Raw genomic sequence first — 57,484 nt, forward strand, 5'->3', positions numbered from 1 at the left:
AAGGCGCTTCGGCTCTACGACGAGCTCGGGTTGCTCCGTCCGCGGCAGGTCGACGCAGTGACGGGCTACCGCCGCTACGCGCCGGAGCAGCTCGAACAGGCCCGGCTGGTGGCCTGGTTGCGCCGGCTCGGGATGCCGCTCGCGCGCATCCGGCGGGTCCACGAACTCGACGGGCCCGCCGCGGCCCGCGAGGTGGGCGTGTTCTGGGCCGAGACCGAGGCCGACACCGCCGCCCGCCGCGACCTGGCCGCCGTCCTCGTCGAACACCTGTCTCGAAGGGCTGTCGACATGTCCGACCCGCACCCGTTCACCCCGACCGCAGCCACAACCGCGACCCCCGCACCCGCCACACCCGCATCCGCCGCTCTTCCCGGCGCCCTGCTGACACTGCGACACGCCGCGTTGACGGACCGGGGCCTCGTCCGGCCGAGCAACCAGGATGCGGTGCACGCCGGCTCCACCGTGCTCGCCGTCGCGGACGGCTTCGGTGCCGGCGGCGCCGCGGCCGGTGCGGCAGCCGTCGACGCCGTGGCCCGACTGGAGGCCACCCCCGTGCCGCCCGGGGAGCTGCTCGGCTTCCTCGCCGACGCGGTCGCGCGGGCGAACCGGGCCGTCCGGGAGCTTGTCGGCCCCGGCCCCGGCCCCGACGCCGTCCCCGGCCCCAGCCCCAGCCCCGATGCCGACGCCGACGCGGCAGCGCACGCGGTCGGGACGACGCTGACCGCCCTGCTGTGGACCGGCTCGGCCCTGGCGCTCGTCCACATCGGCGACTCGCGGGCCTACCTGCTGCGCGGCGGTGAGCTGCGGCAGATCACCCACGACCACACGTTCGTCCGGTCGATGGTCGAGGACGGGCGCCTTCGCCCGGAGGAGGCGGCGACCCACCCGCAGCGGCTGCTCCTGCTGCGCGCGCTGGACGGCAGCGCGGCGACCTTCCCCGACATCGGGCTGCGCGAGGTGCGCCGTGGCGACCGTTACCTGCTGTGCTCCGACGGACTGTCCGGTGCGGTGCCGGCGGCGGAGGTGCGCCGGGTGCTGGTGACGGCGACCGAGCCGGAGCAGGCGGTCCGCGAGCTCGTCGCCCTGGCGAACGGCTCCGGCGGCGCGGACAACGTCAGTTGCGTGGTGGCCGACGTCATCCCGACCGGCGAGGGCGCCGAGGCCGCGTCCGCGGGCAGGGCGCGCGCCTATCCGTGATCGGGGGCGACGAGCAGCGCAGCGAGTTCGTCCTCGGTGACCAGGGGCGGACGGACGACGGCCCCGGTGCGGACATAGAGGAAGGCGGCGTCGACGGCGCTCGGGTCGACGCCGCGCAACCGGGCCCAGGCCAGCCGGTAGACGGCGAGCTGGAGGTCGTCGGCGGGCGACTGGCCGGTCTTCCAGTCGACAACCTCCCATCGGCCGCCGCCGAGGTCGTAGACGGCGTCGATGCGGCCGCGCACGATCCGCCCGGCGAGAGGGAGCTCGAAGGCCTCCTCGATCGCGGCGGGCCGGCGCGAGCCGTACGGGGTCCGCAGGAACGCCTCCTGCAGCGAGCGCAGGTCGTCGTCGGTGAGCTCGGCGTCCTGAGCACCGGGCAGGTCCTCGGCGTCGATCAGCGCCCGGTGGTCGAACAGTTCCTCCACCCAGGCGTGGAAGCGACTGCCGCGGCGGGCCGCCGCGACCGGCTGACGCGGCAGCGGGCGGACGAGCTCCCGGGCGAACGCCGCCGGATCGGCCTGAAGCCGGACGATCTCGGACGCGGTGAGGTTCGCCGGCATCGGTACGTCGAGCTGCGGGACGCGGGCGGCCCGCTCCTCGGCGAGCAGCAGCTCCGACTCGCGGTCGAGCTCGGCCAGCAGCGCCCGCTCGGCCGCGGTGAGCCCGGGCGGCTCGGCGCCGGCCGAGTCCGCCGGGTCCGCCGGGTCCGCCGGGACGCCCGCCCCGAGCGGGGGCGGGGTGAGCGCCGCGGCGAGCCGGGCGAGGACGTCGCGGGCCGCCTCGACGCGGCGGGCGAACGGCTCGGGTTCGTAGGGGATCGGCCAGGCGAACTGGCGTGGGATGGCCAGCGCCGGGTTCGACTTCTCCTCGGGCCGCGGGGCCCAGGCGTCGACCCGCCCGCCGCCGCCGCGGGCGTGCTCGGCGAGCTCCGTCAGGAAGACCGACGCTCCGCGCGGGCGCTTCTGCGCCGGCCCCCACCAGTGCCCGCTGGCGAACAGCAGCGACTTCGCCCGGGTCACCGCGACGTAGGCGAGCCGGCGCTCTTCCCGCTCGGCGTAGGCGCGGACCTCGGCCGTGAAGGCGTCGAGGTCCGCCTTCTGGTCGGAGACCTCGAAGGCGGGCAGGTCCGCGGCGTCGCCGCGCAGCGGCACGGGCAGCACGCCGGGCGAGGTCGTCCACTGATCCCGGACGGTGACGTCGGGGAAGACCCGCTCGCTGAGGTTCGGCACGGCGACGACCTCCCATTCCAGGCCCTTGGAGCGGTGCATCGTCATCAGGGCGATCGCGTCCGCCCCGGACGGGCCGGTGACGTCGAGGCCCCGCTCGTGCTCCCGGGCAGCCCGCAGGAAGCCGAGGAAGGCGTGCAGGGAGGTCGTCCCATCCGGGTCGGTGAAGTCGGCGGCGACGTCGAGGAAGGCCGCGACGTTCTCCTGGCGGCGGGCGCACACGGCCGCCTCGGTGGCGGTGAGCTCCACGTCCAGCCCGATCGTGGCGACGACGCGGTGCAGCAGGTCGAGCAGGCCCTCGCCGACGTGGGCGCGCAGCTCGGCGATCTCGGCGGCCAGCCGGCGCACCCGCAGACGGCCCTCGGCGGACATCTCCGGGCCGGGATCGTCGAGGACGTCGGAGAGGGCGACCACGTCCGCCGGGTCGACGTCGGCCACCGCGGCGGCCAGCGGATCGGCCCGCCCCGGCGGGTCGGGCTCGACGTCGGCGGGCGGCGAGCCGGCGGCTGCGGCGTCGCCGGGGCGGGCAGCGGGCACTCCTTGGGCGCGGCTCAGGTCGGCGGCGGGCTGGGCATGGGCGTCCGGCGCGGGGGGGCGGACGACCTCGCGGGCGTGGCGGCCGAGCGCGGCGAGGTCGCGGGCGCCGAGGCGCACCCGCGGGCCGGTGAGCAGGCGGACGAGCGCGGCGTTCGCCGTGGGCGCGTCGAGGACCTCCAGCACCGCCACGATCTCGGCGACCTCCGGCACGGTGAGCAGGCCGGTCAGCCCGACGACCTCGACCGGCAGCCCGACGGCCTGCAACGCGGTCAGCAGCGGCGGGATGTCCCCGCGGGCTCGGACGAGGACGGCGATGTCGCCGGGGCCGGTGCCCGCGTCGACCACCGCGCGCAGCCGGCCGGCGATCCAGGCCACCTCGTCGGCCCAGCTCGCGTGCAGGGCCACGACCGTCTCGCCACGGTCGGCGACGTCTGCCCGCGGGCGCAGCTCGACGACCCGGTGGCGCACGCGCAACTGGGCCGCCACCGTGTTGGCGAGGTCGAGCAGCCGGCCACCGCTGCGCTGGTTCACCGACAGCTCGTAGACGCCGGCCGGCCGGCCGTCGGCACGCGGGAAGTGGGTCGGGAAGTGGTCGAGGTTCGCCACCGACGCCCCACGCCAGCCGTAGATCGCCTGGCACGGGTCGCCGACGGCGGTGACCGGGTGGCCGCCGCCGAACAGGCCGGTGAGCATGCGGCGCTGGGCCACCGAGGTGTCCTGGTACTCGTCGAGCAGGACGACGGCGGCCCGGGCCCGCTCGGCGCGGCCGACCTCCGGCATCGTCTCGGCGAGGCGGGCCGCGTAGGTGACCTGGTCGCCGAAGTCCAGCACGTCCCGCTCGCGGCGGGCGGCCCGGTAGTCGGCCACGAGCGCGGCGAGCTCCGAGCGCCCCCGGGCGGCGGCCGCGAACCGGCGCAGCCGCTCCTGTACGCCCTTGGTGCCCCGCCGACCGCCGGCGGCGTCCAAGGCGGCCAGCACCTCCTCGAGGAAGGCGGTGTCGAACGCGACGAGCTTCGCCGGGTCGATGAGGTGCTCGCTCATCTCCGCGTCGAGCGCGACCAGCTCGCCGACGACGGCGCCCAGCGACCGGGTCAGCGCCTGCACCGGGCCGCCGTAGGCGCGGGCCACCCGCGCGGCGAGCTGGTAGCGCGCCGCCCCGGACAGCAGCTGGATGTCCGGTTCGAGGCCGAGGCGCAGCGCGTTGTCGACGACGAGTCGCCCGGCGAAGGCGTGGTAGGTGGCGACGGTGGGCTCGCCGTCCACCTCGGCGTCGCCAGCCGATCCGGGCGCGCCCGACCAGCCGCCGGGGTCGGCGGCGCCCGCCTTGCGCAGCGCCAGGCGCACCCGGCCGGCCAGTTCCCCGGCCGCCTTGGTGGTGAAGGTCAACCCGAGCACCTGCTCCGCGCGCACCTGGCGGGTCGCGACGAGCCAGACCACCCGGGCCGCCATCACCGAGGTCTTCCCGGAGCCGGCGCCGGCGACGATCACTCCCGGCTCCAGGGGGGCGGTCGCGGCGGCGATCTGCTCGTCGGTGTACGGGACCTCGAGCAGATCGCGCAGGTCCGCCGGGTCGAGCCGGGGACCGGCGGGAGTGCCGTCGGCGTCGCCGCCGGGATCGCCGCCGAACCCGGGCAGGAACGGCTGCCGGGACGCCGTCCCGCCGGCTCCCAGGTGGCCCCGGCCACCCGGTGGACGAGGATGACCGGATCCGGCCGCGTTCACTCGATCACCTGCCGTCCCTCGGGTCGAGCGGGGCAGCTCGTCTGGAACGTGCACATCGTGCAGTGCTCGCCCGGGGTCGGCCGGAACGCCTCCGCGTCGATGGTGCGCACCGCCTCACCGAGGACATCGTCCATCCAGGTGGGTCCCTCGGCGGGCAGCGCCTCCTGCGCCTGGACCTCGGGCGGGCCGGGCGCCTCGCCGGGCAGGCGGGGCCCGACGCCGGCGCCCCCGGCGTCGCGGCGAAGCTGGACGAGCTCGGCGCCGCCGGGCACCGCGGGATCCGCCACGGCCGGATCGACAGCGGCCGGATCGACAGCGCCGGGGCGACCGGCAGCGGGACTGGCCGCGGCGATCGCCGCATCGAGGGCGCCAGTCCGCACGGCGAGCTGGTAGCTGCCGAGCTGGGGGTGGGTGGCGAGCTCGGCGCGGCCGGGCGCGCTGCGGCCGGTCTTGAAGTCGATGACGTGCACCCGGCCGGCGTCGTCGAGCTCCAGCCGGTCGATGAATCCGCGCAGCATCACCTCGCGCCCCGCGACCTGGAGCCGGCAGGTGAACNGGACCTCCGCGTCGATGACCCGGCGCCCGCGCTCGCCGGCGTGCCAGGCCAGGAAACGGGCCAGCGCCTCCCGGGCGGCGGCCCGCTCCTGGTCGCTGCGCCAGCGGGCCTCGTAGTCGAGATGCCGCCAGACGGTGTCGAGCCGGGCGTCGAGGGCGGCGAGGTCCGCCGGGGTGCGCCCGGTGGTGACCTCGTCGGCGAGGGCGTGCACCACCTTGCCGAAGCCCTGCGCGGTGGAGGCGACGGTGACCGCGTGCGCCTCGTGCTCCAGGAACCACCGCAACGAGCAGGTGCCGATGCTCGACAGTGACGAACCGGACAGCCGCAGGGGCGCGCCCGGCGCGACGACCGGCACGTCGGAGTCGGTCACGTCGAGCAGACCCCACCAGGTGGTCGGGTGCGCGGCGGGGACGAGCGGGCGGTGGGCATCGTCGCGGGCGGCGGCGAGGGCGGCGAGGCGGCGGCGGGCGGCGGCGCGCAGGGCCGGGCTGGACGTCGGCTCGGTCGCCAGCCGGCGCAGCGTCGCGACGAGGCCGACGAGGGTCAACGGCCGGGCCGGGCGGCCGGGGACGTTCTCGACGGCGACCCCGAGCTCGTCGAGCAGCCGGCTGGGCAGGCTGCCGTCGTCGTCCGGGCTGTTGACGGCGGTGACCAGCAGGCGCCGCCGGGCCCGGGTGAGCGCGACGTAGAACAGTCGGCGCTCGTCGGCGAGCAGATCCTGGCGAGTCAGCGGCGGGCGCAGGCCACCGCGGGCGGGCGCGTCGAGCTGTTCCGCACCGAGCAGCGAATGCCGCTCCCGCAGGTCCGGCCAGATCCCGTCCTGGACCCCGCAGACGGCGACGACGTCCCACTCCAGGCCCTTGGCGCGGTGCGCGGTCAGCAGCCGCACGCCGCGGCGGCGGGCGTCCTCCCCCACCGGCGCGATGGCGTCGGCGGCGATCTGCTGGCGGCCCAGCTCGTCGACCAGCGAGGCGGCGCCGGTGCCGCGCCGCTGGGCGAGGCGGGCGACGGCGTCGAACAGGGCCACCACCGCGTCGAGGTCGCGGTCGGCCGCGCGCCCCGCCGCCCCGCCGGCCGCCGACGCCGCCACCAGCTCCTGCTGCCAGCCGCTGGCGGACCACAGCGCCCACAGCGCCTGCTCGGGCGAGCCGGCCGGCTCCCGCAGCGCCCGGCGGGCCACCACGAGCAGGTCGCCGACCCGGCGGGCGGGCCGGGCGACCGGGTCGGCGACGCGCACCAGCCAGCGGTCCGGCTCGGCGACGGCCTCGCGGACCAGCTCGGCCGACGCGGCGGGCTGCCCGGCGCCGGCATCGCGATCGAAGGCACGCAGCGCGCGGCCCAGCTCGCGCAGGCCCGCCGGGTCCGCCCCGCCGAGCGGGGAGGTGAGCAGGGTACGGGCGGCATCGACGGTGAGCGCCCCGGTGGGATCGTCCGCACAGCGCAACGCCAGCAGCAGCAGCGCCGCGGCCGGTTCCTGCGCGACGGGCAGGTCGTCGCCGTCGACGCTGACCGGCACGCCCGCGGCGGTCAGCACCCGGCGCAGCCGGGCGATCCGGTCCGCGGTGCGGACGAGGACCGCCATCGCGGGCCAGGGGGTGGCGTTCTCCAGGTGCTCGCGGCGCAGCAGGTCGGCGACGGCCTCCGCCTCCGCGCCGGCACTCTGGTAGGTCCGGGCCTGGACCCGGCCCGCGCCGAGATCGGTGCGCCCGATCAGGTCGCGGTGCGCCCGGATCTCGGCCACCGGGAGCCCGGCGGCCGGGATCCGCCGGGCCACGTGCCGGCTCGCCTGCAGCGGGGCGGGCGCCATCCGCCGACCGGTGCGCAGCGCGACGATCGGCGCGCCGGCGCCGCGTCCCGGCGCGCCGAATCGCTGGGGGAAGTCGAGCAGGCCGGCGACCTCCGCCCCCCGGAAGGCATAGATGGACTGGTCGGGATCGCCGAACACGACCAGGTCACGCCCGCCACCGGCGACCGCGCGCAGCAGCCGCTCCTGCGCCGGGTCGGTGTCCTGGTACTCGTCGACGAAGACGTGCTGGTAGCGGGCGCGCAGCGCCTCACCCGCCTCGGCGCCCTCGGCGACGACGACGGCCCGGTGCACCAGGTCGGCGTAGTCGAGCGCGCCTTCGAAGCCGAACACGTCGAGGTACATCTGGTAGAACTCGGCGAGGGCGGCCCAGTCCGGCCGGTCGGTGCGCCGGGCGAGCTGGGCCAGGCCCACGGGCTCCAGACCGACCTCGCGGGCCCGCGCCAGCAGTGCCCGCACCTCCTCGGTGAAGCCGCGGGTGCCCAGGGCGCGGGCGAGCTGCGGCGGCCAGACGGGATGGCCGTCCTCACGCGAGCCCTCGATGAGCTCCCGAAGCCGGCTGTCCCGCTCCGGGCCCGACAGCAGCCGGAACCCCCCCTGCGGCGCCGGCCGATCGTGCGCTCGCAGCAGCGCCAGGCACCAGGCGTGGAAGGTCCACACCCCCGGGCCGCCCCCGCCACCGGCCTCGGCGCCACCGGAGCCACCGGGGCCCAACCGGGCGGTGATCCGCTCGCGCAGCTCGCCCGCGGCCCGGCGGCTGAAGGTGAGGACCAGGATCGACCGCGGGTCCACCCCGGCCTCGATCCGGGCGGCGACCGCCTCTACCAGCGTGGCCGTCTTGCCCGTTCCGGGGCCGGCGAGCACCAGCAGCGGGCCGCCCGGGTGCTCGATGACCCGGCGCTGCGCCGCGTCGGCGACGAACGGGCGCGGCGGCGCGACCGGCGTCGGGACGAGCCGGTGGCCGGCGGGCGCGGCGGGGGCAGGTGCGGCAACCACCCCGACAGCACACCATGCGGGTCCGACAGCCTCGCAGCGGCTCCCGACCATGCCACGCCGCGCGGGGGTGGGCCGGGGTGAGGTCGCGTGCACGGGCGGGCCGGCGCGTGGCACTGTCATCGGTCATGACCGAATTAAGCGGGAAGGTCGCTCTTGTGACCGGGGCGGGATCCGGCATCGGCGCCGCCTGCGCCCGCCGGCTGGCGAGCGCGGGCGCCCAGGTTGTCGTCACGGATCGCCACCCGGACGGCGTCAAGGAGGTGGCGGCGCAGATCGAACGGGACGGCGGGGCGGCGATCGCGCTGGAAGCCGACGTCACCGATCCGGACGCGCTCGAACGGGCGGTGCAGGCCGCCGTCGGCACCTTCGGGCGACTCGATCTGGCGGTGAACAACGCCGGCGTCACCGCCGGGCGCGAGCCGGTCGGGACCACTCCCGCCGAGGACTGGCAGCGGGTGCTCGACGTCAACCTGTCCGGGGTCTTCTACAGCATGCGCGCCGAGATCACGGCGATGCTGCACGGCGGCGACGGCGGCTCGATCGTCAACATGGCCTCGGTGTTCGGCACGGTCGGCTTCGCCGGGTCCGCGCCGTACGTCGCCGCGAAGCACGGCGTGATCGGGCTGACCAAGACCGCGGCCCTGGAGTACGCGACGCGGCGGATCCGGGTCAACGCGGTCGCGCCCGGCTTCATCGACACGCCGCTGCTGCACGTCGACGGGCGCCGCCAGCGCGGCGCGGCGCTGCTGGCGCCGATCAACCGGCTCGGCACCGCCGAGGAGGTCGCCGAGGTGGCCGTGTTCCTACTGTCCGACCGGGCGTCGCTGGTGACCGGCAGCGTCTATCTCGCCGACGGCGGCCTGTCCGCCCGCTGATCAGCGGCCGGGCGGCCGTCCCAGCGGGCGGCGGCGAGGTCGACCCGCTCGCCGTCGGCCGACAGCGGGGTGCGGTCGGCGGCGAGCCGGCGCAGCGCCTCGGCCGGCGCGGCCGGATTCGGTTCGCCGCTCGCCCGGATGACCCGGTGCCACGGCAGGTCGTCGTCCGCGTAGCGGGAGAGCGCCGCGCCGACGGTCCGGCCGGTGCCCGCACCGACGTACTCGGCGACGTCGCCGTACGTCATCACCTTGCCCGGGGGGATCCGGGCGACCGCGTCGAGCACCTCGACCGCGTGCGGGCTCGGCTCGGCCCCGCCGAGGCGGAGCCGAGTGCCGAGCCCGGCGGACAGGCTTGCCGGCGGCGCGTCGCGCCGGGCGCGGGGCCGGCTCATCACGACCGGCGATGCTCGGGCCACGACAACCTGGCCGGCCCTGCGAATCCGGCCATCCCCGCGGGCCGGCCCACGCCGGTGACGGACCAGCCCACGACTCAGTAGACCGGCAGGGACTTGTCGACCTGGGTGGCCCAGGCCGTCACGCCGCCCTGGACGTGCACGGCCGAGGAGAACCCGGCGCCCTTGAGCGTCGCGAGCGCCTCGGCGGAGCGCACCCCGGACTTGCAGTAGACGACCACGCGCCGGTCCTGGGGCAGCTCGGCCAGGTGGGCCGGCAGGTCGCCCTTCGGGATCAGCCGGGCGCCGGGGATCCGGACGATCTCCCACTCGGCCGGCTCGCGGACGTCGACCAGCTCGATCGGCTCGCCGCCGTCCAGCCAGCCCTTGAGCTCGCTCGCGGTGATCGTGGAGCCGGCGGCCGCGAGCTGGGCCTCCTCGGAGACGACGCCACAGAACGCCTCGTAGTCGATCAGCTCGGTGATCGTCGGGTTCTTCCCGCAGAGCGGGCATTCCGGATCCTTGCGGACCTTGATCGACCGGTAGGTCATCTCGAGGGCGTCGTAGACCATCAGCCGGCCGACCAGCGGGTCGCCGATCCCGGTCAGCAGCTTGATCGCCTCGGTGGTCTGGATGGACGCGATCGACGCGCACAGCACGCCGAGCACGCCGCCCTCGGCGCAGGACGGGACCATCCCGGGGGGCGGGGGCTCCGGGTAGAGGCAGCGGTAGCACGGACCGTGATCCGCCCAGAAGACGCTGGCCTGGCCGTCGAACCGGTAGATGGAGCCCCAGACGTACGGCTTGCCGAGCAGGACGGCCGCGTCGTTGACCAGGTACCGGGTGGCGAAGTTGTCNGTCCCGTCGACGATGAGGTCGTACTGGCTGAAGATCTCCATCACGTTGGAGGTGTCCAGCCGGGTCTCGTGCAGGACCACATTGACGTACGGGTTGATGTTCAGGACCGAGTCCCGCGCCGACTCGGCCTTCGACCGGCCGATGTCGGACTGGCCATGGATGATCTGGCGCTGCAGATTCGACTCGTCGACGGTGTCGAACTCCACGATGCCGAGCGTTCCGACGCCCGCGGCCGCCAGGTACATCAGGGTCGGCGAGCCGAGTCCGCCGGCGCCGACCGCCAGCACCCTGGCGTTCTTCAGCCGCTTCTGGCCGTCCATGGCGACATCCGGGATGATCAGATGCCTGGAGTACCGGCGAACCTCGTCGACGGTCAGGCCCTCGGCGGGGTCGACCAGGGGCGGAAGGGACACGCTTGCTCCTCGCGTTCGGTGTCGTTCTTCGACGATGCCACAACGGCGCGCGGCCTCGTCGGGAATGAGTCATCCCGCGCCGGATCCGCGTGCNCCCACCGCCGCTTCGGCCCGCGGACCTCGCCCGGAACGACTCCCTTCGGTGCAGCGTCCGGCACCCCCGGCGTGTTCCCCGGACCCCCGGGGTACACCGACGATGACCTGATGACCACACCCCGTGGGGAGTTGAGTGCGGTGTCCTTCGTTGACAAGGTCAGGAACAAGGTGGACGAGCTGCGAGGACGGGGCAAGGAGACGGCCGGGAAGGCCACCGACAACCGTGACCTGCGGGCCGAGGGCAGGGGCGAGCGCGGAGTCGCCGACCTGCGCGACACCGGCGAGAAGGCCAAGGACACCTTCCGGCGCTAGCGCAGGGCCGCAGAAGTCCCCTTCGTCCCATCAGAAGCGCCCCTGCTGGCCCCGCAGAGGCCCACCCGGCAGAGGCCCACTCGGCCCGATCAGGCCGAGCGCCGGGTGGGCGCGGCGCCGCGTGGGGGCGTCGCCTTCGACTTCGCGGCCCCCTTGGCAGCCGCACCATCACCATGGGCGGACGCGCCCTTGACCGACGTGCTCCTGACCGACGTGCCCTTAACGGACGCGCCCCTGACGGCTGTGCCCTTGGACGGCGCCGCCTTGGCAGGCTGTGCCTTGGCAGGCGTGGCCTCAGCGGGGGAAGCCTTGGCTGGCGTGGCCTTGGCTGGCGCCGCCTTGGCTGCGGTGGCCTTGGCAGGCGTGGCCTCGACGGCCGTGGTCCTCGCCGACGCAGCCTTCGGCGCCGCGCTCCTCGCCCTCGGCGGGACCTTCTCCTCGGCAGGCTCGGCGGCGGAGGGCTCCTCGGCGGAGGGCTCCTCGGCGCCGGCACCGTCCGGGTGGTCCCGGCGGGCCGCGGCGATACTCGCACGCAGCGTGGCCATCAGGTCCCCGACCGGCTCCTGCTGCGGGCTGGCGGGCGGGCTGACCACCGCACGGCCGGCGATCTTGGCGTCGATCACCGACTGCAGCGCCTCCCGGTACTGGTCGGTGAACCGGGTGGGGTCGAAGTCGGCGGCGAGGGTGGCGATCAGCGAGGCGGCCATCGCCAGCTCCTGCGGGCGCACCTCGACGTCCTCGTCCAGGAACGGGAAGTCCGGCTCGCGCACCTCGTCCGGCCAGATCATCGTCTCCAGGACGAAGACGCCGTCGCGCACCCGGAGCGTCGCGAGCTGCTCGCGCTGACGCAGAGCTATCTTCACCAGCGCGACGCGGCCCGATTCGGCGAGCGCGTCGCGCAACAGGACGTAGGGCTTCGCGCCGGTGCGGTCCGGTTCGATGTAGTAGCTCTTGGCGAAGTAGATCGGGTCGACCTGCTCCAGCGGGACGAACTCCAGCACGTCGATCGCCCGGGAGGTGGACAACGGCAGGTTCGCGAAGTCCTCGTCGGTGAGCACGACGGTCTGGCCGTCCGGCAGCTCGTAGCCCTTGGCGATGTCGGCGTAGTTGACCTCGTCCCCGTCGGCCTCCGCCACCCGGCGATACCGCACGCGGGAGCCATCCGAGCGCCTGACCTGGTGAAATGCGACATCCCGCTCCTGCGTCGCGGAGTAGAGCCGGACCGGGATCGACACCAGGCCGAAGGAGATCACACCCTTCCAGATCGAACGCATGTTCGCCCCTCACGTCGACTACCCACCATGGTGACCCACTGGACGCCCACGAGTAAGCCAGATGAGGGAAACGCCCGAAGTTATCAGCAGACGCGACCGTGGGCACGACGGATCGCCAGCGGGACACCGCGCGGCCGACGCCGGGTCGCCGCCGTCGGCACCGGCCGGAAGGGGTGAGGGGGGCGTGCCCGGGACAGTGGGTTCGGGCGGACATGCGCGACTGCTGGCGCCCCGAGGATCTGGCCTTCACCGCGGACGAGGTGCCGCGACGGGTCGCCGAGCACGGGGACCCGTTCGCCCCCTGCGCACGGACCCGTCCGGCGACGGACGATCGGCCCGACCGGGCGGGTCGGATGGTTCCGCGTGAGACCGCCCGATCCCGGGCACATCGCGGTCCGGACCCGGCCCGGGTTGCGGACCGAATCCGGCACCCGCCGCGGCGGGCCGCCACCCCGACGAGCGCAGGAGGACGTACCCATGGGAGTTCCCACCGATCTGCCGGCCTCCGGCCTTCCCCTGGAGGCGCCGGACGCCGACGCGGCCGAGCAGGCCCGGGAGGTCCGCCCGCCGACGGGCGCACCGCCGGTGCCCCCCGCGCCGCCGAGTGAGGCCGACGAGTTCGACGTCGTCGAGCAGAGCATCGTCGTCGAGACCGACGAGGACGACTACTACCGCTGACCCCGTACCGCTGACCCCGTACCGCTGACCCGCGGTCCAGCCTTCGCCACACCGGACGTCCGGCCGGCCCGCTGTGCGACAGTGGGCCGGCCTCGGGGCCCGGTGATCGCGTTCCGGTGCCGCCCGCCGCGTCGGTGTCCGCGGGTAGGGTTTGACCACATCGACCAGGAGGTGCGCCGGTGACCGCCGAGCCAGCCTCGCCCGGCACGCGCCCGGGACGCACTCCCCGGCTACCCCGCACCGCCCGCCGCTTCCAGCTCCTCGGAGCCGCCCGCGAGGTCTTCGTCGCCCAGGGCTACCACGCCGCCGCGATGGACGAGATCGCCGAGCGCGCGGGCGTCAGCAAGCCGGTGCTCTACCAGCACTTCCCGGGCAAGCTGGAGCTGTACCTCGCGCTGCTCGACGAGCACACCACCCAGCTCGTCACGAGCGTGCAGGAGGCGCTCGCGTCGACCACCGACAACCACGCGCGCATTGNGCGCTCGGTGCGCGCGTACTTCGACTTCGTCAACGACCCGTCGGGCGCCCACCAGCTCGTGCTGGAGTCCGACCTGCGCAGCGTGCCCGCGGTGCGCCAGCGCATCGAGACCGCGTTCGCCCAGTGCGTGCGTTCCATCGCGGCGACCATCGTCGCCGACACCGGGCTGACCCAGGACGAGGCCGACCTGCTCGCCGTCGGGCTGGTGGGGCTCGCCGAGACGGCCTCCCGGTGGTGGCTGGTCCGCGGCGGCACCGTGGCGAAGGAGCGGGCCATCGAGTCGATGGTGGAGCTGGCCTGGCGCGGCATCGGCGGGTACCCCCGCACTGACCCGCCCGACTCCAGGCCCGCGCACGAGGAGCCTCGGTCGGACCGGTGAGCGCCGGGTGTGCCGGGAGCGAACACGCCGTTCCCGTCCCGGTGGAGAAGTCCCGGAAGCCATAGTGTGGGCGGTGATCCAACCTCGGCGGCGGGTGTCCGCCGGCGGTAGGTCCGACGAAGGCGGAGGTCATCGGTGGAGGTCAAGATCGGCGTGCGGCAGGTCAGCCGGGAGCTGGTGCTGGAGAGCGACCAGTCGGCGGAGGCCCTCGCCGCGTTGGTGGGAGAGGCGGTCAAGGCCGACAACGGCGTGCTGACCCTCACCGACGACAAGGGTCGGCAGGTGGTGGTTCCGGTCGCGTCCCTGGCCTACGTGGAGATCGCCGCCGGCGGGCCGCGGCGCGTGGGTTTCGGCGGTTGATCGAAGCCTGATCGCGAGCTCGGCGTGCCGTGCGGCCTGTCCGCCCGGCACGCCCGGCGGGCGATCAGGCAGACAAGCTGTCAGGCAGACAGGCGGACTGTCAGGCGGACAGGCCCAGCGCCGCCATCCGGCGGCCGTGCGCGGCCATGAGGCGGTTGAAGATCGCCGCCAGCGCGTCCAGGTCGCCGACCCCGACCAGCAGGCCGGTCAGCGCGTCCCGGTCGACCCCCACCCGCTGCGCCTGGGTGAGCGCCTCGCCGACCAACCGGCGGGCCCACAGCGCAAGGCGGCCGGCGACCGTCGGGTTGGCCTCGATGGCCGCCCGCACCCGGTCGATCGCGAACGCGGCGTGGCCGGTGTCGTCGAGCACATTCAGCACCAGTTCCCGCGACGGCGAGGGCAGTCGCGTGGCGATCTCGCGGTAGAAGTCGGCCGCGATGTTGTCGCCCACGTATGCCTTGACCAGGCTCTCCAACCAGTCGGCCGGGGCGGTCGAGTTGTGGAACGCGGTCAGCGGGCCGATGAACGGCGCCATCGCGTGCTCGCGGTCGACGCCGAGCCGATCCAGTTCCCCGCAGATGGCCTGAAAGTGGGAGAACTCGGCGGCAGCCATGGCCGCGAGGGCGATCTTGTCACCGAGAGTCGGGGACATCCGCGCGTCGGTGGCCAGCCGCTCGAAGGCGGTCAGCTCGCCGTAGGCGAGCAGGCCCAGCAGGTCGACGGTCGCCTGGTCCGGCTGGCCCGCCAGGTCCGGCCCGGACGCGTCGGTCGGCGGGAAGGATGTCTGTGTCACAGGCGCGATTCTGGCACCTGCCGCCGTCGCTGTCGGCAAACCTCGGCCAAGGAGCCCCCACTCGGCGTACACACCAGCTATGCTAGGCCGTAGCCAGAGGTCGTTATGTCACCTCGGCTGTCGCGTAGCAGGCGTCGCCTCGTCACCTGTGCACCCAGAGTAGCCACCTATGGCGCCGGGGCACACGGACTTCGGGTCGCGGGCGCCGCGCGGCTCACCGCGAGCGGGTTCAGCGTAGACACCGCTCAGAGAAGACCAGGAGCGTCCCGCTGTCCGTCACAGCCGCAGCACCCTCGGATGATCTACCCACTTCCCAACCCCTGACCGACACGCCCGCAACGCCGGCCGCGCCCACCTTCGCCGACCTCGGGGTTCGCCCCGAGACGGTCGAGGCGCTGACCGAAGCAGGCATTGTGCACGCTTTCCCCATCCAGGAGCTGACGCTTCCGCTCGCCCTGGCCCGCAACGACATCATCGGTCAGGCCCGCACCGGCACCGGCNAGACCCTCGCCTTCGGCATCCCCGTCGTCCAGACGGTGCTGGCGGCGAAGGAGGGCGCCGACGGGCGGCCGCAGGCCCTCATCGTCGTGCCGACCCGGGAACTGTGCGTCCAGGTGACGTCCGACGTCACCCGCGCCGGCGCGGGCCGCGGCCTTCGGGTGTTGTCCGTGTACGGCGGGCGCGCCTACGAGCCGCAGCTCACCGCGCTGCGCGCCGGTGTCGACATCGTCGTCGGGACGCCGGGCCGGCTGCTCGACCTCGCCCGCCAGCGGGTGCTCGACCTCGCCGCCGTGCGCACGCTGGTGCTCGACGAGGCCGACGAGATGCTCGACCTTGGCTTCCTGCCCGACGTCGAGCGCATCATGGCGCAGCTCCCGACCAGCCGGCAGACCATGCTGTTCTCCGCGACCATGCCCGGCCCGGTCATCTCGCTGGCCCGCCGCTTCATGCAGCGGCCGGTGCATGTCCGCGCCGAGCAGCCGGACGAGACGCGCACGGTGCCGACCACGCACCAGCACGTCTTCCGCGCCCACGCGCTGGACAAGATGGAGGTGCTCGCCCGCGTCCTGCAGGCGGGTGGCCGCGGGCTCGCGATGGTGTTCGTGCGCACCCGCCGCACCGCGGACAAGGTCGCCGAAGACCTGGACAAGCGCGGGTTCGCCGCCGCCGCCGTGCACGGCGACCTCGGGCAGGGCCAGCGCGAGCAGGCGCTGCGCGCGTTCCGGGCCGGCAAGGTCGACGTCCTCGTCGCCACCGACGTTGCCGCCCGTGGCATCGACATCAGCGGCGTCACCCACGTGGTGAACTACCAGTGCCCCGAGGACGAGAACGTCTACCTGCACCGGATCGGCCGCACCGGCCGCGCCGGCGAGAGCGGCGTCGCCGTCACGTTCGTCGACTGGGACGACCTGCCCCGGTGGACGCTGGTGAACAAGGCGCTCGCGCTGCCGTTCGAGGGCCCGCTCGAGACCTACTCCACCTCGCCGCACCTGTACGAGGCGCTCGGCATCCCGACGGAGGCCAAGGGCACCCTCCCGCACGCCGCGCGCACCCGCGCCGGGCTCGACGCGGAGGACCTCGAGGACCTCGGCGAGTCCCGTCGTGGTGGGCGCCGCGGGGCGCGTTCCGGGCGTGAGACGCCCCAGGCGGACAACCCGCCGGTGCCGGCCCGCACCCGCACCCGTCGCCGCACCCGCGGTGGTGGCGCCGCAGCCGCCGCGACCGGCCTGACCATCGCCGCCGACGGTAGCGAGCAGGACGACCCGGCCGGCACGGCACCGGACCTGGACCTGGACGTCGTCATCTCCGACGACACCGACGACACCGACGACACCGCGCACGTCGTCTCGGCGCTGTCCTCGGAGGCGGGTGGCGAGCCGGTCCGCCGTCGCCGTCGCCGTCGCGGCAACCGTGGGCGCGGCTCCGGCACGGCCACCGAGCTCACGGAGGCCGACGGCGACGCGATCAGCTCGATCGGCGCGCTCGATGACGAGTCTCCGCGGGCCGAATCCGCCTGATCGGACGGACCGCCACCGCTCCTCCCCGCTCGTCCCCGTCCAAACGCCGGCCCGCGTGGCCCCCTGGCCCGGCGTTGGGACTCCCCCGCGGGAGCCGCTCAGCCCGCCGGCCGCAGATGCAGCCCGAGCCGCACCCAGCTCACCCGCCGGCAGGTCGGGCAGCGCAGCAACGAGGGATGCCGCGGGTGTACCAGCGGCAGGTGGACGCTGGGGGTGAGAGCCCGCAGCGCCTGCCACGCGCCGAGCAGGCTCGTCTGCCCGCAGCGGGAACACTCGACGCGCAGGCTCGTGTTCGGCGGGGTCGTCGGCCGCAGCCCGCTGTACAGCGCGCGCTTGCCGTGCGCGTCCCGTCCCACCGCCGGGCCCGACGGGGTTGGCGTCACCACCGGTGGTCGGGAACCGCGCGGGCGCAGCCGGTCGAACCCGGCGGAGGCGCGCTGCTGGGCGCGCGGCGACCGTGCCGGGCCGCTCGGCCCCGCACTCACCCCCGGGCTCCGTTGACCCCGACCGGTACCTGTCCGCCCCGAACCGCTTCGAGCGCCCCCGCTTCGAGCGGCGCCGCTTCGAGCGCCCCCGCTTCGAGGCGCACCGGCTCGAGCGGCACCGCTTCGAGCGGCACCGGCTCAGGAGGCCCAGCCTCGATCGGCCCGGCCTTGATCGGCCCGGCCTTGAGCGGCCCGGTTCCGACCGCCTCGGCGATGGCCCGGGCATGCGCCCGATAGGCCTCGGCGCCCTTGGAACGCCGCGCCGTCGACAGGATCGACCGGCCTGTGCCCGGCGCCTCGGCGAACCGCACGGAGCGGGCGATCGGCGGCGTGAGCACGGCGATGTCGTACCGCGCGGAGACGTCGGCGAGCACGGCTCGGCAGTGCGCCGTCCGCCCGTCGAACAGGGTCGGCAGGACGCCGCGGACTCCGAGGCCCGGATTCGTCAGCCGCTGCACGTCGTGCACCGTGTCGAGGAGCTGGCCGACACCGCGGTGCGACAGCGTCTCGCACTGCAGCGGCACGATCACCTCGTCGGCGGCGGTGAGCCCGTTGATGGTGAGNACGCCCAGCGACGGTGGGCAGTCGACAAGCACGAAGTCGTAGGCGTCGATCACCTCGGCGAGGGCGAGCCGCAACGCGTGCTCGCGGCCGGTGNGCGACAGCAGCACCGCCTCGCAGCCGGCCAGCTCGATCGTCGCGGGCAGCAGGTCCATGCCGTCGGAGGTCCTGGTGATCACGATGCCCGCGGAGAGCCGACCGAGGAGCACGTCGTGCACGGACAGCTCGAGGGCGTCGGGATCCAGGCCGAGGGAGAAGGTCAGGCACGCCTGTGGGTCGAGATCCACCAGCAGGACCCGGTAACCCAGCTCGCTCAGCGCGGCGCCGAGGCTGGACACGGAGGTCGTCTTGGCGACGCCACCCTTCTGATTCGCTACCGCAAGTACGTGTGCCACACCGATCAGTGTGGATGCGTAATCGTGTGGTCACAACACTTGGCGTCCCGAAACCTCGACGCGCCTCGCCGCCCGCGCGCCAACCGCCACAGACCGGACGCCCGCCCGCCGAGCGCCGCCCAGGTGGGACGCGGACGTACCGTGGCCCTGCCACGGTGTGCGGACAGGCGCCGCCGGGTAGCGCAGCATCAGCGGTCCCTTCCCGCGATTTCCCTCCTCGATGACGGACGTGATGCGACGGTGACCATGCCCGCCGGGATCGGCGGCGCCGGGTGATCCAGGCGATCGTCTATCTCGCGATCGTCGTGGTGCTGATCGCCGCCAACGCGCTGTTCGTGGCGGCGGAGTTCGCCCTCGTCGCGGTCGAGCCGCATCAGGCGGAGCAGGCCGCCCGTGTCGGCGATCGGCGGTCCCAGGCCCTGTCGGCGGCCGTGCGCTCGCTGTCGTTCCAGCTCTCCGGCGCGCAGCTCGGCATCACGGTGACCTCGCTGGCCGTCGGCTACCTCGCCGAGCCGGCGCTGGCCGCCCTCATCCATCCGGCGCTGCACGCCGTCGGCCTGCCGGACACGCCAAGCTCGGTGCTCGCACTCGTCCTCGCCCTGTTCGTCGCGACCGTGAGCCAGATGGTCTTCGGCGAGCTGGTGCCGAAGAACTGGGCGATCAGCGAGCCGCTGCGGGTGGGCCGGGCCGTTTCCTGGCCGCAGGTCGGGTTCTCCCGGGTATGTGGTCCGCTCATCAGGCTGCTCAACGGGGTCGCCAATGCGATCCTGCGCGCCCTGGGGGTGGAGCCCCAGGACGAGATGCACGCCGGGCGGTCCCCCGCCGAGCTCGGCTCGATCGTGCGGGCCTCCGCCCGCCAGGGCACCCTGCCGACCACGACGGCCGCGCTGCTGCGGCGGTCGCTGCGCTTCGGTGACCGCCACGCCGCCGACGTGATGACCCCGCGGGTCCGGACCGTCTGGGCCGACGCCGACATGCACGTCGCCGATCTGCTTCAGGTGGCGCAGCAGTCCGGTCATTCCCGGTTCCCGGTGCGGGGACGGGCCGAGGGAGAGCGCGCCGACGGGGACCGGGCCGGGGATGTCGACGGCGTGGTCGGGGTCGTGCACGTCAAGGACGTCTTCAGGATCCCGGCCGCGCGCCGCGCCGCGGTGAGCGTGCGCGAGATCATGGTTCCGCCGCTGCTCGTGCCCGCCTCGCTGGGCTGCGACGCGCTGCTCTCCCGGCTGCGCCGGCACGGGCTGCAGCTCGCCGCCGTCATCGACGAGTACGGCGGGAACGCCGGGATCGTCACCCTGGAGGACCTCGTCGAGGAGCTGGTCGGCGAGGTGTCGGACGAGCACGACCTGCCGAGCACCCCCGGCGTGGTGCCCGACGGGCCGCGCTCCTGGCTGCTGTCCGGGCTACTGCGACCCGACGAGGCGGTCGACGCGACCGGCGTTCGGCTGCCCGACGGGCCGTACGAGACGATCGCCGGGCTGGTGCTCGCCCGCCTGGGCCATCTCGGCGCGGTCGGGGAGCAGGTGGAGGTCGACGGCGTCATCCTGACGGTCGTGGCGGTCGATCGGCACCGCATCGACCGGGTGCGGCTGTCCGCCCCGCCCCTGCGCGCGCCCGAGGCACGGCAGACGCCCGAGGCACGGCAGACCCGACAGACCCGGCGGTCCCAGGCGGAGCGCGGATCATGACCCTGCTCGCGATGCTCGCCGGGCTCGCGCTGATCGCCGGCAATGCGTTCTTCGTCGGCGCCGAGTTCGCCTTCGTCTCCGCGCGCCGCGACCGGTTGGAACCCATGGTCGAGGCCGGCGACAAGCGGGCCCGCTCGGTCATCGGCGCCCTGGAGCACCTCTCCCCACTGCTCGCCGCGACCCAGCTCGGCATCACGCTGTGCTCGCTGGCCCTCGGCGCCGTCGCCGAGCCAGCCGTCGCGCGGCTGCTGACGGATCTGCTCCACGCGCTCGCCGTCCCCGCGGCAGCGCAGCACGCGATCGCCTTCGCCGTCGCGCTGACCATCGTGTCCGCGCTGCACATGGTGCTCGGCGAGATCGTGCCGAAGAACCTGTCGATCGCCGGACCCGAACGGGCCCTGGTCTGGCTCGGGCCGCCCCTGATCGCCTTCGCCCGAGCCACCTCGCCGTTCGTGCTCCTGCTGAACACCTTCGCCAACCGGGTGCTGCGGCTGCTGCGGGTCGAACCCCGCGACGAGCTCGCCTCCGCCTACACCCCGCAGGAGCTGGCGGCCATCATCGCCGAGTCGAAGCAGGAGGGTCTGCTCGAACAGGCCGAGCACGAGCGGCTTACCAGCGCCCTGGAGCTGTCCGACCGGGACGCGGGCGCGGTGATGATCCCGCTTTCGCAGGCCGTGACGATCGCCTGGACGACCACCGCCCGCGAGCTGGAGGACGTTGTCGCCCGCACCGGCTACTCCCGGTTCCCGGTGCGGGTGCCCGACGCCGCGACCACCTCCGCCCCGGGCCGCGACGCCGGGTCCGGCTCCGGCCGGGGTGCCATCGGCGACGACATCGAGATCGCGGGGTTCCTGCACGCCAAGGACGTCCTCGGGATCCCGCCCGGGGACCTCGACACCCCACTGGCGCCGACGCGGCTGCACGAGATGGTGGAGCTGGCCACGGACACGCCCCTGGACCAGGTGCTGCGCCGCATGCAGCGTGCCGGCAGCCACCTGGGCCGGGTCGTCGACGCCGCGGGGACGACCGTCGGCGTCATCGCGATGGAGGACGTGGTCGAGCAGTTCGTCGGCGAGGTCACCGACGCCAGCCACCACGACTGAGCACGGGCCGGCCCCGGCGCGGCAGCCACCCCCGGCGCGGCAGTCAGAGCCGGGTTCAGTCGGAGCCGGGCGCCGCCGACTGCACCACCTCGAACGACCACAGCGTGGCCCCGGTCGCCGCGGGAGCTCCGGCCCCGCCGTGACCGCCGGCACCACCGGGACCGCCAGCACCACCGGGACCAGCGCCGCCGCCGTGCCCGGCCGGCGCGCCCTGCCCGGCCGGCGCGCCCGCGGCAGCCGCGGCCTCGGCGGCCGCCCGACGGTGGCCCTCCTCGAACGCCTGCGAGGACTGCCACTTCTGGAAGTCCTCCTCGCTACGCCAGCGGGTGTAGACGAGGTAGGTGTCCGTTCCCTCGATCGGGCGCAGCAGCTCGAACCACTCGAACCCGTCGGCCTGCTCGACCATCCCGGCCCGGCCGGCAAACCGCGATTCCAGGGCGGCCCGCATCTCGGCGGGCACGGTCAGCGCATTGATCTTGACGACGCTCATATCCTCACCGTAGTGCGAAGGCGCCCGCGCGGCGCCACTAGAGTGCCCCAGCGTGACAGGTCTTCCCCGGGTCGCCGTCCTCGGCGTGGACGTGGCCACCGCCGCCGCGACGATCTCCCTCGTCGACGGGGGGCTCGCGGTCGCCGCGTTCTCCTCCGGCCCCGTGCCGCCCGCCGCCCACGCCCGCCTCGCCGCGTACGGCTGCGCCGACCAGGTCCTCGCGGTGTCGCCCGGCACCCTGCGCCTCACGGCGGCCGGCCCGGCGGCGCCGCCCTTCGAGGTCCATGGCGTGCGGGCCGATCCCCGGCCCTCGGCGACGTCCGCGGCCCCGGCCGCCGCGGTGGCGGCCGCGGGAGCCGGGGCGGGGGACGACCTGCTCGGCGTCTTCGACGCGGTCGTGCTGGGCGACGGCACGGCCCGGCTGGGGCCGGGCGGGCCGGACTCGCCCCGTTTCGGCGGCGTGTTCGACCTGGCGGCGGCCTGGGTCTTCCACGTCGGCGGCCCCCCGGAGCTGGCCGGCGCGCAGGGTCGGTGGATCGGGGAGTATCTGCGTGGCCGGTACGCCCCGCCCGAGCCCGCGGCGATGAGCGCCCGCCCGGCGCTGCTCGGCCGGTCGACGCGCGGCGGGGTGCGTGCCGAGCTCGCCGAGCTGGACCGCGAGCTGCGCGCCGGGCACGCCCGCGCCGCCGGCATCGGCTACCGGCTGCCGACGCCGCCGGCCCGGCTCACCCCGGCGCCGTGACAACCCCGCCCGAGCGCCGGCTTCAGCCGCCGGCGGCCGGGCGGCTCAGACGGGCCAGGCGGTCCGCGGCGGCCTGCAGCGTGGAGAGCTTCTTGGGGAAGCCGAACCGGATGATGTGGCGTCCGTCGGCGGGATCGGCGAAGAACGACGAGCCGGGCACGGCCGCCACCCCGATCTCGGTGACCAGCCGGCGGGCCAGGGCCACGTCGTCCCCGGCAGGGTCGATCGCGCGGGTGTCGCACATCACGTAGTAGGCGCCGTCCGGCTGCCGGAACGTGAACCCGGTGTCGGCCAGCGAGGCGCACAGCAGGTCGCGGCGGGTGCGGTACTGCTCGGCGAGCCCGTCGTAGTAGGCGGGCGGCAGGCCCATCGCCGCCACGCCGCCGGCCTGCAACGGTGCCGCCGCGCCGACGGTCAGGAAGTCGTGGACCTTGCGGATCGCCGAGGTGTAGGCGGGCGGCGCGATCGTCCAACCGACCCGCCAGCCCGTCACCGCGTAGGTCTTCGACAGGGCGTTGATGGTGACGGTCCGATCCTCGAGGCCGGGGATCGTCGCCGGCGGGATGTGGCCGCCGGGTCCGAGGTAGTGGATGTGCTCGTAGATCTCGTCGGTGAACACCAGCGTGTCGTGGCGTTGGCAGAGCTCGGCGACCAGCTCCAGCTCGTCGCGGCGCAGCACCTTGCCGGTCGGGTTGTGCGGGGTGTTCAGGACGATGGCCCGGGTGCGGTCGCTGAACGCCGCGCGCAGCTCCGCCGGGTCGATCGACCAGTCGGGGGCGTGCAGGCGGACCAGCCGCGGCCGGGCGCCGGACAGGATCGTGTCGGGGCCGTAGTTCTCGTAGAACGGCTCGAACATGATCACCTCGTCGCCGGGATCGACCAGCGCCAGCATGGTGGCGATCATTGCCTCGGTCGAACCGCAGGTCACGCAGATCTCGGTGTCCGGGTCGACCGACCAGCCCGGGTAGGTCCGCCCCACCTTCGCGGCGACCGCGGCCCGGAACTCCGCCGCCCCCCAGGTGATCGCGTACTGGTTCACGTCCGCGTCGATGGCGGCCTTGGCCGCCTCCTTGAGCTCGGGCGGGCAGGCGAAGTCGGGGAACCCCTGGGCCAGGTTCACCGCGTCATGCGCGAGAGCGAGCCGGGTCATGTCCCGGATGACGGACTCGGTGAAGGTCATCGCCTTCGCGGAGACCCGCGGCTGGGCGGGGGCTGTGGTCTGCTCGGACACCGCCCCATGGTGACATCCGACGGGCGAGGAGGTCGCCGGATGGCCGGTGCCGCGGCAGGTCAGCCGGCCGGCTCGGGGTCCTCGCCGAGGGCGGCCCAGGGCTGGCGCTCGGGGCCGGCGGCCTGGCCTTCCGCACACAGCCGGCGGAAGTCGCACCACGAGCACAGCGGGCCGGGGCGGGGCGGGAAGGCGCGATCGGGTTCACCGCCGCCGCGCAGCGCCTCGGTCGCCTCGACGGCGTCGGCGGCGACGGACTCGGCGCGGCGGACGTGGCGGGCGATGCTGTCCTCGGTGTGCTCGGCGGCGGCGACCCGCCCGGTGGGCACGTGGTGCAGCTCGACCCGCCGGCAGGGCTGGCGCAGCATCCGGCCCGCGGCCAGCGCGTAGAGCGCCAGGGCCCGCGAGGTCCGGGCGTCGTCGTCGGTGACGGGTCGCCGGCCGGTCTTGTAGTCGACGACGACGAGCTCCCCGTCCCGGTCGTCGAGGCGGTCGACCCGGCCGGAGAAGGCCAGCGCCTCGGTGCGGGTGGCGACCGAGCGCTCGACCCCGCGCGGCTCGGCCGCCGGGTCCAGGCCCGCGACGTAGCCACGGACCATCCCGACGGCCCGCTCCCGCCAGTGCTGCGACTGCTCGGGATCGCGGAACCCCTCGTCGACCCAGCCCAGGCGCAGCAGCTCGGCGGCGCGCAGCGGGGTGCGCCGCTGATGCGGCTCCTCCCACCACCGGCGCAGCGCGTTGTGCACGCTGACACCGAAGGAGGTGTGCGCCCACGGCGGCCCCTTCGGCGGGCGCGGCCGGTCCAGATAGATCATCCGGTAGCGGCGGGGGCAGTCCTCGAACGCGGCCAGCCGCGACGGCGTACAGGCGAACAGCTTGCGGGGCATGCCGCCGAACTCCATCTGTCCCATCGATCGATCATCCCACCCCGCCACCGGGGAGCCGCGGCACCAGCGAAGGGGCGGACCATCCGGGACGAGGCGGGTGGTTGCGGCGCCGCGTCGGTTCCTGGACGGATCCGCGCCGGGCTGGCATGCTTGCTGTATGGAGAGCAGCCGAACCTCGCGCCACGGCGCGCTGCTGCCTCCGTTTTATGGGGACCGGGCACGGTCCCCGCTCCACCGCTGACCTCACGCGGTACGAGCGTCAGACCCAGGCCCGGTCCGCCCCGGGTCGTCTTGGCCTGGGCTGCGCCGGGCCTCCGATCGAAAGGCCCATTCGTGGATAACCTCGTCGACCGTTCCGACGCCGCGATCCCCGCGCCCACGGCGCCGGGCGCCATCCTCACCGGCGCGGGGCGCGCGCCGATCGCGGGCGAGTCGCTGACGATCAGCAACATCGCCGAGGGACGCCAGCACATCGACGACATCGACGCCCAGCTCCGCGAGCTGCTGGCCACCCGCCGCGACCTGTCCCGGCAGATCCAGGCGCTGCGCTCGGCCGAGGGCGGCCCGCGGATCGAACACGCCCGGGAAAACGAGATCATCGCCGTCTGGGCGAACGAGCTGGGTCCCCGTGGCGTCGAGATCGCGATGGCGGTGCTGACGCTCTGCCGGGGCGCGGCGGGCCAGTCCTAGGACAGCTCCCGCGGTCAGCTCCCGCGGTCAGCTCCCGCGGTCAGCGCTCGCGCTCCTGCGGCCCGCCGGGCGACCCACCGGCGGGCCGGGCGGTGTCCTGCTCTGCGGCGGGGGCCCGGTCGCGGCGGGCGGGGCGCTCGCCCTCGCGGCGTCGGCGCCGGTCGCGCCGTTCCCGGTCGCGGTCGTGTTCGGCCGCGTCCAGCTCGGCGAGCAGGGCGCGCAGCTCCGAGCGCAGGAAGTCGCGGGTGGCCAGCTCGCCGATGGTGATGCGCACGGCGGCCAGCTCCCGGGCCAGGTACTCGGTGTCATCGCGGGTGCGGACCGACTGCTCCCGGTCCTGGGCGAGGTTCGCCCGGTCCCGGTCGTCCTGCCGGTTCTGCGCCAGCAGGATGAGCGGCGCCGCGTACGCGGCCTGCAGCGACAGCACCAGCGTCAGGAAGATGAACGGGAACTCGTCGAACCGCGCGGAGCTGGGGACGAAGACGTTGTAGGCGACCCACAACACGATGACGATGCTCTGGGCGACGAGGTAGCGCGCCGTCCCGATGAACCGGGCCACCCGCTCGGCGATCCGGCCGAACGCGTCCGGCTCGTAGGCGGGCCGTAGCGACGCGCGCCGCGACAGCCGCGGCTGGTCCAGGCGCGCGCCGCGCCGGCGCCCCCTCACGGAGCCGCCGGCGGGCTGGCGCCCACCCCACCCAGGGCGCCGGGTTCCCCACCGCCCGGGGGCGGGGCGAACAGGCCCGGCGTCGTGTGGGTGTCGACGTCGGATTCGAGCTGGCGCTCGCGCCAGTCGGCCGGCAGCAGGTGGTCGAGGACGTCGTCGACGGTGACCACGCCGACGAGCCGTCCGCCGCGGTCAAGCACCGGCGCCGCGACCAGGTTGTACGACGCCAGCAGCCGGGTGACCTCGGCGAGCGGGGTCTCCGGCCGCAGCGACGCCATGTCCACGTCGATCACGCCGCCGACCAGGGTGGACGGCGGCTCCCGCAGCAGCCGCTGGAAGTGCGCGAGACCCAGGTAGCGGCCGGTGGGCGTCTCATACGGTGGGCGGACCACGTAGACCTGCGCGGCCAGCGCCGGGGACAGCTCCGGCTCGCGGATGCGCGCGAGCGCCTCGGCCACCGTCGCGTTCGGGGCGAGCACGACCGGCTCGCTGGTCATGATCCCACCGGCGGTGTCGTCGGCGTAGCGCAGCAGGCGGCGCACGTCGGCGGCCTCGTCCGGCTCCATCAGCCGCAGCAGCCGCTCGGCGTCCTCGGCGGGTAGCTCGCCGAGCAGGTCCGCCGCGTCGTCGGGGCCCATCGCCTCCAGCACGTCGGCGGCGCGTTCCTCGGCGAGCCCGCCGAGCAGCTCCACCTGCTCGTCCTCGGGCAGCTCCTCCAGGACGTCGGCGAGCCGTTCGTCGTCGAGGGCCGCGGCGACTTCGGCGCGCCGCTTGTCGGACAGGTCGTGCAGCAGGGTCGCGAGGTCCGCGGGGCGCAGCTTCTCGAACGCGGCCAGCAGGTTCGCCGCGCCCTGGCCCCCCTCGGCCAGTGACAGGCCGGTGACCTCGTCCCAGGCCACGGTGCGCACCTCGCCGCGCCGACCCCGACCGGTGCGGACGGCCACCTGGTCGAGTACCCAGTCCCCGCCGCGGATCGGCTCGATCGCGGCGTCGACGACGGTGACCTCGGTGTCCGAGGACAGCAGCGTCGCGCGGCGGTCGAGCAGCTCGCCGAGGACCCTGGTCTCGTTCGGCCGTTGCTGGAAGCGTCGCCAGCTCAGCCGGGCCGAGGAGAGCACGACCGCGCCGGACTCCACGCCGGTGACCCGCCCGATCGGCACGAAGATCGGCCGGCGCTGGACCTCGACGGCAAGGCCCAGCACGCGGGGCGGCTCGTGCCCGAGGCGCAGCGTGACGATGATGTCGTGGACCCGGNCGACCTGGTCGCCGTTCGGGTCGAGAACCAGCAGGCCGGCCAGGCGGCGGCAGTACACCCTGGACTGGGTGGGGCGCGTGGGCATCCTGGTCACTGACCGTTCCCGACGTAGGCGGGCATACCGCCGCGGGCCGGCGCCGCAGTCCTGTTCACGGCCGGAGGCTACCCGCGCGGGCGCTTCCCGCAACCCCGACCCCGGCATACCCGCCCGCCTGGGCATTCACGGGGCCGGTGAGGCCGTCCGGGCGCGGCCGGGCACAGGCCGCGGCGCGGATGGTCGCCGTTGGTCGTCGAGGATCGAAGGAGGCACCGGCGGCCACAGGTGGGCACAGGTCGACGCAGGGATGCTCACCGAACGGATCGATCCGGGGATCCCGGACCGGGAACGAGCACGATGAGTGACGAGTCGATAGCATAGGGATCATGCCGCAGCGTTCCCGCCGATCGTGTCTGGCCGTCCCCGGATCCTCGACGAAGATGCTCGGCAAGGCCCAGGGCCTGCCCGCCGACCAGGTGTTCTGCGATCTGGAGGACTCGGTCGCGCCCGGCGCGAAACAGGCCGCCCGGGCGAACGTGGTCGCGGCGCTCAACGAGGGCGACTGGACGGGCCGGACCCGGGTCGTCCGGGTGAACGACCTGACGACCCGCTGGACCTACCGCGACGTCATCGAGGTCGTCGAGGGCGCCGGGGCGAACCTGGACTGCGTCATGCTGCCGAAGGTGCAGTCCGCCGCCCAGGTGGCCTGGCTGGACCTGCTGCTCACCCAGATCGAGAAGGTGCTCGGGTTCGAGGTCGGCCGGATCGGGATCGAGGCGCAGATCGAAACGGCGCTCGGCCTGTCGAACGTGCGCGAGATCGCCTTCGCCAGCCCCCGGATCGAGACCATCATCTTCGGCCCGGCCGACTTCATGGCCTCGATCAACATGCCGTCGCTCACGGTCGGCGCGCTCAGCCCGGACTATCCGGGCGATCCCTTCCACTACGTGCTGTTCAAGATTCTCGAGACGGCCCGCGCCCGCGGGGTGCAGGCAATCGACGGACCCTTTCTCCAGATCCGCGACACCGAGGGTTTCCGGGCGACCGCCGCCCGCTCGGCCGCGCTCGGCTTCGACGGGAAGTGGGTACTGCATCCCGGCCAGATCGAGGCGGCCAACGAGATCTATGCGCCGCGCCAGGCCGACTACGACCACGCCGAGCTGATCCTGGACGCCTACGCCTGGCACACCTCGGCCGAGGGCGGGCTGACCGGCGCGGTGATGCTCGGCGACGAGATGATCGACGAGGCCAGCCGCAAGATGGCCGAGGTCGTCGCGGGCAAGGGCCGCGCCGCGGGGCTCGCCCGCACGCGGAAGTTCGAGCCGCCGGTCGGCGTCGGGCGCTAGCCGACCGCGCACGCCAGCCGACCGCGCACGCCAGCCGGCCGCGCAGGCCGCAGGAGGGGACGACCGATGGGCAGGATCGCGCAGACCGACGACCTGACCGACGTGCAGCGCGACATCCTCGCGGCGGTGCGCACGTTCGTCGACAAGGAGATCCTTCCGTTCGCCACCGAGCTCGAACACGCCGACGAATACCCGGAGTCCATCGTCGAGTCGATGAAGGAGATGGGGCTGTTCGGGATCACCATTCCCGAGCAGTACGGCGGGCTGGGCGAGTCGCTGCTCACCTACGCGCTGGTCGTGGAGGAGATCGCCCGGGGCTGGATGAGCGTCGCCGGGGTCGTCAACACCCATTTCATCGTCGCCTACCTGATCGGCCGGCATGGCAGCGCCGACCAGCGCCGCCGGTTGTTGCCGCGGATGGCCACCGGCGAACTGCGCGGCGCGTTCTCGATGAGCGAGCCCGGCTGCGGCTCGGACGTCGCGGCGATCACCAGCCGGGCCGACCGGAATGTCGACGACGACGGCGACGGCTACGTGCTCAACGGGCAGAAGATGTGGCTGACCAACGGCGCGCGGGCCGGGATCGTCGCCACCCTGGTGAAGACCGACGAGGGCGCCGAGTCGGTCTACCGGAACATGACCACCTTCCTGCTGGAGAAGGAACCGGGCTTCGGCACCCACGGCGGGATCACCATTCCCGGCAGCATCGACAAGCTCGGCTACAAGGGCATCGAGACGACCGAGATGATCCTTGCCGACCACCGGGTGCCGGCCGCGGCGATCCTCGGCGGCGACGACGGCCGCGGCCAGGGCTTCTACCAGATGATGGACGGCGTCGAGGTCGGTCGGGTCAACGTCGCCGCGCGGGCCTGCGGCATCATGATCCGCGCCTTCGAGCTCGGCGTCGCCTACGCGCAGACCCGGCGCACCTTCGGCCGGCCGATCGCCGAACACCAGGCCATCGCCTTCAAGCTCGCCGAGATGGCGACCAAGGTCGAGGCCGGTCACCTGATGATGGTGAGCGCCGCCCGCAAGAAGGACTCGGGGCAGCGCAACGACGTCTCCGCCGGGATGGCGAAGTACCTGGCCAGCGAGTACTGCCACGAGGTGACGACGGAGGCGTTCCGCATCCACGGCGGCTACGGCTATTCGAAGGAGTACGAGATCGAGCGCCTCTACCGGGAGGCGCCGTTCATGCTCATCGGCGAGGGCACCTCCGAAATCCAGAAGCGGATCATCAGCCGGGCCCTGCTGCGGGAGTACGAAACGCCTCGCTGACCCGCTCGGGCCGGGGGCGACCGCGGGCGCCGTTCGCGCCGGCCACCCGGTCCGACATGCGTAGTCTGCTCCTGACCGGCCATCCGGGAACAGGCCATCCGGGAACAGGAGCACGCTGATGCAGGTTGCCTTCGTCGGCCTCGGCACCATGGGCTTCCCCATGGCCGGCCATCTCGCCCGCGCCGGCTTCGACACCGTCGTCCACAACCGCACGGAGGCGACCGCGGCGCGCTGGTCGGCCGCGCACCCGGGCCGGGTCGCGGCCACGCCGGCGCAGGCCGCCGCCGGATCCGACGTGGTCTGCGTCTGCGTCGGGGCCGACGACGACGTCCGCGCGGTGCTGCTCGGGCCGGACGGCGCGCTCGGCGCGCTGGCGCCGGGGGCGACGATCGTCGACCACACGACGACGTCGGCGGAGCTGGCCGCCGAGATCGCGGGGCAGGCGGCGCAGGTGGGAGTCGGTTTCGTCGACGCGCCGGTGTCCGGCGGGCAGGCCGGTGCCGAGGCGGGGCGCCTCAGCGTCATGTGCGGCGGCGCGGTGGACACGGTGGAGCGGGTCCGACCGGTGCTGGCCGCCTACGGGACGACGATCACCCACATCGGCCCGGTCGGCACCGGCCAGCTCACGAAGATGGTCAACCAGATCCTGGTGGCCGGGGCGATCGAGGGCGCGGCCGAGGCACTCAACTTCGCGGCCGCCGCCGGCCTCGACCTGGACCAGGTGCTACCCGCCGTGTCGGGGGGCGCCGCGAGCTCCTGGTATCTGACCAACCGCGCCGCCACCATGATCCGCGACGAGTTCGACTTCGGCTTCGCCGTCGACTGGATGCGCAAGGACCTGCGGATCTGCCTGGCGGAGGCGGCCCGCCGGGGCGTCCCGGTGCCGCTGACCGAGCTCGCCGAGAGCGATCTCGCCGCCTCCCAGGCGCGCGGCGACGGGCAGCTCGACGCCACCGCCGTCATCCGCCTGCGCCGCCTCGCCACCGCCGCTCAGCCCACCGCCGCCCAGCCCACCGCCGCCGCCGCCCAGCCCACCGCCGACACGCGGGCGGCGGACGTCGGAGGTGCGGACGTCGGAGGTGCGGAGGTCAGCGATGCGGAGGTCAGAGGTACTGCTTCGACGGGTTGACCATCGCGCGGACGGTCTTGCCGTCGTGGAACTCGCCGATCGCGGTCATCGCCCAGGTCTGGCCGCCGCCCTCGCGCTGCACCCGGCACATCACCAGCCCGGTGGACGGCTTGGACTCGGACAGGTCGAAGCGGACGAGCTCCTGGCCGGTGACGTCGTCGTAGAGGCGGCAGTAGGCGTTGCGCACGTCGGTGAACGGCTGCCCCTGGAAGCTGTTCACCGTGAAGATCAGCGTGACGACGTTCGGGGGTAGGGCGGCGAGATCCACCTGGATCGTCTCGTCGTCGCCGTCGCCGCGGCCGGTGAGGTTGTCGCCCGAGTGGCGCACCGCGCCGCGCGCGCCCTTCTTGGACATGAACCACACCTTGTCCACGTCCTTGCCGCGCTCGTCGAACAGGATGCAGGACGCGTCGAGGTCGATCGACCGACCTCGCTGCGCCGGATCCCAGCCCAGGCCCATCCGCACCCGGGTGAGCGGGGGCGCGCCGGTCTTCACCAGCGACACGCTCTGGCCCTTGGTCAGCGAGACCCGGCCCTTGTCCAGGTTGATCCGGCCGCCGGGCTGGCCGGGAGCCGGGGGCGGCGGGCCCCACTGCTGACCGCCGGCCGGCGGGGGCGGCGGCACGGGCGGACCCCACGGCTGGCCGGCGGGCGCGGGCGGCGGCGCGCCGGGTGGCCCCCACTGCTGACCGGGCGGCGGCGCACCCCACTGCGGCGCCGCGGGCGGCGGGCCCCACTGCTGACCGGGCGGCGGCGCTGGCGCGCCCCACTGCGGCGCCCCACCGGCCGGGGCCGGCGCGGGCGGGACGGGCGGGCCCCACTGCTGCCCCCCGGGCGCCGCAGCGGCCGGCGGCGCCGGCGGCACGGGCGGGCCCCACTGCTGCCCCACCGGCGCGGCAGGCTGCGGGCGGGGTGGGGCGGCCGGCGGCTGGGCCGCGGCCGGCGACGGGCCGGAGGTGCCGGGATCGTCGACGGCGATGCCGAAGTCGGTGGCGATGCCGGCGAGGCCGGAGGCGTAGCCCTGCCCGACCGCGCGTGCCTTCCACGCGCCGGCCCGGCGGTAGAGCTCGACGAGGATCAGCGCGGTCTCGGCGCCGAGCCCGGCGGGGTCGAACCGGACCAGCTCGGCGCCGCCGCGCGCGTCGCGCACCGAGATGCCCAGCCCTCGCACGCCCGCGAACGTCACCGGGCCGGAGCCGTCCAGGCTGCCGGTGACGACGACCTTGTCGATGTCCGGCGGCACCGCCGTCAGGGTGAACTCCAGCGCCGCCGGTGGCAGCAGCCGCACCCCCGGGCCGGTCGGCTGGTTGAAGAACACGAAGTCGTCGTCGGTGCGCACCTTGCCGGCGGCCGTCACCAGGATCGCGGCGATGTCCAGCGAGATCGACGAGGCGATCTCCACCCGGACGTCGGTGGTGGGCAACGGCGCGTTGCCGCCCTTCGTCAGCACCTGTCCCACAGCCGTAGCCTCCCGAGGTCGTCGCGCACCATCGTGAACACGCCCGCCGGGATGGTGAACGCACCCGCCGGGTACGACGGTTCCCGAACGCCGCCGGCGGCACGAGCGCTCCCGCCGACCCTACGATCGATCCCATGCGAACTGCGGCACGGGTCCCGTGAGCGACAGCGCCCTGAGTCGATCGGTCGAGGGGCACGTCACGGCGTTGTTCGGTCGGGATACCGGCCGCGCCTCGGTGACCTTTCTCGGCACGGAGCCGCTGGACGTGCTGCGGTTCGGTCCCGACCGCGGCGGCGTCGTCCGGTACCTCACCCTCGGCATGTCCCGGGAGCCGATGACGGCGTCCGACTCCGCCGTGCGCGACCCCGCCGGGCCACGGGCCGAGCTCGTGCTGTCGCTGCGCGGCCGCCGCGACAGCGTGCTGCGCCGGCTCGCCGTGCTCGCGGCCGTCCCCGCCGTCGAGGGCCGGCCCATCGCCCCCGGCGCCGGTCTGGACCTCGGCGAGCCGCTGTGGGACGGCGCGCCGTTCACCGCGGTGCTGGTCGGTGAGCCCGGCGGCCTTATCCCCGACCTGCCGCTCGCCGACGCCCTGGACGACCCCGCGTTCGCCGCCGCCGCGCCCGTGCGCTTCCTGCCCGTCCTGCCGATGACCATGAACGAGGCGGCCTTCAAGCGGGTGCAGGGACCGGAGGCGTTGCACCAGCGCTGGCTCGCGGCCGGCACCGACCTGCGCGACCCCAACCGCCGCGAGGTCGATCTCGGCTGAGGCCGCCCGCGCGGACCCGGCTACACGGCTACACGGCTACACGGCTACAGGATGACTACTCTCTGCATTCGATAGGGCATGCGGTGCGCTGCCCACGCCGCGCCCGGAGGGGGTCCGTCATGCAGTTCGGCCGCTGGTTCGAGGAGTTCGAGGTGGGCGCCGTCTACCGGCACTGGCCGGGCAAGACGGTCACCGAGTACGACGACCACCTGTTCTGCCTGCTCACGATGAACCACCATCCGCTGCACCTGGACAGCCACTACGCCGAGCAGAGCACCCAGTTCAAGCGGAACGTGGTGGTCGGCAACTACGTGTACTCCCTGCTGCTGGGCATGTCGGTCCCGGACGTCTCCGGCAGGGCCATCGCGAACCTGGAGGTCGAGTCGCTGCGGCACGTCGCGCCGGTGTTCCACGGCGACACGATCTACGGCGAGTCCACCGTGCTCGACAAGGTCCCCTCTCGNAGCCGCGACGACCGGGGCGTCGTCACCGTGGAGACCCGCGGCAACAACCAGGACGGCACGCTGGTCTGCGTCTACCGGCGCAAGGTGCTGGTTGCGACGCGGGCCTACGGCGAGGCGCACGGCGGCGATCAGCCCGGCCGCCCCGCCCCCGCCCCCGCCTGACCGCACCTGACCGCACCCCACCCGCAGGATCCGGCCCCTCTCCGCTGGTCCGGCCCCTCTCTGCCGGTCCGACCCCTCTCCGCTGGTCCGGACGCACTAGTCTCATGACGTTGTGACCGGTGATGCCGCGGCGGGCCCCTCTCGTCCCCTTCGATCCCTGGCCGCCGGCTCCGGCTCGGCCCCGCACGGGCGCCCGCACCGGCGGGCGGTGCTGCTCGGCGGGCTGGGGCTCGGGGGCGCGGCGGCGGCCGCGGTGGGACTGGCGGCGTGCGGCGGCTCGGGCGGCCCGACGCCGATCCCGGCGCCGACGCTGCGCGCGCCGACCCCCGTCCCAGGGGTGACCGATGGGGTGTTCGCCCTGGGGGTGGCCAGCGGCGACCCGCTGCCTGACGGCGTCATCCTGTGGACCCGGCTGGCGCCGCGCCCGAGCGAGGGCGGCGGGATGCCCTCGCGCGACGTCCCGGTCGACTGGCAGATCGCCGCCGACGAGAACTTCCGTTCGGTGGTGCGCGCCGGCACGCAGACCGCGCAGGCGGCGTTCGCCCACTCGGTGCACGTCGACGTCCGCGGCCTGGAGCCGGGACGCGAGTACTTCTACCGTTTTCGGGCCGGCACCGTGCTCAGCCCCGTCGGCCGCACCAGGACCGCCGCCGCCCCGCAGGCCGGCACGGACGCCGCCGGCGGGGCGCTGACCCTGGCGCTGGCCTCCTGCCAGGACTTCCAGAACGGCTACTGGCCGGCCTTCGACGCCATCGCCGCGGACGCGCCGGACCTCGTCGTGCACGTCGGCGACTACATCTACGAGTACGACCCGGACAGCCGGTTCCCGGACCGCCTGCACACCACCCCCCAGCAGCCCGGACTCGACCAGCTCCAGACGCTGGCGGACTACCGCAACCGCTACGGCCAGTACAAGGCGGACCCGGCTCTGCAGGCGGCCCACCACGCCGCGCCCTGGGTCGTCACCTGGGACGACCACGAGGTCGAGAACAACTACGCCGGCCTCGTCGACGAGGCCGGCGACGCCGGCGACCGCCACCAGGACCCGGCCACCTTCGCCCGCCAGCGGGCCGCCGCCTACCAGGCGTACTACGAGCACATGCCGATCCGGGCCGAACTCAACCCGGGCTCGCCCGACCTGCGCATCTACCGCCGCCTCGCCTTCGGTGGCCTGCTGACGCTCAACGTCATGGACACCCGCCAGTACCGGACCCCGGTGCCGGGCAACTCGCCGGAGGCCATCGGCCCGGCCGCGCTCGGCGCCGGCAACACCGGCGGCACGATGGCCGGGGCCGCCCAGGAGCGCTGGCTGCGCGCGGGGCTCGACGCCTCCCGGACCCGCTGGAACGTGATCGCGCAGCAGACGATGATGGCCCAGCTCGACGGCCAGCTTCCCGTCGGGTCGGGGAGCATGCTGACCAACCTCGACCAGAACGACGGTTACCGCCCCTACCGGCGGCGACTGCTGTCCGGGGTGCGCGACAGCCGGGTCCGCAATCCCGTGGTGCTCTCCGGGGACCTCCACTGCGCCTGGGTGAACGACCTGCGCGTCGACTTCGACCGACCGGAGACCCCCGCGGTCGCGACCGAGTTCGTCTGCACCTCGATCAGCTCGGCCTTCTTCCTCGTCAACGACGACTTCGTCCGGGAGAACAACGCCCGCCTCAACCCGCACGTTCGCTACTTTCGCGGCGATCGCCGGGGTTACACCCGGATCCGGGTGACGCCGACGGAACTGCGCGCGGACATGCGGGTCGTCGCCGACCTCTCCCGGCGGGACTCGCCGGTCTCCACCGACGCCACCTGGGTCGTCGAGGACGGTGTCCCCGGCGCCCGACCGGCCTGACCGCGACCACGACCACGACCACGACCGTCCGGAAATCACGGGCGCGCGGACAATAAACTTCGCGAATCCCCCACATCGCCCGGCGGGGCATCGCGAAACATATCGAAGAAAACTCGACCAGCGTCCAACCGGAATTCCGTCCGGCACGTTAGGCTGCCGCCGGCCGACCGCCGCTGGTCCGCGGTCGCCGGCAGCGTCGCCGCGGCTTGTCGGCCGCCGCCCGCTCACCGCGGGCCGCCCGCGGCGCAGCGCGGACGACGAGGAACCGGGAGCCGAGCGTGACGATTCTGGAGGAGCCGCGGGAACCGGCGTCACCCGCTCGGCCCAGCCCGCAGGACTCCGTCGCGGCACACTCGAGGCCGCGCACGAACGTGCTCGGCTACCTGCGGACGACGTCCCACAAGGACATCGCCGTGATGTACTTCGTCACCGCGTTCGGTTTCTTCCTGTTCGCCGGGATCCTGGCCGTCATGATGCGGGCGGAGCTCGCGCGGCCGGGCCTGCAGTACTTCTCCAACGAGCAGTACAACCAGTTCTTCACGATCCACGGCACGGTCATGCTGCTGCTGTTCGCGACGCCGTTGGCGTTCGCGTTCGCCAACCTCCTGGTGCCGTTGCAGATCGGCTCCCCCGACGTGGCGTTCCCTCGGTTGAACTCGCTGTCGTACTGGTTCTTCCTGTTCGGCGGGCTGACCGTCATCGCCGGGTTCCTCACCCCGGACGGCGCCGCCGACTTCGGCTGGTTCGCCTACGCCCCGCTCAACAGCAAGATCTACTCGCCCACCACCGGTGGCGACCTGTGGGTCCTGGGCCTGGTGGTGTCCGGGCTCGGCACCATCCTCGGCGCGGTCAACATGGTCACCACGCTCCTGACGCTGCGCGCGCCCGGGATGACGATGTTCCGGCTGCCCATCTTCTGCTGGACGTTCCTGGTGACGTCGATCCTGGTGCTGGTCGCCTTCCCGGTGCTGGCCGCGCAACTGCTGTCGCTGGAGGCGGACCGCCGGTTCGGCGCGCACGTGTTCGACGCGGCCAACGGCGGCGCGATCCTGTGGCAGCACCTGTTCTGGTACTTCGGCCATCCCGAGGTCTACATCATCGCTCTGCCGTTCTTCGGCATCATCAGCGAGATCCTGCCGGTCTTCTCCCGAAAACCCCTGTTCGGCTACAAGGGGCTGGTCTTCGCCACGATCGGGATCGGCGTGCTGTCCCTCGCGGTGTGGGCGCACCACATGTTCGTCACCGGCGCGGTGCTGCTGCCGTTCTTCGCACTGCTGTCGTTCCTCATCGCGGTGCCCACCGGCATCAAGTTCTTCAACTGGATCGGCACGATGTGGCGCGGGCAGCTCACCTTCGAGACGCCGATGCTGTTCNNNCTCGGCTTCCTGGTGACNTTCCTNTTCGGCGGGTTGACCGGGGTGNTGCTGGCCAGCCCGCCGATCGACTTCCACGTCAGCGACAGCTACTTCGTCGTCGCCCACTTCCACTACGTCGTGTTCGGCACCGTCGTCTTCGCCGCGTTCGGCGGCACCTACTTCTGGTTCCCGAAGATCACCGGCCGGATGATGAACGACCGGCTGGGCAAGGTCCATTTCTGGACCATGTTCTTCGGCTTCCACACCACGTTCCTGGTGCAGCACTGGCTCGGCGTGCGCGGCATGCCGCGGCGCTACGCCGACTACGGTCCGACCGACGGTTTCACCACCCTGAACACGGTCTCGAGCGCCGGCGCGTTCCTGCTCGCCGCGTCCACGCTGCCGCTCATCTACAACCTGTGGCACTCCTACCGGCACGGCGCCCTCGCCACCGTCGACGACCCGTGGGGGTACGGCAACTCGCTGGAATGGGCGACGTCCTGCCCGCCGCCGCGGCACAACTTCCGGTCACTGCCACGGATCCGCTCCGAGCGGCCCGCCTTCGACCTGCACTACCCGCAGATCAGCGGTCTCGTCGACTACCACGCGACGCCGGAGCTCGCCGCCGCGCACACCCAACCCGCCCAGCGCGAACAGTAGGCGGCAGTCGCCCGGCGACTCAGGGACCGGCCGGGACGAGCAGGCGCAGTGCACCCGGCCGGACCAGGATCTCCGCGGGCAGGTCGGCCAGCGGATCCCCGTCGGCGTACACGGCGAACGGCCGGTCGGCGCTGATGTGCACCCGCCGCCCCCGCAGCACCTGCACGTGGCGGGTGTGGACGTGCCGGCCGGTGAACACCCGCGGGAACAGTGCCAGGAAGGTCAGCCGGGACGTCCGCGAGATCAGCAGGATCTCCAGCAGCCCGTCGGCGACGTCGGCGTCGGGGGCGAAGCGCATCCCGCCGCCGTAGTACGCCGCGTTGGCCGCGGCGACCGTCCAGCCGTGCAGCGCGCGGGGCGGCCCGCCGTCGACCGTCACCGTGAACCGCACCGGCCGCCAGGCCGCCACCGCCCGCAGCGCCGCGTAGGTGTAGACGTGCCGCCCGCGCAGCAGACGGGTCTGATTGGCGATGACCTGCACGTCGGAGTCGAAACCGACGCTGGCGATCCCCAGGTACGGCCGGCCGCCGACCTCGGGCAGGTCCACCCGCCGCTCCCGAAACCCGGCGAGCTCGGCGGCGACGCGGCGGGGGTCGGCGGACAGGCCCAGCCCGCGGGCGAAGTCGTTGCCGCGGCCGCCGGGCAGCACGGCGAGCAGCCCGCCCGCCCGCGCCACCGCCCCGGCCACCGCCCCGGCCAGGCCGTCCCCGCCGAGCGCCACCACCACCCGGCCCTGCGCGGTCGCCTCGGCGGCGAGCCGGCCGGCGTGGGCGAGATCGCGGGTGGGGACGACCCGCACGTCGGCGGCCCACCGGTCGAGCTCGGCGCGGACGCCGTCGAGCAGGCGCAGCGCCCGCCCACGCCCCGCGCTCGGATTGACGATCACGGTGAGCAGCCGCCGATCGACCTCCATCCGATCAGCGTACGGCCGCGGGAACCTCGCTCACCGCACCGAGGACGGCGCGACGGGGAGATGCTCGCTGACGGCGCCGAAGAAGGACCGTTCGCCGATCTCGGGGGCATCACGCACGTCGCGCAGCACCAGGTGCTCCAGCAGGATCAGCGCCGCGTCCGCCGGCCAGAGCACCAGCCACAGCCACACTCCGCGGGCCTCCCCGACGAAGGCGGCCCGGTCGGGTGGGACGGCCAGCGGCCACATGGCGGTGGGATGCCCGGCGGCCTCGACCTTGGCCTCGGGCGCGCCCGGCAGCGTCTGCGGGTCGAGGCCGGTGATGCCCGCGAGCCGGGCACCGAGGCCCACCCCGGGCGCCTCGGCGACGAGGATCATCTCCGCCGGGCCACCCAGCGGGCAGGGGCCGGCGAGGGCGAGCGCGCTGGCCCGTGGCCCGGTGCGCTCGTCACCGGCCCAGCCGACTCCGCTGATGTACCAGTGCACCGGCATGGGCTCGGGCAGCCACACGGGCACGGTCGAGGTCGTGGCCAGGGCGTGCAACGCCTGCTCGCGGGAGGAGACGGCCGTCCGGTACGGGCTCACCTCCCCGTGCTCGTCGCAGCGGTACTGGCTGCTCCACAGGTCGGGCGGGCGGAGCGGGCCGAGACAACGAGGGCAGGCGGCAGCAATGGTCACCGGGCGCCTCCTGGCGTAGGTGGACGGAGCCGCCGGATCTCGGCGGTTCCGATATCGCTGTTCCCGCCCTTCACCACAAGCAACCGTCCCACCAGCACAGATGTGCCGATCCGCCGGGCATGACGGGCCCGTGACCGGCCCGCGAGCGGCCCGTGACCGGCCGGCGATCGGCCGGCGATCGGCCCATGAGCGGACGGTGAGCGGCCTGGGCGCGGAGCGTGGGCAGGCCTGCCGACCCGGCCTCAGCGGCCCGCGGCGACCTCGGCGAACGCCTCGTCGAGGACGTCGAGACCGGCGAGCAGCAGCGCGGTGTCGATGACCAGCGGCGGCAGCAGCCGCAGCACGTTGCCCCACGTGCCGGCGGTGAGCACGATCAGGCCGCGGCGGTGGCAGGCCGCCGCGACGGCGGCGGTCAGCTCCTTGTCCGGGCTCGTGTCGCCACCGCCGCGGACGAGTTCCAGGGCGAGCATCGCGCCCCGCCCGCGGACGTCCCCGACCACGTCGTGCCGCGCCGCCAGGGCGCGCAGCCGGGGCAGCGCCAGCTCGCCGATGCGCCGCGCGCGCCCGGCGAGGTCCGCGGACTCGATGAACCCGATCGCCGCGAGCGCCGCCGCGCACGCCGCCGGGTTGCCGCCATACGTACCGCCGAGCCCGCCGACCTGCGGGGCGTCCATGATTTCGGCCCGTCCGGTGACCGCCGCCAGCGGCATCCCGCCGGCGATGCCCTTCGCGGTGGTGATGAGGTCCGGCACGACGCCCTCGTCCTCGCAGGCGAACAGCGTGCCGGTCCGGGCGAAGCCGGTCTGGATCTCATCGGCGACGAACAGGATGCCGGCGTCCGCGCAGAACTCGGCGAGGCGGGGCAGGAAGCCGCGGCCAGGAACGATGAACCCGCCCTCCCCCTGGATCGGCTCGATGACCATCGCGGCCACCTCGCCCGCACCGATCTCGTCCCGGACGAGTTCGATCACCCGCGCCGCCGCCTGCTCGCCGCAGTGCTCGCGACCGGTCGGCCAGCGGTAGGGGTAGGCCAGCGGCACCCGGTAGACCTCGGGCGCGAAGGGCCCGAAACCGGCCTTGTAGGGCATCGATTTCGCCGTCATCGCCAACGTCAGGTTCGTCCGCCCGTGGTAGGCATGCTCGAAGACGACGATCGCGTCGCGCCCGGTCGCCGAACGGGCGATCTTGACGGCGTTCTCGACGGCCTCCGCCCCCGAGTTGAACAACGCCGTGCGCTTGTCGTGGTCGCCGGGGGTCAGCCGGTTCAGGGCCTCGCAGACCGCGACGTACCCCTCATACGGCGTGATCATGAAGCAGGTGTGGGTGAACCGGCCGACCTGTTCGCGCACCGCGGCGACCACGTCGTCCGCGGCGTTGCCGACACTGACCACGGCGATCCCCGAACCGAAGTCGATCAGCGAGTTGCCGTCGACGTCGACGACGACCCCGCCGCCGGCCGCGTGCACGTACACGGGCAGGGTCTCGCCCACCCCCCGGGCCACCGCGCCGGCCCGGCGGGCGGCCAGCGCGCGCGAGCGGGGTCCGGGGATCTCGGTGACGAGGCGGCGGACCTGGGGCAGCCCCGGGCCGCCGTGGGCCGGCACGTTCGGAGGGTTCATCTCTTCGGCTCCCGCCTGCTCGTCCAGCCGCTGTCCACCTGGGCATCGTCCCCCGACCACGGACTCGGGACCGGCCTGTCCGCCCAGCTCAGCGCCGCCGGGCGACGGCGCGCGCCGATGCGCCGGCCGGGCGCGTTGGAGCCGCTGGGACGCCGGCGATGCGCCTAGGATGACGGTTGATGGCGACGACAGGGGCGGATCGCGATGGCTGACGTCACCTCGTTCTGGTTGGCGGGCAACCGCGCCGAGGGGGCCGCGACGATCGATGTCCGCCACCCCTTCGACGACGGCCTCGTGGCCACCGTGGCGCAGCCCGACGCCGACCAGGTCGAGCGCGCCGTCTCCGCCGCCGCCGAGGTGGCCCCGCGGTTCTCGGCGCTGCCGGCGCACGTGCGGGCCTCGGCCCTGGCGCACGTGTCCAGGGAGATAGCCCGGCGCGGCGACGAGCTCGCCCGGCTCATCACCGCAGAGAGCGGCAAGCCGTTGACCTGGGCTCGGGCCGAGGTGGCCCGGGCAAGCTCGACGTTTCGCTGGGGCGCGGAGGAGGCCCGCCGCTTCACCGGCGAGCTGACCCGGCTGGACACGGACCCGACCGGGGAGGGGCGCCTGGCGCTGAGCCGGCGCTTCCCGCGCGGGCCCGTGCTGGGGATCACCCCGTTCAACTTCCCGCTGAACCTGGTGGCGCACAAGGTCGCGCCGGCGCTGGCGGTCGGCGCCCCGATCATCGTCAAGCCCGCTCCCCGCACGCCGCTGTCCGCGCTGTTCCTCGGCGATCTGCTCGCCGAGACCGACCTGCCCGAGGGGTCCTGGTCGGTCCTGCCCGTCCCGAACAGCGAGGTCACCGGGCTCGTCGCGGACCCGCGCCTGCCGGTGGTCTCCTTCACCGGCTCCGGCCCGGTCGGCTGGTCGATCCGCGACGCGGTGCCTCGCAAACACGTCGTGCTCGAACTCGGCGGCAACGGCGCCGTGCTGGTGGCGGCCGACTACGCGGCGCCGGGCGACCTCGCCCGCGCGGCCGGGCGCATCGCCCTGTTCGCCAACTACCAGGCCGGCCAGTCCTGCATCGCCGTGCAGCGGGTCTACGCCGACCGGTCCGTCTACGACGAGCTGCTGCGCGAGATCACCACCGCGGTGCGGGCGCTGCGCGGCGGCGACCCGACCGACCCGGCCACCGACGTCGGCCCGCTCATCGACACCGCCGCGGCGCGCCGTGTCGAGGAGTGGATCGCCGAGGCCGTCGCCGCCGGCGGCACGCTCGTCTGCGGCGGCACGCGCACCGGCGCGAGCATCGCCCCGACCGTGCTCACCGACGTCCCCGCCGACGCCCGGGTGGTGCGCGAGGAGGTCTTCGGGCCGGTGGTCGTCGTGTCCGCGGTGGACGGTCTGGACGAGGGCCTCGCCCGCGTCAACGACAGCGAGTTCGGCCTGCAGACCGGCGTGTTCACCCACGACCTGACCACCGCGTTCCGCGCCCACCGCGAGCTCGCCGTCGGCGGGGTCGTCATCGGCGACGTCCCCTCCTACCGCGCCGACCAGATGCCCTACGGCGGTACGAAGGGCTCCGGCATCGGCCGGGAGGGCGTCCGCGCGGCCATGACCGACCTCACCGAGGAGCGCGTCCTGGTCCTCACCGGCCTCGACCTGTAGTCACCCGAGCCGCCGGGCGGCCGTGACGCTCGGCCGGCCGGCCCTCGACGCGGTGCGGCGGGCGGGGGNGAGCTGACAGCATGGGCAGGTGACCATCGACCTGCACACCCACTCCACCGCGTCGGACGGCCTGGTCGCACCGGAGGACCTCGTCCGGCTCGCCGCCGAGACGGGTCTGACGGTCATCGCGCTGACCGACCACGACACCACCGCGGGCCTCGGGCGCGCCGCCGCGGCGCTGCCCGGCGGCCTCACCCTGGTGCCGGGCGCGGAGATCTCCTGTTCCGTCGAGGTGCCCGGCGGGTCGATCTCCCTGCACGTGCTGNCCTACCTGTTCGACGCGGCCGAGCCCGCCTTCGCCGCGGTCCGCGCCCAGATCCGTGAGCACCGGGCCGTCCGCGCCCGCCGGATGGCCGACCGGCTGGCCGCCGACGGGCACCCGATCCACTGGGAACGGGTGGCGCAGCTCGCCGCCGGGACGGTGGGCCGCCCACACATCGCCGCGGCGATGGTCGAGGCCGGGCTGGTGCCGACGGTGGCGGCGGCCTTCACCCGGGACTGGATCGGCGCCGGCGGGCCGTACTGGGTCGGCAAGGAGCAGCCGGACGTCTGGCGGACCCTGCGGCTGATCCGCGACGCGGGCGGAGTCAGCGTGTTCGCGCACCCGTTCGCCAGCCGGCGCGGGGTGACGGTCGGCCCCGACGTGATCGAGCAGATGGCCCGGGCGGGACTCGGCGGGGTCGAGGTCGACCATCCCGACCATGACGCCGACGAACGGAGCCGGCTGCGCGGACTCGCCGCCGACCTCGGCCTGATCGTGACGGGATCAAGNGACTTCCACGGCAGCAGCAAGCCGCAGGGCCTCGCCGCCGAGACGACCAGCCGCGAGTCCTACGAGCGTCTGGTCGCCGCCGCCACCGGCGCCGCACCCCTCCACGGCCCCTCCCCGACCTGACCACCGCGCGGAACCCGACCGCCCGCCTCCCGCACCTGCCACCCGCCACCCGCCGGGATGACACGGCCAGGCTCACACGCCCTTGCCGCACCCTCCGGCGCCGGCGTCCCGGTCGCACCCCGGGCTGAGCCGCCCGAGCAGCTCGNCGAGCTGGTCCTGCTCCGCCCGGCTGAAGTGGGACAGCACGTGCCGGCTCACCCCCTTCAGGTGGGTGCCGGAGGCGGCCCGAAGCCGGTCGAGACCCTGCGTCGTCAGGGTGGCGAGCGTGCCGCGAGCGTCGGACGGACAGCTCCGCCGGGCGACCAGCCCCTCGCGCTCCAGCCGGTCGACCAGCCGGGTCAGCCCGCTGNGGGACAGCAGCACCGCCTGCGCCAGCTCGCTCATCCGCAGCTCGTGGTTCGGCGCCTCGGCGAGCTGGACGAGCACGTCGTAGGAGGCCAACGGCAGATGGTGGATGGCTTCCAGCTCGGCCTCGAGCACCCTGGTGACGTGCGCGTGCGCCTGCAGCAGCCCCCGCCAGGCCCGCATGCCGCGCTCGTCGACCCAGTCCGCGTCGGTCTCGGAGCTGGCGCCGATCACCTCTTCGACTGCCATCGCGTCCTCCCGCTGCCGCCTCGATCAGCCTATGCCGTAACGTGCCCGCACCGGCTCTCCCGCGGCGGCACCGGCCGGGGCCGGGGGCGCCGCCGCGCGTCCCAACATCCAGGTCACGGCGATCGGCCCGGTTTCGAGTCAGATACCCGACAGGTCCCGAGAACCGGCGGCCCACACCGATCGACAACCGCCGGTACCGACGGATTCATCCGGGTCCTGGCACCCGTGGCTCACACCTGGCCGGCGGGCCAACGCCGACGAGCTTTCCGCGGGCTATCGTGGAGCCAACGGCGGCTCCGAGGGCCGCATCTGATGCCAATCAGTGACTGAGGTTTCCCTTGTCCCCATCCCGGCCTTCCTCCGACGCGATCCAGTCGGCTCTGGCGACGGTGCACGATCCCGAGATCGGCCGCCCCATCACGGAGCTGGACATGGTCTCGTCGGTCCACGTGCTCGACGACGGCTCGGTTGACATCACGGTGCTGCTCACCGTGTCCGGCTGCCCGATGCGCGATGAGATCATCAACCGTGTCAGCCGAGCCGTCAGCGCGGTCGAGGGGGTGCGCGAGGTCCGCGTCGACCTGCAGGTCATGACGGACGAGCAGCGCACCGCCCTGCACACGAAGCTGCGCGGCGGCATCGCCCCCAAGGTGATCCCGTTCGCTCAACCGGGCTCCATGACCAGGGTGTATGGCGTCGCCAGTGGCAAGGGCGGCGTCGGCAAGTCCTCGATCACTGTGAACCTGGCCGCGGCGATGGCCCGATCGGGCCTCTCCGTAGGCGTGCTCGACGCCGACATCTACGGCCACTCCGTGCCCCGGATGCTCGGCATCGACCGCCCGCCCACACAGGTCGAGAAGATGATTATGCCCCCCCAGGCGCACGGCGTCCGGGTCATCTCGACCGGCATGTTCACCCGCGGGAACCAGCCGGTGACCTGGCGCGGGCCGATGCTGCACCGCGCCCTTGAGCAGTTCCTTTCCGACGTCTTCTGGGGTGACCTCGACGTCCTCCTGCTGGACCTGCCGCCCGGCACCGGGGACATCGCCATCTCCCTGGCCCAGCTCGTGCCCTCCTCCGAGCTGTTGGTGGTCACCACCCCGCAGCTCGCCGCCACCGAGGTCGCGGAGCGCGCGGGCACCATCGCCGTGCAGACCCGGCAGAACGTCGTCGGCGTGGTCGAGAACATGGCCTGGCTGCCCTGCCCGCACTGCGGGGAGCGCGTCGACGTCTTCGGCTCCGGCGGCGGCGCCGCCGTGGCCGAGCGCCTGACCCGCGTCCTCGGCCACGACGTCCCCCTGCTCGCGCAGGTCCCGGTGGACGTCCGCCTGCGCGAGGGCGGCGACAACGGCGTCCCCCTCGTCGTCGCCGAGCCGGACAGCGAGGCCAGCAAGGCCCTGCGCGCCGTGGCCGACCGCCTCACCTACCGCTCCCGCGGCCTCGCCGGCCGCAGCCTCAACCTGACCCCCGCCGGTCGCTGAGGCGCAACCCCGCAGCACGGCAACCCCGCAGCACAACAACCCCGCAGCACGGCCCACGCCCGCGGGCGCCCGGTCCCCGGTGACACTCACCGACCCCCGGCCGCCCGCGGGCGTCCTGCTTCCTGCACTCCCCTGCTGGTGGGATCGAGCCCCCGTCCTCCCGCCCGCAGGAAGTTACGGTGAAGTTCCACAGGAACGCGTCGCGGCGCTGCCGGTCCGCCTCCAGACCGTCGGTGGTGATCCCCTCGGTGAGCTTCTGCGCCTGGTCGGCCGCTTCGATCATCTCAGCGAGCAGGAGGACGTCACGCCGCGTACATGGGCCGTGCTTCCGCTAGGACGGACGAGCGTAGCGACGGGTGGAGCCCGCCGACGGAGATCAGATCGACGGGCCGTCCGAACAGGCCTGCGGGGTCATCCGCGAGCTGCTCGATGTCCCAGCCCAGGCGCCGGCCAGGCTGAAGGATGTACAGGATGTCGATGTCGCTGTCGGCGGTCGCGGTACCGCGCGTCTGAGAGCCGAACAGGGTGAACCGCCCGGCTCTGGATCCGGCGGATCGGGTCAGCTCAGGTGGCGTCGGGGTCGAAGGGGGCGGCGGCGTCGAAGGGGGCGGCGACGTCGGGCTGGGCGATGGGCTGAGGCGGGACGGCGCGGGAGGCGGTCGCCTTCTTCGGGGGCGACGACTTCGACAGCAGCGCGGGCGTCGACGGGGCCGGCGGCGCGGGGGTGTCCGCGGCGGGGCGGCCGGCCTCGCGGGAGGCGTCCTTCGGCAGGGAGGACTTCGTCAGCGACGGGGTCGCGGGCGTGTCGTCGCCGAGGAGCAGCGCGTCCAGCGCGGTCCGCTTCGTCAGGTACGGCGGCAGCGGGGGCTCGTCCTCGAACAGGTGCTTGCGGACGAAGGTCTTCGGATGCAGATCCCGAATGTCGAGATCGGCGAATTCCGGGCCGAGCTCGGACCGCAGATCATTGCGCATGCCGTTGGCCATCTGCCGGAGCTGGCGGAGCATGCGCCCCGCGTCCCGGGCCGCCTTGGGCAGCCTGTCCGGGCCGAAGACGAACAGGCCGATCAGCAGCAGGACGACGACTTCACCCCACCCGACACCGTTGAACACCGGCTGAGCGTACCTCTCCCCATGTTGCCGCGCGGAACTCCTGGGCAACGAAAGGATGTCCAATACTCAGTTCTGTTGTTCCTGGAGTGTCATTTGGGTGGTTGCGGTGACGCCACCGCGCACGTAGGTGACGGTGACCTTGTCGCCCACCCGATGCAGCCGGGCCGCCACGAGCAGATCGTTCGTCCCGCGAATCGTGTTCGCGTCGATCCGGGTGATGACGTCGCCGACCCGCAGTCCGGCCCGGGCCACAGGGCCGTCGGGAACGAGGCTCACCAGCCGGGCGCCGGGCACCCCGCCGATGGCCGTCGCCTCGCCCGTGGTGACGGTGGCGGCCGAGGCGCCGACGTAGGGATGGGTGGCTCGACCGGTCGCGATGAGCTCCTGGGCGACGGAGCGCGCGAAGTCCACCGGGATGGCGAAGCCCACGCCGATGCTGCCGCTCTGGGTCTGCTCCTCGTGGCCGGGGACCGCCGCGATCGCCGCGTTGATCCCGACGACCTGCCCGAGCGCGTCGAGCAGGGGACCGCCGGAGTTCCCCGGGTTGATCGCCGCGTCGATCTGGATCGCGCCGATGAGGACCGTGGGAGCGCTGCCGTTCTCGGCCGGCACGGTCGGATTGCGATCCAGGGCGCTGACGACGCCGGTCGTCACCGTCCCGGACAGGCCCAGCGGCGCCCCGATGGCGACGACCGGCGCCCCGACCACGAGGGAGCCGGACTGGCCCAGCGTGGCGGCGGGCAGCGGCGTCGGGGCGGGAATGCGCAGCACGGCGAGGTCGGTCTGCGGGTCTCGCCCGACGAGCTGGGCCTGGATCTGGCCGAACTCCTGGTAGCGGCGCACCGAGATCGGGCTGCCGCTGGCGACCGCGGACGCGATGACATGGTTGTTCGTGAGGATGAAGCCATCGGAGCTGATGATCACTCCGGAGCCGGTGCCGCCGCTGCCGTCGTCGCCCACCCCGCCGACGTCGACCGTCACCACGGTGGGCAGCGCGGCCGCGGCGATCGCCGCGACCGTGCGCCGGTCGGTGACGGGAGCCGGGCTGCCGACGGAGAGCGTCTTCACCGGTTGGACGCTGGTGTCGCCCGTGGTGATGGCGACGGCCAAGCCGCTGATCGCACCGCCCAGCAGCCCCGCGACCAGCACACACGCCAGCAGTACCCGTCGGCCGAGGACGACGGGGGCACCCCCCAGCCCCGCGCCGCCGCCCGGCGCCGACCGTTGCGCCGACGACGCGGGGTACGCGGAGCCGGCATCGCGATCGTCATCGCCGTCACCGCTGGCGCGCGGAGCCGGCGTCGCCTCCCCGCCGGGACCGGCGATCCCGACGCGCCGAGCGGGCCGCGCGGGCCGCAGGGCCGTCACCGATCCGGCTCCCCGGCGGGACTCCCGCGCCGGCGCGACGCTCACCCCCGATCCGGCGCGTCCGTTCGGAGCCGGCCTGGCGTCGGTGGCCCGGCCAGCACCCTGCCCGCGGGCGCCGGTTGCCGCCGACCCGCCGCGGTTTCCCGCGACCGACTGCGACCCCGCAACCGACTGCGACCCCGCGACAGCAGCGAAGATCCCTGCGGCCTGCGCGGCGGGCTGCCGGCTACCGGCAGTCGCCGGTGTCGACACCGCCGGCCGCTCCACCCTGCTCGCGGCCGCCGAGGCGCCGCTGGGCTCGCCGCGAAGGCCGGCGGCATCGTCGTGGGCGACTCCACCGCGTTGGGCACCGGCGCGTTCGGCACCGGCACGCTCGGCACCCGCACGCTCGGCACCGGCACGCTCGGCACCCGCACGCTCGGCACCCGCACGCAGGCTCCAGGTCCGGCCGCCGGCCCGGGTGGCGCGGTCCGCACCGTCCGCACCATCCGCCGTGGCCGCTGTGGCCGCCGTGGAGCCAGGGCCGCCGGTGCTGCGGCCGGAGTGCCGCCCGTGCCGGGCACCGGTCGACGGGCGCTGCCCACCCTCACCGGGCGGCGGCACCGGCGGCCGGCGGGACGCGGGACGCGCTGCCGGAGCCGGAGCCGGCCGGTCCTGGCGGGCCGTTTCCGGCCCTGCGGACTCGGCACGCGGACCCACTGCGCCCTTGGTGTGCATCTCGTCGAGCACCTCGAGCCCGTCCGTCGCGCCGGTAGCGCTCGCCCGCAGCCCGGCGTCGTCCCGCGTGGGCAGCACGCCGTCGGGCGACGGCAGTTCGGGGCCGTCACCCGACGTGACGCCATTGGACGTCCCGGCCGCACGGGCGCGCTCGACTCGCCGTTGCGGCTCACGATCCCCCGCCGGCCCCGCTCGACCCGCCGGCCCCGCTCGACCCGCCGGCGCAGCCCCCGGCGTCGGCGCAGCCCCCGGCGTCGGTGCGGTCCCCGGCGTCGGCGTGCTGCCCTGGGCCGGCGTGGTGCCCTGGGTCGGCGTGCTGCCCTGGGTCGGCGTGCTGCCCTGGGTCGGCAGAGTGACCTGGGCCGATGCAGTCGCCGCCGGCGGCGCGGACCGCCGGGCTCCCGAGATCGGCATCGCGCGCACGGGCGGCTCCGGGACGGCGTGGGTGGACGGTCTGGAACCTGTCTGGGAACCCCGTCCGGTGGCCTGGGTTCGCGAGAGGGCGGCGCCGGCGCGAAACCCGGACCGTCCCGCCACGAGAGCACCCGCCGCGGGTTCGGAAGACGCCGCCGGCCTGCCGGTCAGGGCGGTGAGGTCGGGCCGGACGCCCCCGAGCGGAGGCACCTCGGCGGGAGGAGCTGCAGAGGGAGGAGCTGCAGGCGATGGCACCGCGGGCGGAGACCCCGCGGAGCGGCTGGTCGGGTCTCCCGCGGCCGACGCAGCGCCGGGCCGCGGGTCGGTGGAGGGGGACCAGGCGGCCGGAACCGCTCCGTTGAAGCTCCGGGGCGGCGGGCTGGCGGGCATCGCCGCCGAGGTCGACGGGATGGTCGTCTCGTCACGGGCGCCGGGGCTCTCCGGCCGCCGGTCCATGCCCCGCTCGACCGGAGTCGAACCACCGGCCCGGACGACGGTCCCAGCGGCACCGGCAGCAGCAGCACCGGCAGAAACAGCGGCACCCGCGGGACCGCCAGAGGTGGCCGGAGCCGCGGAACTGGCCAGAGCGGCAGGAGCAGCCGGATCGGCGGGGCTGGCGGCATCGGCATCACCGGCGACGGGCCGGCCGGCGGGCTGAGGCTCCCCGGTCGGTTCGGTCCCACCGCACCCGGGCATGGCGGACGGATCGATGACCACGGATGACCGTTCGAGGCGCCGCGGCCTGATCGGCGTGTCCACCGGCTCCATGCCGGCGATCGCCGCCTTGTCGTCGTTGCCGTCCACCACGACCTCCCGACTCGCTCGTCGCGCGACACGGCGGAACACCGGCAACCGGTTCCGTCCTGGGAGGCCCCGCGCAACGACTCCGAGCGGGTAACACGGTAAAGCCTCACATCAGAGCAGAGGAGACCTCTCCTGCTGAACAGTCGAAAAAAGACTTTTCAGGTATCGATCAGCAGCATCCTCCCGCCACCCTGACGGGGGTGAAATCGCCGACGGTCTCCGCTGCTGCGCGGGATGACCGCCACGTGCGGGCACCCCCGGAAGGGAACACGGGGGCAGCACGGACGCGACCGACGCAGGCTCGGCGGGTGAGCACATGTTTCCGCGACGTTCAGTACTCGTCAACCGCGGACGTCCGGGAACGCTACGTCAACGGCGCAACGAAACCTTCATCGGCGTGAACATGGGGATCAGGCGCAGAGAGCCACCGGCCGGGGAGCCTGGGACGACCACGGAGGAAACGGTCGGCACGGCGATGGGACCGGCCGGACGGGCGTTGCCCCGACCGTCCGAGACGGCGGCGCCGGTGACGGCGAGCATCAGCAGCGCGGCGGAACCGAGCAGGGTCCGACGCATGCTCGAGCGGCCCTGGCCGGGCCGCGGGGGTGGCGACGGCCGCAGAGGAAGCCGATCACGCGATCCACCCGGTCGAGCCCCTTGCCGGCGCCCGGTGCCCCGCCGCGCGGCCCGGGGACCAGGCCTCGTCCTGCCGGGCGGCTCGGTGGATCCGCGGCGCGATCTGCGCCGGGACGCCACTCGATCGGACGCCACTCGATCGGACGCCACCCGATCGGACGCCACCCGATCGGTCGGCTGGGCCGCGGACCGGCCGTGGCCGGTGGCATCGGGTCGGCTGGGCGTACGCCTGGAGGGCGACAAGGGCGAGGGTCGGGGATCTGCCATGGTGCGCTTCGGCCACGGCTCGCTCGCGCCGATGCGCAGCAGCCGGGCGGCGACGTCGTCCGGCAGTCCCGGATCGCCCAGCGCGACCAACCGGGCCTTCACCTGGCGGAGCGCCACCACCTCACGCTGGCAGTCCGCACAGCCGGCGAGATGCGCGAGCGCGCGGTCCCGCGCGTCGTGATCAAGCTGATGATCGATGAGGGGCGAGACCCGGTCGCCAAGATGCTCGGTCACGCGGGCCGCTCCGCAGGAGCACCACCCTTGCTTCCGGCGGGAACAACTCCACGCCGCCGCCCGCCCCTGCCACGCCCGTCGTCGCGGCTTCGTCGCGAGCCGGGCGAGGCAGCAGGTTGATCATACTCGGCGTCGGCGGCACCGGGCGCATCGGCCCGGCCGGCCGGGGCCGCGGGACTGGCGTAGACGTCGTCGGCGTCCTCGGCGGCGACCAGCATGGCGCCGTCGGCGGTGCGGGGCGCCCGGTCCGCCAGCGCCGCCCGCAACATCGCCCGTCCGCGCGAGATCCGGCTGCGGACCGTGCCGAGCTTCACGCCGAGCGTCTGGGCGATCTCCTCGTAGGAGAGCTGTTCGATATCGCACAGCACCACAGCGGCCCGAAAGTCGGGCGGCAGCGCCGCGAGCGCCGCCTCGACGTCGGCATCGAGATGAGCCTCGGCGTAGACCGCCTCAGGGCTCGCCTCGCGCCCGGCCAGCCGCTCGGTGTCCTCGGGCAGCGCGTCGAACCGGATCTTCTGTTGCCGGCGCATGCGATCGAGGAAAAGGTTGGTCGTGATCCGGTGCAGCCAGCCCTCGAAGGTGCCGGGCGTGTAGTCCGCCAGGGACCGGAACACGCGCACGAAAACGTCCTGCGTGAGGTCCTCGGCGTCGTGGGCGTTGCCGGTGAGACGGTAGGCGAGCCGATAGACCCGGTTGCCGTGCTCGCGGACCACGTCCTCCCAGGACGGCGGCACCCAACCGGAAACATCTGAGGTGGCGGCGGCGCCGGCGGCGTCGGAACCCGCCCCGGAGTCCTGTGCAGCCACGGCCGCCTCTCGGTCGGTTCGCGTCGAACGTACCCGACGAGCCGGCCAGGGAGCGGCGAATCCCGCTGCGGACACCGATGTTTCTCCCCTCGTTCCTCGACACGATGCGCGTTGACCAGATGAACGCGCCTCTGTGCTCTCCCGTTCCCGTAGGCTGCGGATGTCATGCCGGACACCGACATCGGCGAGCTTGACTCCGCCGCCGCCTACGCCGAGGGCTTCCTGTTGGAAGACCCGATCCTTCGTGCTGCCCGCGCCCGCGCCGAGGAGGTCGGGATCGTCCCGGTCAGCCCGGGCGCCGGTGCGGTCCTGCGATTCCTCGCCGCCGCCGTGAGCGCCCGCGCGGTCGTCGAGATCGGCACCGGTACCGGGGTCTCCGGTACCTGGTTGCTGCGCGGGATGCGGCCCGATGGAACCCTAACCACCATCGACGTCGAGGCCGAGCATCTCCGGCTGGCGCGCCGCACCTACGCCGACGCCGGGATGGCGCCGGGCCGCAGCCGGCTCATCACGGGCCGCGCCCTCGACGTCCTCCCACGCCTCACCGACGGCGCCTACGACCTGGTGTTCTGCGACGCCGACCGCCGAGAGGGCACCGAGTACCTCACGCAGGCACTGCGGCTGCTCCGCCCGGGCGGAGTGGTCGTGTTCGCGGGCGTGCTGGCCGAGGGCCAGGCGGCCGATCCCGGTGCCCGCGGCCCGGACGCGGTTGCCGTCCGCGAGCTCGCCACCGCCGTGCGCGATGACATGCGGCTCACCCAGATGCTCCTCACCACCGGCGGCGGCCTGCTGGTTGCAGTGGTCGCCAAGTCCTCACCCGTCGGCTAGGACCTGCGGGGGCGGCCCGGGGTAGCCCGTAAGGGTCAGCGTCAGGCCGGTCGACCGGTCCTGGCAGCAGCCCGCCCGGACGCGGCGCCCAGGCCCGGTGCCGTGACTGGACGGAACCCGCCCGCAACCGCGGCGCGCCGGGGGTCTGGCCCGCTCGGCGCGTAAGGTGCCCTCAAGCGTGACATTTCGACGCCTTGGGGAGTGGATGGCACCGGCGGCCCGGGAGTACCGGCGCTACGACGACTTCGGCGGGTACGAGGGCGACGGTCGCGATATCCACGCCGACCGCGGTGCCCACGCCACTCGCACCGATCGGGCCCGTTCGGGTGCCTACCCGGACATCGGTGCCCGCGGGGAGCGCCGAGACTACGACGGACGCGGCGGCTACCAGGACCACGGCGGCTACGACGACGGCGGGACCTACGACGACGGCGGTGGCTACGACAACGGTGGGGGCTACGACGACGGTGGGGGCTACGAGGACCCCCGGGCCTCCTTTGACGACCGCCGCCGCCACGACGACCGCGGAAACTTCGGCAACCGCGATGGCCATGCCGACCGCACCCCCTACCCCCGCGATCCCTACAACGGGCGCGATCCCCATGCCGGCCACGGAGACCGCGACGGCCGCGGAGACCATGGCCGCGGCCGGCACGACGGTCCCGATGAGTACGCCGGCCGCGGGGGCTACGGCGATCGAGGCACCCAGCTCGATCGAGGCACCCGGAACGGTCGCGCCGCCCAGGGTGGTCGCGACAGCCAGGCCGATCGCGGCATCCAGGGCGATCGCGGCATCCAGGGCGATCGCGGCATCCAGGGCGATCGCGGCATCCAGGGCGATCGCGGCATCCAGGGCGATCGCGGTAGCCGCCCCATCCACGATGAGCGCACCGACCCCGGCATCCACACGAACCGCCGTGAGGGCGCCGACCGCGTCGACCGCGGGGCCTACAGCGGCCGCGAGGGCACCATCGGCCGCGGGAGCAGCGTCGGGCGCGGGGGCCATGACGGCGGCGGGGCTGGTCTCGCCGGCGGCGCGAGCTACCGCTCGCGCGCAGGGGCCGATCCTCGCGGCGGGGCCGACGAGCGGGAGGCCGGGCCGCCTGGCGCCGCCGCGCGGGACGGCCTGCTGCGCTACGTCGTGTTCGTACTGGTCGTGGCCGTCCTGGCCGGCGCCGCCGGGTACGCGCTGAACCGGATGGTGGGACCGGCGCACCAGGCGCGCACGGCGCCGGCCGCGGGTCCGGGTCCGGGTTCGGGTCCGGCGAGCCCATCCGTGGCAAGCCCGGGGGCGGCCGGCACTCCGGGACTCCCCACCGGCACGGCCGACCCGACCGGCCCAGTCCAGGGCGGTGCCGGCGGCCTCCTGACGAACCTCACCGCCGAGCAGGTCGCGATCAGCCTGGCCAAGGCCGGCCTGCCGTTGCACACGACCGTCGTCTACACCGCCGCCACCGACCCCGACCGGCTCCTGGGCACGGCGGGCGGCTACTCCAGCCGGATCGCGTTCAGCGACTCCCGGGTGGGCTCGAACGAGGTGGCGGGGGCGCCGGCGGGGGCGATCGAGCGTGGCGGCGCCGTCGAGGCGTTCCACGACGCGGCGGCCGCTCAGCGGCGGGCCACCCGGCTCCTCACCGTAACCAAGGACAATCCGCTGGTCACGGAGTACGTCTACGTGCGGGGCGGCGTGGTCCTCCGCGTCTCCCTGGTGCTGACCGACGGGCAGGCGAAGGGCTACGAGACGGCGCTGCAGCGGCTGGCTTCCTGAGCGAGCGACCACCCGGGCCGGGCTGGCGGTGCTGGCCAGGACCGGGCGGGGCCGGCCGCCGACCGGCGTCCGGCCGTTTACGCGGGTCCGTCCCGCGAGGAAGGATGATCCATGAACATCCGGGAGTTCTATGGCGAGGAGCCGCGGCGGCAGGCCTCCGCCGAGGTCCCCTTCGGGGACGGGTGGACCGACCACCATGACATCCACAGCACCTACCGGCTGAGCTGGGTCGAGGACACCCGGGAGATCTACTCGGTCCGCGAGCCGCACCCCGGCGGGATCCTCGCCCGTTACCTCGACCAGCTCCGCGTCGACCAGGCGGACATCGACGAGCTGCGGGTCGAGATCCTCGCGGTGGCGGACCGCGAGGCGATCGAGGCGGCGCTGGCGGGCTGGCCCGCGGTGATGGAGGAGCACGACAGCCTGCGCTGGGCCCGCCGCCAGCTCATCAGCCTGAGCTCGGCCGGGGCGACCCCCTGACCGGCGCCCGCCCCCGGACCGGCGCCCGCTGCCGGGCACCGGTCGGTCGCTAGCCGACCTGGGTTGACGCCTCCGCCGGCGCCGGCGTGATCACGTCCGCCGGCGAGGTGGCGTCCGCGGCCAGCCAACGCAACAGGGTACGGACCCCCCAGCCCGTGCCGCCGCGGCTGATCTCGCCGTCGTCGGAGTCGGACCGCGCCGTGCCGGCGATGTCCAGATGGGCCCACGGCAGCTTCCCGGCGAACTCGCGCAGGAACAGCGCGGCGGTGATCGACCCGCCGCCGACGTCCAGCGCCCGGCCGATGTTGGCCAGGTCCGCGACCGGCGAGTCGATCGCCGGCCGGTAGTCCTCGGTGAGCGGCAGCCGCCACACCCGCTCCCCGGCGGACTCGGCCGCGGTGGTCAGCTCCGCGGCGAGATCGTCGTCGGAGCTGAACAGGCCCGCGGTGCGCCGGCCGAGCGCGACGGCGATCGCCCCGGTGAGGGTGGCCAGGTCGACGACGACGTCGGCGCCGAGCTCGCCCGCCGCGTAGGCGAGGCCGTCGGCGAGGACCAGGCGCCCCTCGGCGTCGGTGTTGAGCACCTCGACCGTCGTGCCACCCCAGCAGGTGATGACGTCGCCGGGGCGCATGGCATTGCCGCCGATCATGTTCTCCGCGATGCAGAGCAGGCCGGTCACCCGACCGGGCACGCCGAGCGCCGGCAGCGCGGTCATCGTCCCCAGCACCGCGGCCGCGCCGGACATGTCGGTCTTCATCCCGATCATCGACACGGCCGGCTTGAGCGAGAGGCCGCCCGAGTCGAACGTGATGCCCTTGCCGACGAGAACCCGATGGCGGGCGGCACCAGCCCCGTCGTACTCGATCCGGACCAGCCGCGGCGGGCGCGGCGAACCCCGGCCCACGGCCCGCAGCCCGCCGAAGCCCTGCTCGGCCAGTTCTCGCGGGCCGAGCACCGTCGCGGTGAGGCCGGCCGCGGTCGCGATGCGCACGGCCCGGTCGGCGAGCCATTCCGGCGACTTCACCAGGCTCGGCGTGTTCACCAGATCGCGGGCGATGTACACCCCGAGGGCCACGGCACGGGCCGCCCGCAGCGCGGCGAGCGCCGCGGGATCGGCCGCGAGGTCGGTGACGACGACCACCTCGCGCAGCGGCCCGCCGGCGGCCTCGGCGGCGGGCGCTGACGCCCCGCCGCCCGCGTCCACGGCGGGGCCGGCGGCGTCGATGGCGGGGCCGACGGCGTCGACGCTGTCGAGCCCGGCATCGTCCACCGTGATCTCGTTGACGTTCAGCGCGTCACGACCGGGCGCCTCGGCGCCGGCCCCGGCGGCGGGCCGGGTCCGGGCGTCCGGGCCACCGCCCGCCGGACGGCCGGGCTGACCGGCCCGCTCCAACAGTCCGGAGACGCGGTAGGAGCCGAGGGCGACTCCCTCGGCGAACGCCCGCAGTTCGACCGGCGCGGGCTGCGCGATCACCGCGAGCCGCGCCGCCGCGCCGGCCCGGCGCGCCACGGCGGCGCCGGCGGCCCGCCAGTCCCCCGGCTGGCCGGCGCCGACTCCCACCACGAGCAGCCTGGTGATCGAGCGCTCCGCGCCGGTGAGCGGGACGACCAGCACGGAGCCGGCGTCACCGCGCAGGGACTCGGTCTCGACGAGCCGGTCGAGGTCCACCCCGAGATCGGCGGCCGCCCGCCGGGTGGCCGCCGCGAGGACCGGCCCGTCCTCCCCCGCCGCCAGCACGACGGCGACGACAGAGGCCGCCGCGTCGGTGGCGCTCCCGGACCGCAGAGTGATCTCCGGCGGCGACCCGATGAGAGCATCGAGCACCGGACTCGACGCGGATCCGTCCATGGTCATCTGACCCTCCCTCATCGCCGCCGCCCCCGGCCGTCGGGCCGGCCAGCCCCGCCCAACACGGGTCGGCCGCCCGGCCGGGACGCATCAACAGCTAGCTGACCGCGGTCTTGAGGGCGTCCCCCAGCGCACTCGCCTCGTCGGCGGTGAGTTCCACAACGAGCCGACCGCCCCCCTCCAGCGGGACACGCATCACGATGCCGCGCCCCTCCTTGGTCACCTCGAGCGGACCGTCACCCGTCCGCGGCTTCATGGCCGCCATCGGTGCACCTCTTCCTGCCGTCGGACCTGCGTCTGGCGACGATTATCCCGTAGACCGGACCGCAAACCGAAACACGTCTCCCCGCGGCATCACAACGGTCGGCGGCACCGACATCGGACGGTGGGTGTCCGGTGTCGACGGACGCGCTCACGGTCGGTCTCGCGTGACCCAGATCGACCGTCCGTCAACGGGATGCCGAGACGCGCGGGACGCGGGCCGGTCAGTCCTGCGGCTTGTCCAGCGGCACGACGGGGTGCTCCCGCACCGACGGCTCGGGGCCGATGCGCGCGAAGGTCGCCAGCCGGACGAGTTCGTCGTCGCGCCGGGCCAGCTCCTCGTCGCGCCAGGCCAGCTCCTCGGCCAGGCGCAGCAGGACGGCGTCGACCTCGGCCAT

Annotated in this window: 48 protein-coding genes and 14 pseudogenes (2 of these 62 only partly in view); 30 read left to right on the forward strand and 32 right to left on the reverse strand. The window is 74.3% G+C overall.

The window, feature by feature from the left end:
• A protein-coding gene (locus tag UK82_RS18125) for a MerR family transcriptional regulator (RefSeq protein WP_044888307.1) crosses the window boundary here: on the forward strand, positions 1-1,197 show its 3' portion. Its footprint begins 51 nt before the window's first position; only the last 1,197 of its 1,248 coding nucleotides appear in the window; its start codon lies off the left edge, out of view; the stop codon is at positions 1,195-1,197.
• Here the strand turns inward: UK82_RS18125 and UK82_RS18130 are convergent.
• The 3 genes and pseudogenes from UK82_RS18130 to UK82_RS18135 form a co-directional block, all read right to left on the reverse strand.
• On the reverse strand, positions 1,188-4,685 hold the full coding sequence (locus tag UK82_RS18130; protein WP_055408297.1) for an ATP-dependent DNA helicase: 3,498 nt from the start codon (positions 4,683-4,685) through the stop codon (positions 1,188-1,190). The genes UK82_RS18125 and UK82_RS18130 overlap by 10 nt on opposite strands.
• The coding region (locus UK82_RS38455; protein WP_236706084.1) for a PD-(D/E)XK nuclease family protein at positions 4,682-5,240 on the reverse strand (559 nt) is incomplete at its 5' end. The genes UK82_RS18130 and UK82_RS38455, both read right to left, overlap by 4 nt.
• 1 nt (position 5,241) lies before the next feature.
• A pseudogene (locus UK82_RS18135) lies at positions 5,242-8,092 on the reverse strand (UvrD-helicase domain-containing protein); the annotation flags it as partial.
• Positions 8,093-8,166: 74 nt separating this feature from the next.
• Here UK82_RS18135 and UK82_RS18140 point away from each other — a divergent pair.
• Positions 8,167-8,916, forward strand: a complete 750-nt coding sequence (locus UK82_RS18140; RefSeq protein WP_044888305.1) for an SDR family NAD(P)-dependent oxidoreductase — start codon at positions 8,167-8,169, stop codon at positions 8,914-8,916.
• Here the strand turns inward: UK82_RS18140 and UK82_RS18145 are convergent.
• The 3 genes and pseudogenes from UK82_RS18145 to UK82_RS38465 form a co-directional block, all read right to left on the reverse strand.
• A complete protein-coding gene (locus UK82_RS18145; RefSeq protein WP_044888304.1) occupies positions 8,883-9,308 on the reverse strand; it encodes an MGMT family protein in 426 nt (141 codons plus the stop codon). The genes UK82_RS18140 and UK82_RS18145 overlap by 34 nt on opposite strands.
• Before the next feature lie 98 nt (positions 9,309-9,406).
• Positions 9,407-10,165, reverse strand: a 759-nt coding sequence (locus UK82_RS38460) for a ThiF family adenylyltransferase (RefSeq protein WP_236706086.1), incomplete at its 5' end; no start/stop codon positions are given.
• Between the two features lies 1 nt (position 10,166).
• A pseudogene (locus UK82_RS38465) lies at positions 10,167-10,579 on the reverse strand (ThiF family adenylyltransferase); the annotation flags it as partial.
• A 204-nt stretch (positions 10,580-10,783) separates the two neighbouring features.
• Here UK82_RS38465 and UK82_RS18155 point away from each other — a divergent pair.
• Positions 10,784-10,987 carry a CsbD family protein gene (locus UK82_RS18155; protein ID WP_044888312.1) on the forward strand — a complete coding sequence of 68 codons (204 nt, stop codon included), beginning with the start codon at positions 10,784-10,786 and terminating at the stop codon, positions 10,985-10,987.
• Positions 10,988-11,076: 89 nt separating this feature from the next.
• On the opposite strand, the gene UK82_RS18160 is transcribed toward UK82_RS18155, so the two are convergent.
• The gene (locus UK82_RS18160; protein ID WP_055408305.1) at positions 11,077-12,261 is read right to left on the reverse strand and encodes a Ku protein; all 1,185 of its coding nucleotides are present in this window, start codon (positions 12,259-12,261) and stop codon (positions 11,077-11,079) included.
• Positions 12,262-12,738: 477 nt separating this feature from the next.
• Between UK82_RS18160 and UK82_RS18165 the strand changes: the two genes are divergently transcribed.
• From UK82_RS18165 to UK82_RS18175, 4 genes and pseudogenes are all read left to right on the forward strand, one after another.
• Entirely contained in the window at positions 12,739-12,939 is a 201-nt protein-coding gene (locus UK82_RS18165) for a hypothetical protein (RefSeq protein ID WP_044888301.1), read from the forward strand.
• A 179-nt stretch (positions 12,940-13,118) separates the two neighbouring features.
• Positions 13,119-13,416 (forward strand): TetR/AcrR family transcriptional regulator (locus UK82_RS38470; protein ID WP_236706087.1); only part of this gene is annotated, 298 nt, incomplete at its 3' end.
• A gap of 1 nt (position 13,417) precedes the next feature.
• Positions 13,418-13,796, forward strand: a pseudogene (locus tag UK82_RS38475) (TetR/AcrR family transcriptional regulator); the annotation flags it as partial.
• Positions 13,797-13,931: 135 nt separating this feature from the next.
• Positions 13,932-14,156, forward strand: coding sequence for a DUF3107 domain-containing protein (locus UK82_RS18175; RefSeq protein WP_044888299.1), 225 nt, complete (start codon positions 13,932-13,934; stop codon positions 14,154-14,156).
• 100 nt (positions 14,157-14,256) lie between these two features.
• On the opposite strand, the gene UK82_RS18180 is transcribed toward UK82_RS18175, so the two are convergent.
• On the reverse strand, positions 14,257-14,949 hold the full coding sequence (locus tag UK82_RS18180) for a ferritin-like fold-containing protein (protein ID WP_044888298.1): 693 nt from the start codon (positions 14,947-14,949) through the stop codon (positions 14,257-14,259).
• 269 nt (positions 14,950-15,218) lie between these two features.
• Here UK82_RS18180 and UK82_RS42860 point away from each other — a divergent pair.
• Positions 15,219-15,449, forward strand: a pseudogene (locus UK82_RS42860) (ATP-dependent helicase); the annotation flags it as partial.
• 1 nt (position 15,450) lies between these two features.
• Positions 15,451-16,967, forward strand: a pseudogene (locus UK82_RS18185) (DEAD/DEAH box helicase); the annotation flags it as partial.
• 98 nt (positions 16,968-17,065) lie between these two features.
• Here the strand turns inward: UK82_RS18185 and UK82_RS18190 are convergent.
• The 4 genes and pseudogenes from UK82_RS18190 to UK82_RS38495 all read right to left on the reverse strand — a co-directional run.
• The gene (locus UK82_RS18190; RefSeq protein ID WP_236706088.1) at positions 17,066-17,452 is read right to left on the reverse strand and encodes a hypothetical protein; all 387 of its coding nucleotides are present in this window, start codon (positions 17,450-17,452) and stop codon (positions 17,066-17,068) included.
• The coding region (locus UK82_RS38485; RefSeq protein WP_236706089.1) for a ParA family protein at positions 17,449-18,015 on the reverse strand (567 nt) is incomplete at its 5' end. The genes UK82_RS18190 and UK82_RS38485, both read right to left, overlap by 4 nt.
• A 1-nt stretch (position 18,016) precedes the next feature.
• Positions 18,017-18,109 (reverse strand): annotated as a pseudogene (locus tag UK82_RS38490) (ParA family protein); the annotation flags it as partial.
• 1 nt (position 18,110) lies between these two features.
• Positions 18,111-18,408 (reverse strand): annotated as a pseudogene (locus tag UK82_RS38495) (ParA family protein); the annotation flags it as partial.
• Positions 18,409-18,680: 272 nt separating this feature from the next.
• Here UK82_RS38495 and UK82_RS18200 point away from each other — a divergent pair.
• Together UK82_RS18200 and UK82_RS18205 are read left to right on the forward strand one after the other, a co-directional pair.
• Positions 18,681-20,096, forward strand: a complete 1,416-nt coding sequence (locus UK82_RS18200) for a hemolysin family protein (RefSeq protein ID WP_044888295.1) — start codon at positions 18,681-18,683, stop codon at positions 20,094-20,096.
• Positions 20,093-21,199: a hemolysin family protein gene (locus UK82_RS18205; RefSeq protein WP_044888294.1), complete on the forward strand. Its 1,107-nt coding sequence runs from the start codon at positions 20,093-20,095 to the stop codon at positions 21,197-21,199. The genes UK82_RS18200 and UK82_RS18205 overlap by 4 nt, the downstream gene beginning before the upstream one ends.
• Before the next feature lie 55 nt (positions 21,200-21,254).
• Here the strand turns inward: UK82_RS18205 and UK82_RS18210 are convergent, their stop codons facing one another.
• Entirely contained in the window at positions 21,255-21,689 is a 435-nt protein-coding gene (locus UK82_RS18210) for an antibiotic biosynthesis monooxygenase (protein WP_055408312.1), read from the reverse strand.
• 52 nt (positions 21,690-21,741) lie between these two features.
• Here UK82_RS18210 and UK82_RS18215 point away from each other — a divergent pair, with 52 nt between their 5' ends.
• Positions 21,742-22,431 (forward strand): hypothetical protein, encoded by a 690-nt coding sequence (locus tag UK82_RS18215; RefSeq protein WP_044883485.1) that lies wholly within the window; start codon positions 21,742-21,744, stop codon positions 22,429-22,431.
• A 22-nt stretch (positions 22,432-22,453) separates the two neighbouring features.
• Here UK82_RS18215 and UK82_RS18220 read toward each other — a convergent pair whose 3' ends face one another.
• Positions 22,454-23,662 (reverse strand): pyridoxal phosphate-dependent aminotransferase, encoded by a 1,209-nt coding sequence (locus tag UK82_RS18220; RefSeq protein WP_044883484.1) that lies wholly within the window; start codon positions 23,660-23,662, stop codon positions 22,454-22,456.
• 59 nt (positions 23,663-23,721) lie between these two features.
• Entirely contained in the window at positions 23,722-24,570 is an 849-nt protein-coding gene (locus UK82_RS18225) for a PD-(D/E)XK nuclease family protein (RefSeq protein ID WP_044883483.1), read from the reverse strand.
• Between the two features lie 309 nt (positions 24,571-24,879).
• On the opposite strand from UK82_RS18225, the gene UK82_RS18230 reads away from it, so the two are divergent.
• Positions 24,880-25,236, forward strand: coding sequence for a chorismate mutase (locus tag UK82_RS18230; RefSeq protein WP_082121646.1), 357 nt, complete (start codon positions 24,880-24,882; stop codon positions 25,234-25,236).
• A gap of 40 nt (positions 25,237-25,276) precedes the next feature.
• Here UK82_RS18230 and UK82_RS18235 read toward each other — a convergent pair whose 3' ends face one another.
• Both UK82_RS18235 and UK82_RS18240 read right to left on the reverse strand, forming a co-directional pair.
• Positions 25,277-25,903 (reverse strand): DUF1003 domain-containing protein, encoded by a 627-nt coding sequence (locus UK82_RS18235; protein ID WP_236706090.1) that lies wholly within the window; start codon positions 25,901-25,903, stop codon positions 25,277-25,279.
• Positions 25,900-27,157 (reverse strand): magnesium transporter MgtE N-terminal domain-containing protein (locus UK82_RS18240; RefSeq protein WP_236706091.1); only part of this gene is annotated, 1,258 nt, incomplete at its 5' end. The genes UK82_RS18235 and UK82_RS18240, both read right to left, overlap by 4 nt.
• A gap of 424 nt (positions 27,158-27,581) precedes the next feature.
• On the opposite strand from UK82_RS18240, the gene UK82_RS18245 reads away from it, so the two are divergent.
• From UK82_RS18245 to UK82_RS18255, 3 genes are all read left to right on the forward strand, one after another.
• The gene (locus tag UK82_RS18245; protein WP_055408316.1) at positions 27,582-28,541 is read left to right on the forward strand and encodes a CoA ester lyase; all 960 of its coding nucleotides are present in this window, start codon (positions 27,582-27,584) and stop codon (positions 28,539-28,541) included.
• A 66-nt stretch (positions 28,542-28,607) separates the two neighbouring features.
• Complete coding sequence (locus UK82_RS18250; RefSeq protein ID WP_044883480.1) at positions 28,608-29,819, forward strand: acyl-CoA dehydrogenase family protein; 1,212 nt, start codon at positions 28,608-28,610, stop codon at positions 29,817-29,819.
• Between the two features lie 118 nt (positions 29,820-29,937).
• Positions 29,938-30,948 carry an NAD(P)-dependent oxidoreductase gene (locus UK82_RS18255; RefSeq protein ID WP_052680928.1) on the forward strand — a complete coding sequence of 337 codons (1,011 nt, stop codon included), beginning with the start codon at positions 29,938-29,940 and terminating at the stop codon, positions 30,946-30,948.
• On the opposite strand, the gene UK82_RS18260 is transcribed toward UK82_RS18255, so the two are convergent.
• On the reverse strand, positions 30,923-32,407 hold the full coding sequence (locus UK82_RS18260; protein WP_055408318.1) for a TerD family protein: 1,485 nt from the start codon (positions 32,405-32,407) through the stop codon (positions 30,923-30,925). The two genes, UK82_RS18255 and UK82_RS18260, sit on opposite strands and share 26 nt — an antisense overlap.
• 157 nt (positions 32,408-32,564) lie before the next feature.
• Between UK82_RS18260 and UK82_RS18265 the strand changes: the two genes are divergently transcribed.
• From UK82_RS18265 to UK82_RS38520, 6 genes and pseudogenes are all read left to right on the forward strand, one after another.
• Entirely contained in the window at positions 32,565-33,173 is a 609-nt protein-coding gene (locus UK82_RS18265; protein WP_044883478.1) for a suppressor of fused domain protein, read from the forward strand.
• Positions 33,174-33,292: 119 nt separating this feature from the next.
• A partial coding sequence (locus UK82_RS18270; RefSeq protein ID WP_236706092.1) for a MaoC family dehydratase occupies positions 33,293-33,636 on the forward strand: 344 nt, incomplete at its 3' end.
• 1 nt (position 33,637) lies between these two features.
• Positions 33,638-33,799 (forward strand): annotated as a pseudogene (locus UK82_RS38500) (MaoC family dehydratase); the annotation flags it as partial.
• Between the two features lie 112 nt (positions 33,800-33,911).
• Entirely contained in the window at positions 33,912-35,645 is a 1,734-nt protein-coding gene (locus tag UK82_RS18275; RefSeq protein ID WP_082121645.1) for an alkaline phosphatase D family protein, read from the forward strand.
• A gap of 278 nt (positions 35,646-35,923) precedes the next feature.
• A partial coding sequence (locus UK82_RS38505) for a cbb3-type cytochrome c oxidase subunit I (protein ID WP_236706093.1) occupies positions 35,924-37,018 on the forward strand: 1,095 nt, incomplete at its 3' end.
• A gap of 49 nt (positions 37,019-37,067) precedes the next feature.
• Positions 37,068-37,660, forward strand: a pseudogene (locus tag UK82_RS38520) (cbb3-type cytochrome c oxidase subunit I); the annotation flags it as partial.
• 19 nt (positions 37,661-37,679) lie between these two features.
• On the opposite strand, the gene UK82_RS18285 reads toward UK82_RS38520, so the two are convergent.
• The 3 genes from UK82_RS18285 to gabT all read right to left on the reverse strand — a co-directional run bounded on the left by UK82_RS18285 (position 37,680) and on the right by gabT (position 40,867).
• On the reverse strand, positions 37,680-38,573 hold the full coding sequence (locus UK82_RS18285) for a diacylglycerol kinase family protein (protein ID WP_044883475.1): 894 nt from the start codon (positions 38,571-38,573) through the stop codon (positions 37,680-37,682).
• A 30-nt stretch (positions 38,574-38,603) separates the two neighbouring features.
• A complete protein-coding gene (locus tag UK82_RS18290; protein WP_044883474.1) occupies positions 38,604-39,248 on the reverse strand; it encodes a DUF6758 family protein in 645 nt (214 codons plus the stop codon).
• 242 nt (positions 39,249-39,490) lie between these two features.
• Complete coding sequence (gene gabT, locus UK82_RS18295) at positions 39,491-40,867, reverse strand: 4-aminobutyrate--2-oxoglutarate transaminase (protein WP_044883473.1); 1,377 nt, start codon at positions 40,865-40,867, stop codon at positions 39,491-39,493.
• 204 nt (positions 40,868-41,071) lie between these two features.
• Here gabT and UK82_RS18300 point away from each other — a divergent pair, with 204 nt between their 5' ends.
• The 4 genes and pseudogenes from UK82_RS18300 to UK82_RS38535 form a co-directional block, all read left to right on the forward strand.
• A complete protein-coding gene (locus UK82_RS18300) occupies positions 41,072-42,514 on the forward strand; it encodes an aldehyde dehydrogenase family protein (protein WP_044883472.1) in 1,443 nt (480 codons plus the stop codon).
• A gap of 88 nt (positions 42,515-42,602) precedes the next feature.
• Positions 42,603-42,839, forward strand: a 237-nt coding sequence (locus UK82_RS38525) for a PHP domain-containing protein (RefSeq protein ID WP_236706094.1), incomplete at its 3' end; no start/stop codon positions are given.
• A gap of 1 nt (position 42,840) precedes the next feature.
• A pseudogene (locus UK82_RS38530) lies at positions 42,841-43,345 on the forward strand (phosphatase); the annotation flags it as partial.
• 1 nt (position 43,346) lies between these two features.
• Positions 43,347-43,469 (forward strand): annotated as a pseudogene (locus tag UK82_RS38535) (phosphatase); the annotation flags it as partial.
• A 72-nt stretch (positions 43,470-43,541) separates the two neighbouring features.
• Here the strand turns inward: UK82_RS38535 and UK82_RS38540 are convergent.
• The 3 pseudogenes from UK82_RS38540 to UK82_RS38550 all read right to left on the reverse strand — a co-directional run.
• Positions 43,542-43,614 (reverse strand): annotated as a pseudogene (locus tag UK82_RS38540) (MarR family transcriptional regulator); the annotation flags it as partial.
• 1 nt (position 43,615) lies between these two features.
• Positions 43,616-43,818: pseudogene (locus tag UK82_RS38545) on the reverse strand (MarR family winged helix-turn-helix transcriptional regulator); the annotation flags it as partial.
• Between the two features lies 1 nt (position 43,819).
• Positions 43,820-44,063, reverse strand: a pseudogene (locus UK82_RS38550) (MarR family transcriptional regulator); the annotation flags it as partial.
• A 338-nt stretch (positions 44,064-44,401) separates the two neighbouring features.
• On the opposite strand from UK82_RS38550, the gene UK82_RS18315 reads away from it, so the two are divergent.
• Positions 44,402-45,544, forward strand: a complete 1,143-nt coding sequence (locus UK82_RS18315; RefSeq protein WP_044883470.1) for an Mrp/NBP35 family ATP-binding protein — start codon at positions 44,402-44,404, stop codon at positions 45,542-45,544.
• Positions 45,545-45,846: 302 nt separating this feature from the next.
• Here UK82_RS18315 and UK82_RS31630 read toward each other — a convergent pair whose 3' ends face one another.
• The 5 genes from UK82_RS31630 to sigE all read right to left on the reverse strand — a co-directional run bounded on the left by UK82_RS31630 (position 45,847) and on the right by sigE (position 51,900).
• Positions 45,847-46,107 (reverse strand): nucleotidyltransferase family protein, encoded by a 261-nt coding sequence (locus tag UK82_RS31630; protein WP_083507245.1) that lies wholly within the window; start codon positions 46,105-46,107, stop codon positions 45,847-45,849.
• 1 nt (position 46,108) lies between these two features.
• Positions 46,109-46,654 carry a Sec-independent protein translocase protein TatB gene (gene tatB / locus UK82_RS18320; protein ID WP_055408326.1) on the reverse strand — a complete coding sequence of 182 codons (546 nt, stop codon included), beginning with the start codon at positions 46,652-46,654 and terminating at the stop codon, positions 46,109-46,111.
• Positions 46,655-46,720: 66 nt separating this feature from the next.
• A complete protein-coding gene (locus tag UK82_RS38555) occupies positions 46,721-49,153 on the reverse strand; it encodes a trypsin-like peptidase domain-containing protein (RefSeq protein WP_236706104.1) in 2,433 nt (810 codons plus the stop codon).
• Between the two features lie 1,173 nt (positions 49,154-50,326).
• Positions 50,327-50,533 (reverse strand): hypothetical protein, encoded by a 207-nt coding sequence (locus tag UK82_RS38560; protein ID WP_236706095.1) that lies wholly within the window; start codon positions 50,531-50,533, stop codon positions 50,327-50,329.
• A 557-nt stretch (positions 50,534-51,090) separates the two neighbouring features.
• Complete coding sequence (gene sigE, locus UK82_RS18335; protein WP_044883467.1) at positions 51,091-51,900, reverse strand: RNA polymerase sigma factor SigE; 810 nt, start codon at positions 51,898-51,900, stop codon at positions 51,091-51,093.
• 165 nt (positions 51,901-52,065) lie between these two features.
• Here sigE and UK82_RS18340 point away from each other — a divergent pair, with 165 nt between their 5' ends.
• The 3 genes from UK82_RS18340 (at position 52,066) to UK82_RS18350 (ending at position 54,976) form a co-directional block, all read left to right on the forward strand.
• A complete protein-coding gene (locus tag UK82_RS18340; protein ID WP_044883466.1) occupies positions 52,066-52,728 on the forward strand; it encodes an O-methyltransferase in 663 nt (220 codons plus the stop codon).
• A gap of 178 nt (positions 52,729-52,906) precedes the next feature.
• A complete protein-coding gene (locus UK82_RS38565) occupies positions 52,907-54,496 on the forward strand; it encodes a hypothetical protein (RefSeq protein WP_236706096.1) in 1,590 nt (529 codons plus the stop codon).
• 111 nt (positions 54,497-54,607) lie between these two features.
• Entirely contained in the window at positions 54,608-54,976 is a 369-nt protein-coding gene (locus tag UK82_RS18350; protein ID WP_044883465.1) for a hypothetical protein, read from the forward strand.
• Positions 54,977-55,025: 49 nt separating this feature from the next.
• Here UK82_RS18350 and UK82_RS18355 read toward each other — a convergent pair whose 3' ends face one another.
• From UK82_RS18355 to UK82_RS18360, 3 genes are all read right to left on the reverse strand, one after another.
• Positions 55,026-56,831: a M17 family metallopeptidase gene (locus tag UK82_RS18355; protein ID WP_236706097.1), complete on the reverse strand. Its 1,806-nt coding sequence runs from the start codon at positions 56,829-56,831 to the stop codon at positions 55,026-55,028.
• A gap of 91 nt (positions 56,832-56,922) precedes the next feature.
• Complete coding sequence (locus tag UK82_RS31635; RefSeq protein WP_011438211.1) at positions 56,923-57,090, reverse strand: DUF3117 domain-containing protein; 168 nt, start codon at positions 57,088-57,090, stop codon at positions 56,923-56,925.
• Positions 57,091-57,310: 220 nt separating this feature from the next.
• Positions 57,311-57,484 carry the end of a DivIVA domain-containing protein gene (locus UK82_RS18360; RefSeq protein ID WP_055408332.1) on the reverse strand. The gene runs 189 nt beyond the window's last position, so the window shows 174 of its 363 coding nt (coding positions 190-363); the start codon falls outside the window, past its right edge — the gene reads right to left on this strand; its stop codon occupies positions 57,311-57,313.

It is taken from the genome of Frankia sp. ACN1ag (genome assembly GCF_001414035.1).
GTDB lineage: Bacteria > Actinomycetota > Actinomycetes > Frankiales > Frankiaceae > Frankia > Frankia torreyi.

Coding starts and splice junctions, on each gene's coding strand:
- UK82_RS18140 (WP_044888305.1), top strand. CDS start 8,167: ATGACCGAATTAAGCGGGAAGGTCGCTCTTGTGACCGGGGCGGGATCC.
- UK82_RS18145 (WP_044888304.1), bottom strand. CDS start 9,308: ATGAGCCGGCCCCGCGCCCGGCGCGACGCGCCGCCGGCAAGCCTGTCC.
- UK82_RS18155 (WP_044888312.1), top strand. CDS start 10,784: ATGACCACACCCCGTGGGGAGTTGAGTGCGGTGTCCTTCGTTGACAAG.
- UK82_RS18160 (WP_055408305.1), bottom strand. CDS start 12,261: ATGCGTTCGATCTGGAAGGGTGTGATCTCCTTCGGCCTGGTGTCGATC.
- UK82_RS18165 (WP_044888301.1), top strand. CDS start 12,739: ATGGGAGTTCCCACCGATCTGCCGGCCTCCGGCCTTCCCCTGGAGGCG.
- UK82_RS18205 (WP_044888294.1), top strand. CDS start 20,093: ATGACCCTGCTCGCGATGCTCGCCGGGCTCGCGCTGATCGCCGGCAAT.
- UK82_RS18210 (WP_055408312.1), bottom strand. CDS start 21,689: ATGAGCGTCGTCAAGATCAATGCGCTGACCGTGCCCGCCGAGATGCGG.
- UK82_RS18225 (WP_044883483.1), bottom strand. CDS start 24,570: ATGGGACAGATGGAGTTCGGCGGCATGCCCCGCAAGCTGTTCGCCTGT.
- UK82_RS18245 (WP_055408316.1), top strand. CDS start 27,582: ATGCCGCAGCGTTCCCGCCGATCGTGTCTGGCCGTCCCCGGATCCTCG.
- UK82_RS18250 (WP_044883480.1), top strand. CDS start 28,608: ATGGGCAGGATCGCGCAGACCGACGACCTGACCGACGTGCAGCGCGAC.
- UK82_RS18255 (WP_052680928.1), top strand. CDS start 29,938: ATGCAGGTTGCCTTCGTCGGCCTCGGCACCATGGGCTTCCCCATGGCC.
- UK82_RS18285 (WP_044883475.1), bottom strand. CDS start 38,573: ATGGAGGTCGATCGGCGGCTGCTCACCGTGATCGTCAATCCGAGCGCG.
- gabT (WP_044883473.1), bottom strand. CDS start 40,867: ATGAACCCTCCGAACGTGCCGGCCCACGGCGGCCCGGGGCTGCCCCAG.
- UK82_RS18300 (WP_044883472.1), top strand. CDS start 41,072: ATGGCTGACGTCACCTCGTTCTGGTTGGCGGGCAACCGCGCCGAGGGG.
- UK82_RS38555 (WP_236706104.1), bottom strand. CDS start 49,153: ATGCCGATCTCGGGAGCCCGGCGGTCCGCGCCGCCGGCGGCGACTGCA.
- UK82_RS38560 (WP_236706095.1), bottom strand. CDS start 50,533: ATGCGTCGGACCCTGCTCGGTTCCGCCGCGCTGCTGATGCTCGCCGTC.
- UK82_RS18340 (WP_044883466.1), top strand. CDS start 52,066: ATGCCGGACACCGACATCGGCGAGCTTGACTCCGCCGCCGCCTACGCC.
- UK82_RS18350 (WP_044883465.1), top strand. CDS start 54,608: ATGAACATCCGGGAGTTCTATGGCGAGGAGCCGCGGCGGCAGGCCTCC.
- UK82_RS18355 (WP_236706097.1), bottom strand. CDS start 56,831: ATGACCATGGACGGATCCGCGTCGAGTCCGGTGCTCGATGCTCTCATC.
- UK82_RS31635 (WP_011438211.1), bottom strand. CDS start 57,090: ATGGCGGCCATGAAGCCGCGGACGGGTGACGGTCCGCTCGAGGTGACC.